The following is a 57,671-nucleotide window of genomic DNA, read 5'->3' as shown; positions in this document are numbered from 1 at the left end:
AACTACGGTGTATGAAGATGTAATAATCCGTGTATCTCCCGATTATGTAACAGAAATGCATATTGATACGGATGAAGCCAATGCGGCACAAATCAGTAATGGGGATACGGCGTACATCGTAAGGTAGGTGATAATCGTGAACGCTAAGGAATCCGCAACAGTAGACATGTTGGTGCAGCTTATTGTTCAACGGTTAAGGGAACGTCGTGAAAGTGCAGCAGTCATATCGTTAACGTCGGATGCTTCACCGGCGGAGACAGTACTACTACATCATCAGACGATTACAGTTACCGATGTAACTTTCGGACAGCTGCAGCAATTATTGACGGGCGTACGAACACCTTGGATTCAGTGGCTTGATAAAGGGCTGGCCTATGAATGCGATATAACAATTAAAACGGCAATGCCTGTTAATCGCATGTTTCATCCGGCGATGATACTGACATGGCCGTTTACTTTTAGAGATAAGTATGATAAGCGCATATATAGTTGTAAGGATCGATGCATAACGGCAACAACGGTGCGAGCATATGAAAATGATAGCGTGTTATTACTATTTCGAGGACAGCATGTGACAGCATTGGCACAGGAAGTTATGCAAACTAAACATATAGATGTAATAGAAGGGGTTGTACGCTATGCAGACTGGTAGAGTAATTGGCAGTATTGTATCTACACAAAAGCACGAATCGCTAAAGGGCCTAAAACTGATGATAGTACAGTATGTAGACGGAAATAAGGAACCGTTAGAATCCTATGAAGTGGCGGCTGATACAGTAAGTGCCGGTATCGGAGAATATGTATTGCTTACTCGAGGAAGCTCGGCCAGACATGTATTCGGTAATGAAGAATGCATGGGTTCTGCCGTGGATTGTGCTATCGTAGGAATTATAGACAGCTTTGATAAATAAAGGTGGTGAACGGCGTGGCTATATATACAAAAACTGGTGATGCGGGAACAACCGGATTATTTGACGGTCATCGCGTAGCTAAAGCATCTCGCCGCGTAGATACCTACGGCACGTTGGATGAGTTGAATGCGCATTTAAGTCTATGCGAGAAATTGGTGAGTAACGAAGAAAGTAGGACATGGCTCCACACATTGCAAGGCAAGCTGTTCCGCTTGTGCGCAGAGATTGCAACGCTGGATGAGGAGAAACTGTTGCGCTATAGTACACCTGTGAAAAGTGATGAGGTTCGTGAATTGGAACAGCTTATCGATGCGTATACCAAGCGTTTGCCACCGCTCAATAGTTTTATCTACCAAGGTGCGACAGTGGCAGCGGCGGAGCTTCATATTGCTCGTACCGTTTGTCGCCGAGCAGAGCGGTTGTTGGTAGCACTTCATCAGGAAGAACCTTTGCGGGCTGAGGTCCTATCTTTTGTAAATCGTTTGTCAGATTGTATTTATACATTGGCACGTATGGAAGACTTTACGGCGTATATAACAGAAGTTACGCAACGTGTATTGGCTAAATTAGATGCACGCACAACTCACGACGTTCATCAAACACATGGTGAAGTAACTATGGATGAAAGTTCTTGGCTAAGAGAACAAGTTCACATATTGTGTAAGCGGGCACAAACTAAGGCAGAGGCTATGCAAGTACCGGTAGTGATTGCCGTTGTTGATGCAAAAGGCATGCCGGTTTTGACATATCGGATGGAGAATGCATTGCTGGTCAGCTCGGAATTAGCTCCGGGGAAAGCGTACACAGCTGTCGCGCTCAAGACGTCTACGTCCGAATTGAAGAAAACAATTCAGCCGGGATCGGATTTATATCAGATTGAGGCGATGGTATCTCGCAAACTGGTTACCTTTGGCGGTGGATTTCCCCTATATTACAAAGGAAAGCTGGTAGGCGGCCTGGGAATCAGTGGCGGTACGGTAGAAGAAGATTGTTGTATCGGCCGCTATGCAATGGAATATTTGGAGGCAAACCATGGAAAATAAGCAGGAACTGGAGCGGATGATTCGCTCTATGATTACAGAGATAATGAGGGGAGACGGACCGATGGTAAATGTGTCATCGGCAGTCACCGGAGAATCGCAGGCTGTAGAGGGAGAGCCGGGCGTATTTAAAACCGTGGGAGCCGCGGTGGAAGCAGCCAAGAAAGCACAGCATATTTTTGAAGAATGCACCTTGGCTACGCGGGGAAAAGCGATTACGGCGATTCGTACAGCTATGCGCCCTATGGTGGAAACATTGGCAAAGATGACGTATGAAGAAACCGGTATGGGCCGTGTGGCGGATAAAATTATCAAACTCAATCTGACCTTGGATAAGACGCCGGGGGTAGAGGATTTGGTAACGGAATGTGAAACCGGCGATAACGGAATGACATTATATGAATTGTCACCCTATGGTGTTATCGGTGCGATTACACCCAGTACCAATCCGTCGGAAACATTGATTTGTAATGCTATCGGCATGTTGGCGGCGGGCAACGCTATTTTCTTTAGTGTACACCCCGGTGCCAAAAAATTGTCGCGGTGGTTAGTTAGTCGCTTAAATGAAATTGTTCGTGATGCCATCGGTATCGAAAACTTAATCGTAACCATTGAAGAACCATCCATCGAGGCGGCTCAGGAAATGATGGTGCATCCGGATATATCGCTTCTCGTAGTTACCGGTGGCCCCGGTGTTGTTCATCAAGCCTTATGCAGTGGCAAGAAGGTAATCGGTGCCGGTGCGGGCAATCCGCCGGCGTTTGTAGATGAAACGGCACAAATAAAAAAAGCCGCACAGGACATAGTTCTTGGTGCCAGCTTTGATAACAATATTCTTTGTATTGCAGAAAAGAGCGTTGTAGCTATGCGCTCTATTGTAGATGAGTTAGTGCAGCACATGATTGATGCCGGCTCTGTACTTATTACCGATGAACGCCAGATTAATACGCTGCTAGAGATTACACTTCAGGCCAACGGCTCCCCAAGCCGTAAATTCGTAGGACGAAATGCGAAGGTTATTTTGGAGGCAGCCGGTATCCCTTGCGAAGGAGACCCTCGTCTGATTATTATGCGTACTGATAAAAATCATCCCTTTGCTACGACGGAAATGCTCATGCCGATTTTACCAATCGTTACGGTAGATAGCTTTGAAGAAGGATTGGCGACTTGTTTATTCTTAGAAAATGGTCTTCATCATACGGCCGTTATGCATTCCTTGAATATGGAGCGTTTGAATCGGATGGCGCGTGCTATGAAAACATCTATTTTTGTTAAGAACGGGCCTTCCTTTGCCGGTCTTGGCTATAATGGTGAAGGAACAACGACATTCACTATTGCTACGCCTACAGGGGAAGCTACTACGACAGCTCGTCACTTTGCACGTCGACGTCGGTGCTGCTTGACGACGGGCTTCCAAATCAGATAGGAGGAATGACTGTGCGAAGCTGGACTTTTTCCACAAATATATATGCGTCAAAGGATGCGCTGATTCGGCTGACGCGATTTGCCGGAGAACGTATCGTCATTGTATGCGATCCTTTTTTAAAAGGAACTTCGGGCTTAGCGTATGTCCTCGATCTTTTACAAAATAATAATCATGTAGCCATTTATAGCAATGTTGTGCCGGACCCGCCGATTGAAGCCGTCGCCGATGGCGTAAATTTTATGAAGCAGGAGCAGCCGGATATTGTAATTGCTATTGGCGGTGGGTCAGCGATTGATTTGGCAAAAGCAGTTCTTTATTTTTATCGTAAAGTAAATAGCAAGCCCATAAAAAATATGACGGCAATTCCTACTACTAGCGGTACAGGTTCGGAAGTAACCTCCTTTGCGGTGATTACTGATACAGTGTCTAAAGTGAAGTACCCGTTATTGGATGATAGCTTATTGCCGGATGAAGCTATCTTGACGCCATTATTTGTAAAGACGGCTCCGCCAAAGGTAACCGCCTATAGCGGTATGGATGTGTTGGTACATGCAATAGAAGCCTTGGTATCGACAGGGGCGGATAGCTTTACCGATGCATTGGCAGAAAAAGCCATAGAGTATGTATTTACTTATTTGCCAAGGTGTTATGTGAAATCCGCAGGCGAAGAGGATCGGATGCGCATGCATGAAGCGTCCTGCATGGCCGGGCTGGCGTTTAATAAAGCCGGTCTGGGTATTACTCATGCACTGGCCCATCAACTGGGCGCGTTGTATCATATTCCGCATGGATTGGCAAATGCTATGTTGTTGTCGCGCGTTATCGCTTTCAATGCGTTGCGGTCGGGACAAGCCTTGAAGAAATATGCCGATATATCCAAGAAAATGCATTTTTGCACATCAACAGCAGAGGACAAGGAAGCATTAATTGCCTTGATTAAACAAATTATGACATTGGCTCGTACGCTGGATTGTCCGCTGACGGTAAAAGAGGCTACCGGACGATCGGCAGAAGAGACGCGGCAAGATGTACCGCTCATGGCGGAGCGGGCCATAAAGGATCGAACCTATAGCACGAATCCTTATCCGGCTACCATTGATGATTTAGCGCAATTACTACTTACGGTGATGTAATACAGGAGACCATGGACATGGAATTTTTCAATAGCAAAGAAGATAAACAGCGAATTATACAGGAATTTGTACCGGGTAAACAGGTGACGATTGCCCATATTATTGCCAATCCTAAACCTGAGCTTTTTAGAAAAATGGGCTTGGACGAAAACAATCGCAATGCTATCGGAATTCTGACAATCACACCGGGGGAAGGAACGATTATTGCCGCAGATATAGCAACGAAAGCAGCCGGTATTGAGTTGGGCTTCGTTGATAGGTTTTCGGGAGCGCTACTCATCACCGGTGATGTGTCCAGTGTGGAGTCAGCCATGAAAGGTGTATTAGACGGCTTGGAAAAAATTCTGGGATTTTTCCCGACCACCTTAACACGGACGTAATAGAATACATAGAAGGCACGTCGGCGTAACTAAAGCATATAATTATCCGGTGTGTATTACGGTGCGGCAGTAGTCATCGGAGAGTAATATAACAGGGACATGGATGAGGATATAGTATGAACGATAACAAGCTAAAGACAGTTATTATGGTAGGTCGTACCGAGGCCGGAAAGACAACATTATCCAATATGCTGATTCATGATACTGATGAGGCGCTTAAAACACAATCTATTGGGCGTATTGGTTCAATTATAGATACACCGGGCGAATTTATTGAAAACCCTGTATATTACAGGGCGATTCTGCTGAATTCGTATGACGCGGATATCGTTATCTTCGTTAATGAGGCAGACGATAAGGAAAGTATATTCCCACCCAATTTTGCAACGGCGTTCAATCGTGAAGTTATTGGTGTTATCACTAAAACCGATTTGGGACATTCGCTGGAAACGGCGTACCATAATTTAACGTCGGCCGGTGTAACCACCATTTTTGAAGTATCTGTACAGGATAAGGAATCCGTAAAACGTTTGCGAGAGTATATTTCAAAATAGTATAGTGACAATGAAAAGCGGTGAGATTATTCATCATAGAATATAACAATGAGTTAGTGAGGCGAGATAGATGGAATTCAAAAAGAACTTGGCCAGTGTGTTGGCTGGAGCCTATAAGTTAGACTATCGTTGGTTAACGATATCCGACAATCAAGAGGTGCGTATTTACAAAGATATTACGGACACGGCAGAAACTCCGTTACTGCTTAATTTTGACGGAACATTTATACAGCAGCTATTGGTTGTTACGCAAGAAAAAAAGCAGCCCATGATTATTTCTGAAATCTTAGTAGAATGCTGTGCTGCGGAAACTCATGAGTTATACTATGATGAGGCCGGTTATGACGCGAAGGCTATACAGATTCGCCACAAGCCTAATGAACTGACAGCGATTCGCGAAGAAGGCGAACGATATCTGCTTACTTTGAACGGTGTAGTCAAAACAAATCCCGGGGATTGGGTCATTCGCGGAGTGAACGGTGAGGAGTATCCTTGTGATCCGGAAATTTTCAAAAAATTATACGATATTGTGGAATGAATAGTGTAAAAGATACAATGCCTACCGCAGTAGCTGCAAACATAGCCTTTGATAGATAAGGCTTTTTAGTAGCTAGTGCAGTAGGCATTGTTTTTTAATAGAAGGACGGTGTTATTCGCTGTATCGGATTGCTCTGTTTGGTAAGTTTACAGCGGTTATGAGAGAATAGAGAAAATCATTGTCAATAGAGATAGCTGTTGATACTATATAAGTATCCTGTGTTGTATCGTTGTTTTAAAGCGACCGGCTACAGCAAATAGTTAGAAGCATATTTTGGAGCGTAGAGAAAAAGAGAGGATATAGATTATGAGAGAAAAAATTTTTAAGTATATTGACGAACATCGCCAAGAGATGCTTACCTTTTGGAAAGAGTTAGTGAGCATTGAGTCCGGTACCTTGTTTAAAGAGGATGTTGACCGAGCACGAACATGCCGGTAACGAGCCGGAGAAAGGACGAAGTGCTATTTTGGAAATGGCTCATAAAATTATTGCCATTCAGGCAAATAATGATTTTGAAGCGGGTCTCACTTATAATTGCGGCGTAGTTCAAGGCGGAACTGTTCCTAATGCGGTACCGGAAGAGGCTAAGCTGGTGGTGGATGTTCGCTTCAAACGATTGGATCAAGTGGAGAGAGCACGCCGAGAACTGGAAGCCGTTGCGGCTACTACATATGTGGAAGGTACAATGACGGAAATGAAGTTCGATGTGATTATGAGCCCTATGGAAACAACGGACGGTGTAGTTACGTTGTTCCGCAAGCTGGAAGAGACAGCCAATGAAATCGGCTTTGGACCTATTTATCAGAAATATGTGGGCGGTGGTGCCGACTCTGCTTATGAAGTAAAAATGGGGGTTCCTACGGTGTGTGCCGTTGGTGTAGCAGGCGGTAAAAATCACAGTATTGATGAATTTGCCGTGGTGGATACATTGTTTAGTCGTGCTAAATTGGTAGCTGCCACAGTGTTAAAGATATAAAAAGTAGAAGTGGTGAGAGGATAGTGTTAGCAAATGGTAGTGCGTAGATTAGTGATGGCCGGCTTATTGATGAGTTTATGTGTGGTAGGGGCGCAGATTAAGGTGCTCGGGTCAATCGCCTTTGATTCCTTTCCGGCTTTTTTAGGCGGATTGTTGTTGGGCCCCAATATAGGCGCGGCTTTAGGTATTTTTGGTCATCTTCTGTCAGCGGCTATAGTGGGATTTCCTTTATCCGGTGCTGTTCATGGTATAACAGCGGTTATGATGGGAATCAGCGTGTGGATATACAGTAAGACTATTGCCTACGTATGTCATAGGGGAAGTCGTCGCTGGTTGGCATATGTGCTGGGGTCTGTATTGGCCTATGTGATGATTAACATAGTTGCATTAGTTATATTGTATCCTTGGCTGAAAGGATTTGTTTTTATTATCTTTTGGCCGCTTACGTTAGCCAATATAGCAAATTTACTTCTTGCAGCCTTGGTATATGAGGCATTGCCTTCCGATTATAAAATGGGGAGCAAGTGAAATAAGAGAGGCAAGTGAAATAAGAGAAGAAGTAAGAAGATGGCTGATGAATATAATGAAGGGACTATGCGACAGTGAAATTCAGAGATATAACCCTAGTACCGATAACGGCAGAGCTATATATGGCTATCAGTTGTGATGTGTCGGCCTCCATTGGCGAAAAGCCGGACGATGTGTTGTGCGTATCGACAAAGACGACCGGTGCTTATTGTGCACGAGTAGCTTTAATGGAATTATTGGCATTGGGCGCGAAGCCGCAAGCCTTGATTCATACGGTGGGAAACGAATTTAACCCTACCGGCAAGCTTTCTTTGGAAGGCATACGAGAGGAACTTAGTCGTGCTGGCTATAATCATATCGAAATTAACGGTAGCTCCGAGGAAAATATGGACACCTCAATGACGGCCATTGGTGTAACGCTATTGGGCAGTATAAGAAAAGATTCTTTCAAAGTACGATGCCAAGCAGTAGAAAAAGGTGACAGTTTGTATGTAGTAGGTTCTCCTTTGGTGGGCCGGGCTGTTATAGAGCGGCCGAGGGACATAGTTCCATATGAAGTGGTGAGTGCTATGGTACACAGTTCTTGCGTACGTGATGTGTTGCCGGTAGGATCACGGGGAATTAGTGGCGAGATGGACACTTTGTTGATGGGGACATCACTTCGATGCCATTATCTGCCGGAGTGGGAACATAGTGCTATGCTTACGCAAAGTGGTGGACCGTCTACATCTGTTTTGGTTGTTGTTCACCAAGGGCAAGATGATACATTTAAAGCAGAGATGCAATCCATCTATCCTATGGTGAGGAAGTTGGGGACATTGAGTGTAGAGGAGTAGGCATGTAATTATTGGAGCCAGTGTAGCTTATTTGATTTTGTAAAAGCTATCGGTTACAATTGGAATAAAACATAGTTTTCGAGAAAATTATTAGTATGAGGAGAGATAATTATGAATAAAACAATATATTTGGCAGGTGGTTGTTTTTGGGGCGTACAAGCATTATTGGATAGAGTTCCCGGTGTTGTTGCCACAGAGGTAGGCTATGCAAACGGAACAGTAGTAAATCCTTCGTACGAAGAAGTGTGTACCGGTGCAACGGGTGCGGCGGAAACTGTTTTTGTTACCTATGATGATGAAAAGATAACGTTAGTATCATTGTTACGAGTTCTGTTTGATGCGATTGATCCGACTACATTGAATAAGCAAGGACCGGATATAGGAACGCAATATCGATCGGGTATTTATTATGTAGATGAAAAAGATAAAGCTATTTGTGAAGAGTTTCTTAGTCGTTTGCAACATGCTTGGTCAGCTCCGATTGTTACGGAGGTATTGCCATTACATAACTTTTATGCTGCTGAAGAGTATCATCAAAAATATTTAAAAAAGAATCCCGGCGGATATTGCCATATTCGTTTAGATTAAGTGATAGCGATAAAATATATGCTGATGCAGAAGGTGGGAATGTGACTGCACTACAGATGATAGGGAGATTTAAATCCGCGATAAATCCATGCATTGCCGTTAAGTACAGGCTTGTGTGAACGTATAATCTGCAATGGTACCGGCAATACTACCGGCAAAGGTTAGGGTAAAAAGTTACGAAACTTTTGTACCTATACTTAAACTAAACGAAACTAAACTAAACATCTCTAAAGAAAGTACAAAGAAAGGTAGCGAAGCTATCCTTGAACAACCCCAAGAAAATACATTTGAAAATGTAGAAGAGGACATGTTGCAATCAATATCCAAATCTAAATCAAAACCTACATCAAAGTCTGCATCGATCTAGTGCAGATGACGAAGAGGCACCGTTTGTTCCGTCAACATTGGGGATGGTGCAGGCGTATATTGGACTCATAGCAAAGGGAGCTGTAACTGAAATGTAAGTTAAAAAACTTAATCTCGTTACAGCTCCCTTTTTGTGAGAGAGGTACGATACAAGGTACGCTACAGCGTACCTGCTCATAACCACATGATTGATTACTGTTTGTGAATCAATATTTTTTCTGTATCTTTTTCGTGAACTTCCTTGAAATGTTCCTGTGCATAAGCAAGGTCTTCCGGTGTGTTGATATCAATGAAGATATCGGCTTCGAAAGAATCCGGCTGTAACGGAATTTGTAACAAGGATACTTCTTTGTAGAACGAATGCAATAATTTTTCGCCGTTCGCAATTTTTTCTTTCATAATCGGTAACAGGGAGCGATTATAAATAGCGTGTAAGCAAATGTCTTCACCGTTCAACATCGGTACTACCACACTGGCGATACCTTGAGCAGCTACCATACGTTCCAATACTACAAGGGAAAGGAACGGCATATCTACGCCGATAACAAAAAAGTTTTCCGCATCGGAGCTTTCCATAGCAGTAGCCACCGCACCGAGTGTATTATGTCCGGGGTATTTATCTTCTACTATGGTAGCATCTTTCAATGGTTCAAAATTCTTTAAGAGCTGCGCATTGTCAGTGACAACAATCGGTTCTCGTTCAAAGGAGAACCGAAGCATCGTATAGATGGTTTCGATTAAGGTGTCACCTCCAAATTTGGCAAATACTTTGTTGTAGCCCATGCGCGAGCTGTTGCTGCCGGCCAAGATAACCGGTTGTAATCTTGCTAGTGATTCATACATAGTAGATTCCCCCTTCTTAAGATTGTATCTTTAGGTTAATTATATCACAGGTGCATACGTAATAGAATATAAAATCATGAAATAAATGAGAATATCTATATGAATTTTGCATAGATAATATCAAACTATCGTTGGCAGCGCTTACCGGCCACGTAAACATCAGTAATTTGGCGGGGTTCGCCGTTATACAGGAAACGCTGTAAACGTTGGAACGGTGTATACGAATGATTCGGTAAGCAAAGATTGCTATCGTCGATAATCAGAAAGTCCGCTGCGTAGTCCGGGGCAAAATGACCAATCTGTGGAAAGATTCCGCCGCCGTGCGTAGCCATATAGAAAAGCTCCGTGGTAGTAAGTGTGTGGCCGCCGCATAAAGTAGCGCGCTCCTTGGCCATCATGGCTGCCATAGCGATTGTGCGCGGCATAAAAAGCTCATGACCACCGGAAATATCCGAGCAGAGACCGATAGGGATACCGCGTTGTTGTAAGTCGGCAATGGGTGCAATCCCGGAGGCTAGGTCTGCATTGGAGAACGGCGCATGGGCTACAATGACTTCGTAGTCTGCAAGCATTTGCTTTTCTTCCTCTGTACACCACACGCAATGGGCCATGATAGTTTGGCGAGGACCCCGCAGTAATCCATAGTGGCGATATACATCTAAATAATTATGGCATTCCGGATGAAGGTCCCGTACCCAAGTAATCTCATCGCGATTTTCGGAAAGATGGGATTGCACCGGCACTTGGTAAGCATCGGCTAAGCGTGCAAGAGCTTTCATCAATTTCGGAGTACAGGAAGGAACGAAGCGAGGAGTAAGTATAGGTCGAACCTGCTTGAATTGACGTGCCGCCGTGAGCCAGTCGGTGGTAGCAGCGATACTTTCTTCGGTAGTTTCTTGATAGTAATCGGGTGAGTTACGATCCATATTTACTTTGCCGACGAAGGCGCGTAGTCCTGCGCGCTCCAATAGTGTCATAAGCTGAAGTGTAGCCGGTGTGTGAATGGAGGCAAAGATAACCGAGGAGGTAATGCCGTTGGTTAATAGAGCCTTGGTGAAGGAGGTGTACATGGTGGTGGCATAAGAGATGTCTTTATATTTACTTTCTTCCGGAAATGTATAGGTTTCCAGCCAAGGCAACAGTTCTTCGTCAAGGCCGAGACCAAGATTGGCGAATTGCGGAGCATGCAGATGAATATCCGAAAATCCGGGAATGATGAGGGCGGTGCCGGTATCAATACGAGGTATATCGGAAGACACGATGTCGGTAGAGGGGATCGTGCTAAACACATCTGCAATGTGACCGTCACGGATAAGCATTGCCTTATAGGTAGATAGGTGAGAGGGTGTGTCCGGTGAAAGTATGGTGCCTAATAAAAGATATGAATTCATGGCGAACTCCTTTGGGGAATGTGCTTCTGCGAAGATAGCTACAGTGTAAAGTTATCGCGCGGAGAAGCAATATGAGTGGTAATAATTTGAATAAAGTCCTCTAAGTAATTGCTGTGACTGGCCATTTTATGCGTGGCAAGATCAATAGAGTTTACCCAGCCCAATGCAGGAAATGGAAAGATGTGAATCGGATTGAAGCGATTGGTAGACGAATTAACCTTCTTAATAATTTGTGATAAAAACAGCGGGCATAAGGCGACGCCATAGTCGGCAGCGCAGAGGCGTAGAATTTTTGAAAAATCATTACTGGACGCAATGATGTGGGGATGAATGTCCATCTTATCAAAGGTTTGTTTGTAATTAAGCCACAAGCTGCCAATCGGATAATTAGCGATAAGCGGTAATGTTTCAAACTCCTTAACAGAAATGCCTTCACGGGAAAAGCGATCTAATTCATCGGGCAAGAAATAGCGTTGCAGCAAAGAGTCGGTACCCATAACACCGGGTTGCTCATGAACGAGCGAACGCTTATCAAAATCTTCATGATTGATGATGTTGAATCCGATGATTACATCCAATTGACCGCGTAGCAGTAGCTCCTCCAAGCGCCGAGTATCTTCATACATAACGTCTACACGAATATCCGGATACAATTGACGAAAGTCGGTCAACATTTCTACGACCGAGTCATGTACGCGATAGGACCCCATGCCAAAGCGCAATGTTCCTTGACTGGCCGTATGAAGAAGCTGTAAATCGTTTTTCATATTGTTTTCGATAATTTGAATACGTTCCAATGCTTTTAAAAGAATTCGTCCTTCCGGTGTCAAGGCAAGCTGAGGCTTGCGAAAGAAAAGCGTGACACCGTGTTCTTTCTCCAGACGACGAATATTGTCGCTTACCGCCTGTTGGGATGTAAATAAAATTTCGGCAGCCTTACCCATGTGTAAGGTATGAGCCGTGATAATAAAGCATTTCTCACTATTTGTCATAGGTAAAACCTCTCTCTTTGTTATAACGGTCGATGGTGTGACATTGCGTATGATTTTTATGCTTTATAATACACTTGTCTATACCAAGTGTAACATGTTCTGTCAGTGCATACAAGATTAAACTTGTGGGTATGGCTTGTAAAGTTTGTTCGCACTAACCGATAATTGTGACTATAATTTATCTTGTAAAAGTTCTATAGAATATTTTATTTGTACATATAATATTCAAGAGAGAGAAATAACCAGGATACATAGTATTGGTTATATACGATGGGAGGCGCGGCACATGCGAATCGATTTAAACAGTGATTTAGGTGAAAGCTTTGGTAACTATACCTTAGGTATGGATAGCGAAGTGTTAAAGCAGGTAACCAGTGCCAATGTGGCTTGCGGTTGGCATGCAGGAGATCCATTGATTATGGAAAAGACGGTGCGACTTTGCAAAGAACGAGGCGTAGCCGTAGGGGCGCATCCCGGTTATCCGGACTTGATGGGATTTGGTCGTCGCAAGCTTGATGTAACACCGGATGAAGCGCGGACGTATATGCAATATCAGGTGGGCGCACTCAGTGCGTTTTGTGCGGCGGCCGATGTACCGTTGCAGCATATAAAGCTTCACGGTGCCTTCTATAACACGGCTTGTGTGGAACCAAGATTGGCCGATGCCGTATTGGATGGCATTGAAGCGATGAATCCCGGTGTGTATATCATGGCATTAAGCGGCAGCTACATTGCTACCAAAGCTAAACAGCGTGGCCTCAAAGTCATTCAAGAAGTATTTGCCGATCGAGGTTATACAGAGCAGGGAACGCTGGTACCACGTAATCAAGAGGGGGCCTTTATTAAAGATCCGCAAGAAGCGTTGGAACGTATTTTGCAAATGATTCAAAAGGGCACGGTAGTTACCAACACCGGTAAGGAAATTGAAATTGTTGCCGATTCCGTATGTGTACATGGAGATAACCCGTCGGCGTTGGCCTTTACGGCTACGATCAGAGAGGGATTGGAGAAGGCAGGTATTGAGGTCTGCCATTTCATTGGTCGTGATTGAGTACAAGCAGTACTGATAGCAGTGATGACGTGATTAGTAGTATATGTGTTTAACATCATATGAGTAGTATGGAACGATAGTTTCTATAAATCGCGTGCAAAGGTAATTGATTTGAGCGCGTAAAGATAATTCGTTTACATGAGAGTGTAACAAAATTTGTTTTGTAGTATGGAAAGATAGTTTGGGGGCTTTATTATGAGCAAAGATCCGAATCAGAAGAAAAGCTGGTCCGTGCTTATCGGTGCGGCCTTCCTGATGGCTACGTCGGCTATCGGGCCTGGATTTATGACGCAAACGGCAGCCTTTACGGCGAAGTACGAAGCCGATTTTGCATTCGTTATTATAGCGTCGGTTATTTTAGCGTATATCGCACAGATTAATGTATGGTCTATTATTGCCGTGTCTAAGATGCGCGGTCAGGATATTGCCAATAAGGTATTGCCGGGGCTGGGCTATTTCGTAGCCTTTTTGGTAGCTTTAGGTGGTTTGGCGTTTAACATCGGTAATATCGGCGGTGCCGCTTTGGGGATGAACGTTATGTTCGGTACCAGTACAGAAGTGGGCGCTATCATTTCCGCTGTTATCGGTGTAGGAATTTTTATGTCTTATCGGGCAGCGCAGGCGATGGACCAATTAACAAAGTATTTGGGTATTCTCATGATTTTGCTTATCGGGTATGTAATGATTGTATCGACGCCGCCGGTAGGTACAGCGGTAGCACATACGGTTATGCCTACGGAATATCAGTGGTTAGCAACCATTACTTTATTAGGCGGTACGGTTGGCGGTTACATTACCTTTTCCGGTGGACATCGTTTAATTGATGCGGGTATCGTAGGTGAAGAAAATCTGGGACAGGTGCGTAAGTCGGCTACACTCGGTATGGGGGTAGCTACCTTGGTTCGTATTTTATTCTTCCTAGCAGTGCTTGGCGTTGTATCGCAAGGGGCGCTTCTCGATGCATCGAACCCGGCAGCAGATGCCTTCCTCAAACCGGCCGGTCAGGTAGGGTATAAAATCTTCGGTATCGTATTCTTCTGTGCAGCTATTACCTCAGTAGTAGGGGCCGCTTACACGTCCGTGTCATTTTTGAAAACACTCTTTAAACCTGTGGGAGCTCGTGAAAACTGGTGGATTATCGGTTTCATAATTATTTCCACATTGATTCTTCTCTTCATGGGCAAACCGGCTATGCTGCTCATCGTAGCAGGCTCCTTGAACGGTTTGATTTTGCCGGTAACCTTGGCAGTAATGCTTTTGGCAGCAAAGAAAAAAGAAATTGTCGGCGATTACAAGCACTCGAATTTCTTGTTCTGGGCCGGCTGGGCCGTAGTAGTTATCTCCGCATATATCGGATTCACTTCCTTGCAGGGAATTTCTAAATTATTAGGTTAGATTAAAGGAGATCGTCTATGGGTATACAAGCTTCATCCGGAGGCACATCGGATATGACGACGGCATTAACCTTTGCCCCTGTAGGGGATTGTGCGCTATCCGCCGTGTTTGGTGATACAATTTCTCCGGATATTAATAAACGTATTCGCCATGTGGTAACAGCACTAAGTGAAGAGACGGCGTCGGGTATTGTAGAAATGGTGCCGACCTATGCTTCGCTGTTGGTGGTGTACAATCCGCTGATTGTATCGTACGAAGAACTGTGCCATCACATTCAATGTATTGCCGCTGATGCGAAGAGTGGTGAAACATCGGACACGGTGCGCATTGTAGAAATCCCTACCGTCTATGGCGGTGAGTATGGTATGGATATTGAAAACGTATGTAATCATACGGGTCTCAGTGAAAGTGAAGTTGTGGCTATGCACAGTGGCACCGATTATTTGGTATACATGTTGGGTTTCATTCCCGGCTTTACCTATTTAGGTGGCATGAATCAGGCGCTGGCGACGCCACGGTTATCGACACCGCGTACCTTAATCCCGGCGGGCTCTGTCGGGATTGCCGGTGCGCAGACGGGGATTTATCCGTCCGAATCTCCCGGCGGTTGGCAGATTATCGGCCGTACACCGTTAACGCTCTATGACGGTAGCAAGGAGCAGCCGACGCTGCTCAGTGCCGGCGACTACGTGCGGTATGTGCCGATTACGGAGGAGGAATATCAACGGATTGCCGCCTTGGGCAGTGGCTATACGGTAACGGTGCATGAAGTAAAGGAGCGTGAGCTTAATGGCAATCGGTAAAGAAACAACAGCATGGCGCATTACTATGCCGGGAATGCTCACTACCGTACAAGATGCGGGACGCATCGGCTATCAACAATACGGCATGCCCGTTGCGGGGGCGATGGACGGCGAAAGCTATCGCTTGGGTCAGCGGCTGGTAGGCAATGATACAGATATGGGAGCACTGGAGTGCACGGTTATGGGACCTAGCTTTATCAGTGAAGGTCCGGCTGTCATTGCCTTTACCGGTGCAGATATGTCTCCGGCTGTTAACGGTGCGCCGGTTCCTATGAATACACCGTTGGCAGTAGCTCCCGGTGATGAAGTGACTACCGGTTTTGCCAGCTATGGGGTGCGCATGTATATTGCGGTGCGCGGCGGAGTACGGGTGACACCGGTAAACGGCAGCGTAGCTACTCACGGAAAATCCGGTATCGGTGGTTTTAAAGGACGCAAGTTACAAAAGGATGATGTACTTACCGTGGCGCGCACTGTTGAAGTACCACAGCTTCACGTGGATCCCGATTATGAGGGACCGTTTAATGGAACAACACCGATTCGTGTAGTATTGGGACCGCAACATGAACGATTTACAAAAGAAGCGCGACACATATTTTTTACTTCACCGTATCTCATTACACCTACTTCGGATCGCATGGGCTATCGCTTGGCCGGACAGGCATTAACACATACGGATGGGGCAGATATCATTTCCGATGGTGCTGTGTTCGGCTCCATTCAAGTACCGTCTGACGGACAACCGATTATCTTGATGGCCGATCGGCAAACAACCGGTGGCTATACTAAAATCGGTACGGTCATTACACCGGATTTACCGCGATTGGCTCAGATGCCGGTAGAGACGACGATTCATTTTACCGAGGTGACAGTGGAAGAAGCACAGGCGTTATATCGGGAATATAAAGAAAGAGAAGCCTCGTGGGTGCAGACTAAAGAAAAAGCGGTTTCTTTATTGTATTCATCCGTTCTTCCATGGGGAGAGACTGAGAAAAGACTCTCCATCAGGAATGATAGTTATGTTTAGGTCGCTTAGGAAGAACGAAGCTTGTAAGAGTATGTTGCCATGTATAGTGATTACCAATTGTTGTTTGCGCATTGGCCGCTATTTTCTGTGTGGTAAATTTGCTTGGTATATGTGCCGGAAGGATTGACGATAGATGATTGTCAGATATACCGCGACAGACCGGAGTAGCCGGGTATTGTGTGCGTTCGACAGCGATGAATTTTTAGCGTAGTCAATGATATAGATAAACATAGTCGGTTATGGATGAGAGAAATCCACAACCGGCTATTTTTTATGGACAGTTGGTAATTCTATTAATCTATAGTAAAATGAATAGTAGTATATACTTGTGAAAATAGTAGATAGGAGTTGGATGATGAAAAAAGAATGGATGGTGGCTCTCGGTATTGTTGGTATGTTGGGATGTAATCAGGTAGCGGAGGCGGCACAGGATGTGTTGATGGAGCCTACGGCGCAGGAACCAATTGCAATCACGGCGATACAAGAACCGACAACAGTGGTGATGCCTAGTCGAGAGGTAGCACGTATGTCGGATACCTATGCAGCTTGGTATGGTGACAGGGTCGTGCATTTTTATAATGTAAATGGTCATGTGCAAGAAGGTAAACAGGTGAATGATGAACGCTTCTTATATTATATGCGGGTGCGCCTACACTTCTATAATGAGTCGCATAATTGGAAAAAGGACAGCTATGGATATATTACGCTGAAACATTTGTATGAAGAGTATGCGTCGTTATTGGCTAATGTGCCGATAGGAGGAAAGCTTGAAGGTGCTATGTTATTAGAACCATTAGTACAGGCAGAGTCTACAGTATATGATAATGAACTCCGCACCTATATGAATGAAATGGTACTCTTTGCTATGAGGGAAAGCATGAAGGATGATAATCCTACGCAACAAGAGTTACCTTCTACAATAGATGCGCCGATTGATTTGTGGGCAGCGATTCAAGGCGTAGAAGCAGCACCTACCAAAGATAGTGCACGCTATGCTGCAGTGCCGAAGGAATCTTGGGAACAGCAGCCCGTAGAGGATAGCGACTTACTTACCGGGAAGTAGCGGCTTTGCAAGGCGGATGCCTTGATGGATTGCGGTGAACAACATATCAATATAAAGTGGTACGGTGTATGCATCGTACCACTTTGTATTGTACTTTGTTCTATTAACGGTGAGCGCCTTGCTTCAACGGTTAGGCGTATACAGTTTTTTATAAAGGCTGGTAAATAATACTTGCCGTAGGGGATAGTGCAGCGGTATACTTTACTACGGAATAAAAAAGAAAACTGACAGCCCTTGGCATCACTCTTATATCAAAGAGTATGGTTAACGGCTATACAGCGGTTTCGCGGGAGTTTTGAAATATGAGACCTACACATTTAGAAATTAATACGGCGATTATTCGTGAAAATTTACGCCGCATAAAAGATAGTTTACCCGAGTGGAGTACCAGTACGGCAGTCATCAAGGCTAACGGCTACGGTCATGGCAGCGTCATGGTAGGACGCATTGCCGTGGAAGAAGGGTACGAATCCTTGGCAGTAGCGTTTCCGGAAGAAGCATTGCCCCTTAGGGCAGCCGGCATTACAGTGCCGATTTATTTGCTGGGCATTACCTTGCCGCAATCCTTTGACCTTGTTATCGAAGGAAATTCCAGACCGGCTATTTGTGAATCCACTGACTTGGAGGCATTGGAAGCCTGTGCGGCTCGTCACGATGTTATCGTGGAATGCGCCATTGCGGTTGATACGGGGATGCATCGCATTGGGATTCGTCCGCAAGATGCAATGGAATTTATTGAAAAGGTAGAAAGCTATCCGCATTTACGGGTAGACGGTTTCTTCTCGCACATGGCATCGGCCGATGCAGCCGATAAAACTGAAGCACATGCACAAACGGCGGCATTCCGCGACATGGTTACGACTATCCGCAAGCATCGCAACGATCCGTTTAGATTTTCTTTGGCAAACAGTGCTGGCTTACTGGCGGTTAAGGATAGTCTTTTTACGGATGCCCGCCCGGGAATTATCCAGTACGGTATTATGCCGTCGTTGGATGTACCGAACCGTTTGGGACTTAAACCGGCACTCAGCTTTTACAGCAAGGTCGTACATGTGCAGCACTTGGGGGCCGGCGAAAAAATCGGTTACGGCGGAACCTATACGACGGATCGCCCCATGACGATAGCGACCATCCCCGTAGGCTATGCGGACGGATTTCCGCGGAGTCTGTCTAACCGAGGCTCTGTTCTTATTCACGGCAAGCGTTGTCCCATCGTTGGACGCGTCTGCATGGATCAGCTTATGGTCGCCATGCCTGACGGCGTAGGCGTGGCACCCGGTGATGAAGTTGTTCTCATCGGCACGCAGGGACAGGAAAGCATTACCGTTTTGGAACTGGCTACGTTGACGGGAACCATTCCGTATGAAATTTTTACGGGCTTTTCGGAACGGGTACCGCGTATTTATATTTAAGCAGGCGATGAGCCTACACACTGCGACCATGGATGACTGTGGCCGCAGCTTTTTCTATATGCAAGTGGTTGCACAACAGTATGCAAATGGTTGCACAACAGAATGTAAAGAGTTGTATAACAGTATGTAAGTAGTTATATAACAGAAACATAAATGATAGCCAGAAGCGCGTAGAGTTAAGAAGCCACTATGCGTAGAATTAAGGAGATATTATGATTGAAGACATACTAACGGAATGGTGGGAACGATTGCAGACATGTCAATCCTGTCCCATTCGCAAGGAACAAAACAAAGGACCGACGGCGTATACGGGAACGGTAGCATCGCCGCTTATGATTGTCGGCGAGGGGCCCGGTGGTGTGGAAGATGAATACGGCGTACCTCTCGTAGGCCCGTCGGGACAATTATTGGATAAAGCATTATGGAGTGTAGGCATTACTCGGGACCGCGTATATGTAACGAATATTGTAAAATGTCGGCCGAAGGGAAATCGTACGCCAACGCCGGAGGAAGGACGCTTTTGTGCAGAGCTTCACTTAGCAGAAGAAATTCGTTTGGTTCGTCCTAAGGTAATCGTTGCCTTGGGAAAGGTAGCCTTCCAATTTTTTAACGGAGGACCGGGGAGTATCATGCGATCGCGCGGACACTGGTTAACCTATGAAGGCATGCCGGTCATGCCGACCTATCATCCCGCCTTTTTGCTGCGTCGTACCGGCAAAGACTTAGTAGAATCTAAGTGGCAGGTATATTACGATTTGAAAGCAGCTGTGGAAAAAGCACAGTCTATGGATCCGACGTATGTCTTTAAGAGTGAAGAACCGACGGCTTTATTGGCAATGTATGAATCTAATCGACAAGCACGAAATATAAAATGGTAACAATGCTCAATGATGATTAAAAATCATATTTGCTATGATTTTAGTTTGACATCCCCGCGGATACAGGATACCATTAAGATACAAGATGATTTATATCTTTGGGAGGTCACAATGAAGTGACAGGTAACTAGGAGGTGCACTATGGCAAAGAAAATGAAGGGCTTCGCGATGCTGGAAATCGGTAAGACGGGGTGGATAGAAAAAGACTATCCCACATGCGGCCCATTGGATGCCATCTGTCGACCGTTGGCCTTGGCACCGTGTACATCGGACGTACATACTGTATGGGAAGGTGCGTTGGGCAATCGACATGACATGATTTTAGGCCATGAAGGCGTAGGGGAAATTGTTGAAGTAGGTGCTCTCGTTAAAGATTTTAAGCCGGGCGATAAAGTATTGGTACCGGCGATTACTCCGGATTGGAATTCCTTGGAAGCACAGGCCGGCTTTTCCATGCACTCCACAGGAATGAACTCCGGTTGGAAATTCTCGAATTTTAAAGACGGCGTGTTTGGTGAATACTTCCATGTAAATGACGCAGATGGTAACTTGGCATTGTTGCCGGAAGGCATTTCGCCGATGGAAGGGGCTATGTTGTCCGACATGGTACCGACCGGTTTCCACGGTGCGGAATTGGCCGATGTCCAGTACGGTGACAGCGTTCTTGTTATCGGCATCGGGCCGGTAGGTCTTATGAGTGTAGCCGGGGCAGCCCTGCGCGGTGCCGGTCGATTGATTGCCGTAGGTACGCGTCCGGTATGTAAAGAAGCGGCTTCGTTCTACGGAGCAACCGACTTTGTATCCTATAAGAACGGACCTATCGACGAACAGGTATTGGAAATGACAGGCGGCAAAGGCGTGGATAAAGTTATTATCGCCGGTGGTACGGTAGATACGTTCCAAGAAGCAGTGAAAGCTTTGAAACCGGGTGGCCGTATCGGTAACGTTAACTATTTAGGCAGCGGTGAGTACATCAATATTCCTCGTGTTGAATGGGGCGTTGGTATGGGACATAAAAACATTGTTGGCGGCTTGATGCCCGGTGGCCGCTTGCGTATGGAAAAACTGTCCAGCCTTGTACTCAACGGACGACTTGATGTATCCAAGTTGATTACTCATACCTTTGAAGGCTTTGAACATGTAGAAGATGCGTTGATGCTTATGAAGGATAAACCGGCAGATTTAATTAAGCCGGTAGTTATCATTAAATAAAGCAGCACCGGACATATTTGTAGGGCGACCCACCGTCAGGTGACTGTGGGTCGTCCCTTTTTATTAGCATTGCGAGGTAGATATGGATATAGTAGTTATTTCCGGATTTTTGGGAGCCGGTAAAACCACCTTTATTACGGAATTAGTGCGCCATGCGAAGGGAACCGTAGCCGTTTTTGAAAATGAATTGGGCGATGTAGGCGTAGACAAAGCGCGGATGGAAGAAGATATGACGATGCAGGAGAAGCCTAATATTTGGGAGTTGACGGAAGGCTGTATTTGTTGCTCCTTAAAAGGCGACTTCCGGCAATCCGTGCTAACCATTGCCAATGCCGTCGATCCGGCGCTGCTTATTATCGAACCGACCGGTGTAGGTTTGTTGAGCTCGGTAATGGACAATCTTAGTACCTTAGCCTATGAACGTATTCGCCTGTTAGCACCGGTAACGATTGTGGATGCTCTCAACTTTACTACCGCTTGTAACGAATACGGTGCTATTGCAGAGGATCAAATACATCATGCCGGTCATTTGGTCATCAGCAAGACAGCCGGTCATGAGCAGACAACCGCCGAAGTGAAAGCCGCGTTGGCACAGCGGGGGTTGCAGGAAAAGCTATTGCCCGATGCATATACGTTGTGGACAGAGGACATATGGCAATCGATTCTTACCACACCGTACACCGCTGACGGCAGCGTAGCTGAGGTTGAGATACCGGCACTGGAAACCATGGCCGTACCCTTTGCTTCCTTCGGTGATATTGCTGCCTTTCACAGTGCGATGCGGGCGTTGACGGAAGGCAGGTTCGGAGATGTGTATCGCGTGAAAGGCACTGCTCGTATCGGCAGCATTTGGGGACGCTTCGATATTGTAGGGACTACCTGTGATTTAACAGCAGTGGAAACAAAAGCCGATGAAAAAGCGGTCATCATCGGACGACAGTTAGATAAGGATGCCATCGCACTACTTTTCAGACAATGACTATTATGATAAGGTATGTATAGTCTACTTACTTGTGGTAATAGAATGTAAAGGAAAGGAGTGCCTGCGTGGAATTTACTTATGGAGATACAATACGTATTCTTAGTAACATATATGTTGTATTAGGAAGAATTGCCTATTGTGAAGACGATGGAGAAGAAAGCGATTCCGATGCAGATTCTTATAAGACGATTTCGCCTAAAGAGGCGGATTGGTTTGAGTATTTATTAGTATCTAATGCTACGAATGAAGAATATTGGCTTAGCTGTGATAAACATCATAATGGATACGCTTTGTATCGTATGTGTGAGAAACGCTCAACCGATACGTATCGTTTATTAGAAGCGGGTACGGAGAAAGCGATTTCAGTTTGGGGAAATGTTGATGTTGATATTGGTGATTCTGCGGAGTATAAAGAGTTTATCACCGAGACTGGGGCTATATATGCTGTGGAGAAGTGGTCTGATGAGACGGAGTATGCAGAGGGAATGTATCTTACTACGGCTGATGTGACCATAGAGAAGGATGTGTTACGGTCTAACGCAATACAAAAGCGTATGGCAAGGAGAAGAATATTACAAGGGATTCTTTGTATTCCTTTAGTCATTTGGGCGCTGCTTATATTAATGGCTATAACAGGAACATCATGGCATACGGTGCGAGCGTATTTGGGACATCCGTATACGATTAATGAATATATGAGCGAGGATGCACCGTTGTTTACCTACGTAACATCAATTACAGGAAATGATGGGGAGAAGTCGACGATTTATCAGTCTCCGTATGCAACGGTGGGAGAAACGGTTCGAACGATTATTAATGCTATGGAAGGCAGAAACCTGACTACATATCAGCATGAAATAAATGAAGACAACGCAGTTGCTCTTTTAACACCTTATGAATATTGCTTAATATATGAGGATACAGAACACCGTATTTTGGTACGTGATGAGTCGAGGCAGTTTGCTTATGCTGGAACTGATGATAGCGGCTATTATGCTACTCCCGGAGTACACAGATTTTATCGTAATTTCTATTGGTCCTTTGGTTATGAGTTTGATAAGAAGCGGTATACGTCTCCATCGTTTTACGATACGTATCAAGGAGTCCCTTTAGTGGATGATCCTGTAAATATGTATTATCAAAATTATGCGAGTAGCGTTCGTTCCGGTAGTGCAGGTTCACGGTTGTCATCCGGTGGGGGTACAAGCGTGGGGAAATAGAAGTAGTGTAGGAGGTTTTTTTATGATAGTAGATATTGGAATAACATCTTTATATGCTTTGTTGGGTATTATCATAATGATTATTGGCAGTATGATTATTGATTGGTGTATCCCCGGTGATTTTCCGACAGAAATAAAGCGTGGTAACAGAGCTGTTGGATGGTTATGTGCTGGTATTTTTATTGGATTAGGATATATTATTCGTGCAGCTATCGTGTCACCGGCAATACCTTTTATGGAGGAAGCATTGTGGCATGGAATTAAATCAAGCATAATTTATAGTGCGCTGGGTATTATCTTTTTTCTAATCGGCTATTACTTATTACATATTTGCCATAGAGCGTATTCCTTAACAGAAGAAATAATGAATGGAAACACTGCCGCAGGTATTATGTTGTTTGGTAGCTTTGTCGGAATGGCTTTGATTATTAGTGGGGCAATTCATTAATGAAGAAGCACCGCTTACTACTGGTAACGACCTTTATTATTTCGGGATGTTCATTGTGTTATGAATTAATTATTAGTGCCGTTAGCGCTTATATCACGGGAAATGCAGTCTTGCAATATTCGGTAATGATAGGGTTATATATGTCAGCTATGGGACTGGGATCCTTCCTCAGCAGATATGTACGGACGGAATTGTTTACCGTATTTGTTACCGTGGAGATTGGTATTGGCGTACTAGGTGGCTTTAGCAGCGTAAGTATTTTTTTAGCGAATATTTATATCGCGAATTATCATATAATAATGTACGCTATCACGATTGGAATTGGCATTCTGGTAGGTATGGAAATCCCGCTGTTAACACGGATTATTGAGAAATCCCACGGTAACCTACGGATGACATTATCGGCGGTATTTTCCTTTGATTATATCGGTAGTCTGGTAGGGGCATTGGCATTCCCTTTATTAATGGTACCCTACGGAGGTTACCTGGCAGCGGCTTTTGTGTGTGGCGTACTGAATAGTGTAGCTGCATTATTGATTATTTGGAAATATACTGACCATATTCGATATAGCTGGACATATAAAATATTGACTGTTGGTGTGGGGACCGTTATGCTACTGGGCATTATATTTTCTGGAAATATATCCCATTATATTGAAGAGGGTTTGTATCGAGATACTGTTATTTATTCGGAACAAACGCCATATCAGAAATTGGTTCTTACAAGACACAAAGATGATATACGCTTATTTATTGATGGTAATCTACAATTTTCTTCCATGGATGAATACAGATATCATGAAGCACTGGTACATATTCCGCTGGCACAGATTGATGCCATACAAAATGTATTAGTACTGGGCGGTGGTGATGGGTTAGCTACCAGAGAATTACTAAAGTATCCGAATGTACAAATTACCGTAGTTGATTTAGATGAGAGAATGACAGCTATGGCAATTAAGCATCCTGTACTTCGCGCATTGAATAAGGATGCATTTTCAAATCCATGTGTGACGGTAATTAATAAAGATGCCTATGAGTTTATGAAAGAGAATAAAAAACAATATGATGCTATCATTATTGATCTGCCGGACCCCAATAATGAAGCGTTAAGCAAGCTTTATTCTAATGTATTTTATCGCTTATGTTATGCTGCATTGTCTGAAAAGGGAATTTTGGTAACTCAATCTACAAGCCCTTATTATGCGGCAAAAACATTTTGGAGTATTAATAAGACCTTGGCTTCAGAAGGCTTTGTAGTGTATCCGTATCATCTGTTAGTTCCTACCTTCGGTGAGTGGGGATTTAATATGGCTACAAAGCATGCGTTACATAAGATTCATCCTGTAAATAAGGTAGACACACAATTTGTTACGCCTGATAATATAGATTCGTTGTTTGTATTCGGCAAGGATGAAATACCTTCGGAGCCGATTGCTATTAATCAACTTCTACATCCGGTGATTATTGATTATTATAATGAAGCAGTTCGACAGTGGCATTAGATGTGAAAAAGTGAATCAATGACTATTGGCAAGCCTATGGGTGTTTGCTATAATGAACTACAGAATAATAGAACAACGGGGTGCTCATAATGATGGGCTGAGAGTAAGCGGTAGATTTCGCTTTAACCCATAACCTGATTTGGATAATGCCAACGTAGGGACATACAGACTACGCCGACGGAGTCAAGAAATTTTGTCGGTAGCAGCCAGCGAGTAACGGGCACGGTTCCATCAGGGATCGTGCTTTTTTTGTAGACCCGTTTTCTATAAAGCGCTTCGATGGAGCGTGTGTATAACAGAGTTGTAGATGATTGGTAAATCATTGAGTAGCAGTAAAGAGGAGGTACGTATGAGTACATCATCAGGAACATCGGTCTTTAGGAATATGTTAATTTGGTTTGGCGCGGCGATTTCCATTGCAGAAATTATGACGGGCACCTATTATGCCACCTTGGGAATGATGCGTGGCTTGGAAGCCATTGTAATCGGGCATATCATCGGCGGTATTTTATTATTCGGTGCAGGTCTTATCGGTGCGAAGGAACGTAAAAGCGCTATGGAAACGGTAAAGAGTTGTTTCGGCGGTTATGGCGCGATGCTCTTTATTATTCTTAATATAGTGCAGCTGGTAGGTTGGACGGCTATCATGATTTATGACGGATCGATTTCCGCAGCCGCTGCGTTTGGTACGGCGCCGGAGCTGTGGGCTGCCGTCATCGGCGTATTGATTTTAGGTTGGCTTTATATCGGCTTAGACGGCTTTACTAAAATAAATACCGTTGTCATGGCCGCTCTTTTCATTATGTGCTTGGTACTGGGCCATCTTATTTGGAGCGGCAGCGGTGAATCGTTGGTGCCCATCGATGACAGCTTGAGCTTTAGCAGTGCCATTGAATTATCTATTGCTATGCCTTTATCTTGGTTGCCACTCATCAGTGATTACACTAGACGAGCTAAAAAGCCGGTGGCGGCTACGGCAGCCAGTGCGATTACTTATTGCGTGATTAGTATGTTCATGTACGTCATCGGTATGAGTGCGGCGATGTATACAGGGGAAACTAACATTGCGCTTCTCATGACCGGCGCGGGACTCGGCGTAGTAGGCTTGTTTGTTGTGGTGTTCTCTACGGTAACGACTACCTTTATGGATGCCTATTCGGCAGGCGTGTCGTCGGAATCTCTTTCGTCGCACATTAAAGGACGCGGTGCCGCAGTGGTTGTTACTATTGTGGGGACCATAGCCGCTATGCTGTATCCGATGGATAATATTATGGATTTCCTTTTCTTTATCGGATCCGTATTCGGTCCGATGATCTCCGTACTCTTGGCAAATTATTTCTTTCTTAAACGCCGTGACGTTACCGGTGCGTGGGATTGGGGCAATGTTATCGTATGGCTTATCGGTTTCGCGGCGTATCGCGAATTACTTACCATGGATATGCCTTGGGGACCGACGCTGTGGGCTATGGGCCTTACTATGGTACTGACCGTAATTGTAGGAAAGCTGCGTGCCGGTCGCACCGTGCAGGCGTGACGATAAAAGCTAGGCGTGATGCGGTGGTTATGGTACAATAAAACCAATATTTAGTAGTTATAGTTTCGGGAGGGATTCTATATGAACAAAAAATGGGCAGCTGCATTAATTCCTGTATTTATGATGACCACCTTGGGAACGGCGGACGTTGATGCCAGCTGGTGGAGCAAGACCATGAAGAAGTTGGACAAATGGGCATCGCAAAGTTCATCGTCCAGTAGCTCATCGTCATCCGGCGGCGTTGTAGCGGAACCGACGGCAAACGATGTGAAATCCAATCGCTGGATTGAAGTACAGAAGAATCAGTACTATACGACGTATGTAGATCGTAGATCATTTGAAGCAGAAGGCACGGCACAGAATAGACGTGTTACTGCTTATTTTAAGCGAGCATATACACCGATTGGCTCACAGGTGTTGGGAAATAACAGTGATGGTCGTGTAAAACCGGATGTAATTACTTACTCAATAGCCGAAGGAATATATAAAGTGAATTCTTATAGTGATGCTTGGAGTACTCCACATTATTATGATGTACATGGTAATTTGATTTATGAGGGGCGGCTACAGGATTATTCTGGTTGGGCAGAGTACATCCCCGACAGCCCGGAAGAACAATTAAAGGATATGCTCTTCCACATGGCCGGTTGGGATTATTAAGTAAGGAGATGGATAGTGATGGAATATAACATGCCACCTAATGAAGACGATAAAGAACGGGTTACTCCGCAAGGTCCGCGGATGTTGCCGCCGGACTGGCGAAGTGCACCGCCGTTCTGGGATAACTTTGTAGGCGTGTTAAAACGGTATACGGAATTTAAAGGACGGGCCAGTCGCAAAGAATATTGGCTGTTCCAGCTTATGTATTTTATTATTATGTGGGCTGTTTCCTTTGTAGGCGAAATGATTGGTGGCGAGATGATGGGCGAAACGGTGCGCCTTATTATTGGACTTGCCATCTTGCTTCCCAGTATCGGGGTGCTGGTACGACGCCTTCACGATACGGATCGCTCCGGTTGGTGGTCGCTCTTGGGGTTAATACCGTTGGCAAACATTGTACTTCTTATCTTCACCGTATTGCCGACGAAGCCTTATGATAATACATACGGTCCGGTGCCGACCTATGATGAAATGACAAAAGAACATCGCTATCGGTATTAAGCAACTACACCTATAATAAGGTAAGGCCTGCTACAGTTACTTGTGAATTTCAATGTGTGCATTGTGTATGAGTGAGTAATTGTAGCGGGCCTATTTTATATAGTGCGTATAGTTTGTAGGAAAGGAAGTGTAAGCTATGAAGAACTTCAGAACAAATATTGCCGGCGTATCCCCATGGGAGGATATCGTAGGATACTCGCGTATTGTAATCATCGGCGATCAAGTTGAGGTAGCCGGCACAACGGCGGTGAAGGATGGGAAACCCTATGCTGTGGGCGATGCGTATGAGCAGACTCGTTACATTTTACAAACGATTAAAGAATTGTTTGCGCGTGAAGGCCTACCTTTTGAAAACATCTATCGCACACGCATGTTTGTTACGGACATCAGTCAATGGGAAGCTATTGGTCGTGCGCACGGCGAATTCTTTAAAGACATTAAACCGGCAGCAACGATGGTAGAAGTGGCTTCGCTTATTGATAAGGATTTGTTAGTGGAAATAGAAGTATTTGCTAAGTTGGCTATGGAATAAACGAGAGGCTCCTATGTTTCAGTGGTCAGGTCTTACGAATGAAGAGACAATATAAAAGAAGAGGGACCCCTATATTTTAGTGGTCAGGTCTTGCGAATGAGTACATAGTAAACGAGAGGCTCCTATATTTCAGTGGTCAGGTCTTACGAATGAAGAGATAATATAAAAGAAGAGGGACACCTATATTTTAGTGGTCAGGTCTTGCGAATGACGCACTTGCAATATAGGTGTCCCTCTTATTTATATTTAGAAAAACAGAATGAGTGTTACTGCGATGTTAACAATCGTAGCGATTACGATAGGTAAGAAGGTTCGTTTGGCCAGTTCCACCGGGGATTGACGTGCTGCGCCGGAGACAACGATCATAACGGCGGAGATCGGTGACAAGGAGCGAGCCAAGTTCGACACAAAGTTCATCGGTAATACAAGGAGTACAGCCGGAATGTTAGCGAGGGCAGCCACCTTAGGTGCCAATGGAACAAAGGCAAAGAAGGCGGAGTTGCCGGAACCGGTTACCAAGGTTGCACCAATAATAATGGCTACGAAGACAAACATCATACCGATGCCGCCAAAGCCGGCTTGCTGTGCGCTGCCGATGAGCGTATCGATAGCACCGAGAGAGGTAAGACCTTTGGCGAAGGTATCGGCTGCAACGACCAAGGTTACAACTAAGGCCATCTGGAAGCCCATGCCATCCCAAAATGCTTTTACATCCTTGAACATTGTTAAGGCACTGCGATGGCGAATCGTTTCGATAAGCATGGTAATGGCCAAGCTGGTCAAGGTAGCCAGGTTGATGTCCATTTTGATGGAACCGCCGTAGAACTCAAAGAAGAAAATTAAGAGAAGCGGCAAGGTCGGTAATAAAGCATAGAAGGAAGGCACCGGTTTTTCTTCAATCTTTTGATCCTCGTTAATAGTGACCGATACGTCCTTGCCTGCCATTTCATCGGGATTTTTCTTATCCATATATTTTTGGACAAAGAAATGAGAAATGGCCAAGGCGGCTACGGTGCATAAGCCGACAGGTACCTGATACTGGAAGAAGTACGGTACAATATCCATACCAATCAGCTCGGCGGCATAAATATTATCGGCGCCGGCAGGGCCCCAACCGGGACCGGATGTGGTGGCGATAACCGCACAGGCAGCGAGGCGACTTACGCCAAGACGCACCATGATGGGATACAGCGTTACCATGAGGAGCAATCCAAAACCGGAGGCACTGCTGATAAACATGGCAAGGAAGTTACCCAGTACGGATGCAGCGGCCAATACAATGTAGGGATGCCCCAACTTGTGCAGTGGCTTGATGGCGATCCTAACGAGCGCCGTGCTGGCACCGATCATGTCCATGTACTTGGAAAAACCGCCGATGAGCATGATGATAAGACCTAGCTTAGCGGCACGGTTACTGAAGGAAAGGTTGATGGATTGTAAAATGTCCAGCCAAGCAGAACCTGTACTTTGCTTGGTAGGCACGATATCTCCCATACCCATGAAGAGGGCACAGGCCATCATGCAAACACCGGCTACAAACAATACTGGTTGCGGCGGATACTTTTTCAGTACGGACCGGGCAACAATGACAACAAAGAATGCGGCAATAATAAGCCCTAGCATACTAACACCTCCAAAAAGCAAATACTAAATACCTATTTGTAAATATCATACCATATATCTGTTTAGCAAAAGATGTTTAATTGAGAAAGAAAAATATAAGACATTTATTTAGTGGTGCATATGCGAAAACAGAAAAAATGTATTTGCTAAGAAAACAAAGTGTACGCGTGGGCGGAGCAGCTCATGTATCTCAGCGGTCAAGTCTTGTGAATAAAGAGGTAATATAAAAGAAAGTCTCCATCGCAGACATCACTCTTCCTCCTACCCGAAATGAATAAAAAATATCCTATCGACGTGAGAAATGCTTGCTACTCTCACCTTTGATAAATAAAAAAGAAAGTCCCCATCGGAGACATGTCATTCGCAAGACCTGACTGGCGAGATGGGGACTTTCTTTTTAGTTATTTATTTCCGAACCACTTATTGTAAATCTTTTCGTAGGTGCCGTCTTTTTTGAGTTCAGCTAACGCCTGGTTAACTTTGCCCTGCAATTCTTTGTCGTCCATACGGAAACCGAATACGAGCGGTTCCGGATTTACCGGTGAGCCAACAATCTTGAGATCCTTGTCGGCACCTTGCTTCATGTAGTACAAGGCAACCGGGTTATCCTGGATAGCGGCATCGATAGTACCGGCTTGCAATTCAGTGAAGAGCTGCGAGTTGGAGTCGGTTTCTTTTACAGTTGCATTTGGAACCTTGTGAGCGAGCTCAGCAGATACGGTACCAATCTGAGCACCGATTTTTTTACCGGCCAAGTCATTCATGCCGTTAACACCGGTAGTGTCTTTGCGAACGATGGTAACAAAGCCGCCGCGATCGAAATATGGATCACTGAACAAAATAGCTTTCGCACGTTCCGGTGTGGGGTTGATACCGGATGCGATCATGTCGATGTCACCGGACTTCAGTGCCGGAATCAACGCATCAAAGCCCATGCTCTTGAATTCCATTTTATAACCCATTTTCTTGGCTACGGCATCGGCGAGATCAATATCGAAGCCTACATATTTGTCGCCTTCCGTAAATTCAAACGGCGGGAAGGTAGTTTCGGCACCGACGCGCAATACTTTTTCCTTTGCCTGATCACCGCTGCTGCCACAACCGGCGAGTAAGCCGATGGCGAGCAAACCGGCTGTTAATGTTAAAGCCAGTTTTTTAGAGAAATTCTTGTACGTAAACATAACATCCTCCTAACTACTAACAGATACACTATATCGCTTTCATTATACTACGTTTTTCATAAGGGGTATATATGAAATACATGGGCAGTTGTGAACGTAGCGTGATACATCATAAAAATACTCCGCCAACCCGGAGGAAGACGGAGTACATAGATTGTGTTGCGTTATTATTTTTTCTGCGCACCGAACCATTTTTCGTAAATCTTCTGGTAGGTGCCGTCTTTTTTAAGCTCTTCCAAGGCTTTGTTAGCTTTGTCGCGCAACTCGGTATCGCTCTTTCTGAAAGCCCATACCGTACCTTCCGGATTGGTCGGTGTACCGGCTAAGCGCAATTCTTTGTCAGCCCCTTGTTTGAGATAGTACATAGCAACGGCATTGTCGAGGATAGTCGCATCGGCGGTGCCGGCGTTAAGTTCGTTGAAAATCTGGGAGTTGCTGTCCACTTCTTTAACGGTAGTGTTTGGAATTTTCTTCGCCATATCCGTAGGAATGGTGCCGATTTGCGTTACGATGCGTTTGCCTTCCAGATCCTTCATGCCGTTAATGGTGGTGTTGTCTTTTCTGGTGACAACGATGAAGCCGCCTTCTTTGAAGTACGGTTCACTGAAAATAACAGCCTTGGCACGTTCCGGTGTGGCATTGATGCCGGCGGCGATCATGTCGATGTCATTGCTTTGCAGCGCCGGAATTAACGCATCAAAGCCCATGCTCTTGAATTCCATTTTGTAGCCCATCTTTTTAGCTAACGCATCGGCGAGGTCGATATCGAAGCCTACGTATTTATCACCTTCCGTAAATTCGAAAGGAGGGAAGGTGGTTTCCGAACCGACGCGGAGCACCTTTTGCGGTTCCCCGGAGGAAGTACCGGAGCCGCAGCCGCCTAACAAGCCAACGGTGAGCATAGCGGTACCGGCCAGACACAATAATTTTTTAGTTGCTGATTTCTTTGTTAATGAAGAGAAAAATGATGACATGATGATGTCCCCCTTTGTGTGATGCGTCCCCTTACGTAGGGGTGGATTACTAACTGCCCTCATTATACTGCGTGGTTGTATAAATATCAATAGTTTTCTGTATAAAAATTTGATACATAAATTTGCTACAGACTGTGAAAGCGATGACGATGTACATAGTAAAATGCTGAATACACCACGGTATAACCGATGGAAAAGAAATTATTTTTCCGATGAAAATCATAGGGTGTGAGTTGAAGTCTATGCATAAACGGTGTAAAATAAAATCACTTATGATTGCGCAGAGTATGTAAATAGTTTTATATGATTGAACGAAGAAAGGATGACTCACTATGACATTAGAAGCACAAGCTACATCCTTGCGCCAAGAAATGGCGAAGGAAGCCTATACGATTAATTATACATTGGCAAAGAACCCGGAAATTTCATCGCAAGAATTTAAATCGGCCGCGCTGATTTGTGATGTGTTGGAAGCACATGGCATGACGGTGACGAGAGAATTGGCCGGTTTGCCTACGGCTTTTAAAGCAGCGGTGGTGCGCAGCAGTCAACCGCAAGGACGGCTGGCTATTTTATGTGAATACGATGCGTTGCCGGAGATCGGTCATGCGTGCGGTCATTGTGCCAGCGGATCCTCCAGTGTGTTGGCGGCGTTGACATTACACGCCTTGGCTGCGCAGTTGGCAGAGAACGGCAACGACCTCGGCGTCGATGTGGACATCATCGGCACACCGGATGAAGAAGCCGCCGGCGGTAAGGTGGATTTGGTAAAGGCCGGTGTCTTTGATGGCTATGATTTTGCCATGATGGTGCATATGGCCGGCGTGGAAACAAGAGCCAATGCGGATTTCTTAGCCTTAGATGATTACCGGGTGGCCTTTCATGGTAAGCCGGCGCATGCCGCAGGCGAACCGTGGAACGGTATTAATGCGTTGAACGGGGCACAGTTAGCTTTACAAGCGTTGGATATGCTCCGTCAGCAGGTGCGACCGGAAACGCGCATCGGCTATTATATTGTAAAAGGCGGTAGTGCTTCCAATATTATTCCCGATTACGCAGAAATCGAAGTATGCGTGCGCCATACGGAACGGGCGTATCTCGATACGGTGGTGGCCCGTGTTATGAAATGTTTGGAAGGGGCAGCACTGGCAACAGGGACTACGCATACGGTAACGCAGTTTGGACAGAAATACGATAATATGCGGTGGAACGAAACGGGGACGGCCATTATCGAAAAAGTTATGGATAGTCTTTCCATTCCTTATGTTACCGGTCATCCGACGGAAATCGGCAGCTCCGATATCGGGAACGTCAGCTATGTGTGTCCTGCCTTTCATCCGGAGCTGCGACTCAAAGGTGACGATAAAGTGTGTCACACCAAAGAATTTGCCGCAGCCATGGAAGAACCTACCATCGAAACGACCATTAACGAAGCGTCCGACATGATCATTCATACCATGCTTCGCTTGGCACAACATCCGGAGGAATTGGCGGCCATTAAAAAAGAATTTATGGCGCAGCAAAAATAAAAAGGATAGCAGCAAAAATAAAAAGGATACGTATCGGCAGACGCTACATGATACAGCAAGACCCCTCGGCAATTCGCCGAGGGGTCTTTTCATTAGCATGTTACTAGCCGTTTAGTTAGTATGTCGCTAGCCGTTTACTTAGCATGTTACTAGCCCTTTACTTAGTATGTTGCTAGTCGTTTCGTTTGTATTTCAGTGTGTCCAAGCAAGTGGGTTCGCTAGTTTATTCCGGATGTTTTGCATCTTTGTGCCACCATACGATACCTTCCAGATTTGGTAAGATGGAGCGATCGAAAACAGGTTCTTCGATGCCCACTTCCTTTTGACGGAAGTAATCGTTGAGGGCGATGATGGCCAAGCGACCGAGTACGAGAATAGATAAGATATTAGTCAATACCAAGAAGGCCATGAAAAGGTCTGCCAAGTTCCATACGAGATTTAAGGAAGCAGTGGAACCGAAGTACACCATGGCTACCACGAATACGCGGAAGATGTTGAGGTACACGCGGTTCTTAGATAAATGTAAGATATTGATTTCGCCGTAATAGTAGTTGCCGATGATGGAGCTGAAGGCAAACATGAAGATGAAGATAACCATTACGCCCGGTGCCCAAGAGCCAAGCTGTAAGCCTAGGTCATGCTGCACGAGGGCAATACCGGTAAGTCCGGATGTTTCATAGTTGCCGGATACCATTACGATGAATGCCGATGCGGTACAAATGAGGAAGGTATCTACGAATACACCGAAGCTTTGAATCAGACCTTGCTTTGCCGGATGGGATACATCCGCCGTAGCGGCTGCGTTCGGTACGGAACCTTCACCGGCTTCGTTAGAGAAGAGACCGCGCTTGATACCGTTCATAAGGGCGGCACCGAAGAAACCGCCGCTGGCTGCATCAAAGGTGAATGCTTTCGTGAAAATGGCTGCAAATACAGCGGGCAATTCACCGATGTTCATGAGCACGATGTACAGTGCGGTTAAAATATAAATACCGGCCATGATCGGTACGATCCATTCCGTCATTTTAGCAATGCGGGCTACACCGCCGAAAATAGAAATGGCTGTTAAGACGGCAACTACGATGCCGCACAGCATAGGATCTACATTAAATGTTTTCAGCGATGCGGAAATGGTATTAGCCTGTACTGAATTATAAATCAAACCATAGGTAACACTGATGAGTACGGCGAAGAGAAATGCCAAGGCAGGACTCTTGAGACCATAGCGAATGTAGTAGGCAGGACCGCCGTGGAAGCCGCCGCCCTTAGTAGGCTCTTTGTAAATCTGCGCCAAGGTGCTTTCGATAAAACCGGTGGCCGCCCCGATGAAAGCGATGAACCACATCCAGAAAATAGCACCCGGTCCGCCGAGTACAACAGCGATGGCGATACCGGCGATGTTGCCCACACCAACACGGGAGGCAGTACTTACGCAAAAGGCTTGGAACGAAGAAATCGTATTGCCTGCGGTTTTTACGCCGATGCCTTCACCTAACAGGCGCACCATTTCCCGCAGCCGACGCAGCTGCACAAATTTTGTGGTCAAGGTAAACCAGAAGCCGGCACCGATGAGAAGTACGATGATGATGTAATCCCATAGGAAGCCGTTGATTGTGTTGACAAGATTGTTTAATGCATCCATAACACAAACTCCCCTCTCTTTTAAAACCATAAATAAAAATAATATATAGGAATTATAAATTCAATTCATTATACTATAGACTGTGGAAAATCGTACATACAAAAGAACGTTGTGACGATACATTTTAGATATAGATATATGTGAGGAATGGAAGATACTTGTAAATACAAAAAGGACACGCATTATGCGTGTCCTTTCTTGCGACTCTATTTGATTCTTTAGGTTTATAAATAGCGTGCCTATGAGATAAAAGTATAGATTACTTCGTTCCGTCCCACCATACGATGCCGTCCTGCTTCGGCAAGATGGCGCGATTAAAAGTAGGATCGGCTACGCCGCGTGCTCGTTGCTCTTTATAATCTTTGAGCGCAAGTAATGCTTGCTTACCCAAAGCTAAGATGGAGGTGACATTGGTGAGAACCATGAAAGCCATGAATAGATCGGCTAAGTTCCAAACCAAGCTGAGGGAAGCGGTGGAGCCGAAGTACACCATGGCAATGACCATGATGCGGAACACGTGAAGATAGATACGCTTCTTGAACAGATGAAGCGTGTTGATTTCACCGTACACATAGTTGCCGATGACGGAGCTGAAGGCAAACATGAATACGAAAAGCGCTAACACGCCGGGTGCCCACGAACCGAGCTGCATACCCAGGTCGTGCTGAATGAGGGCAATACCGGTAAGACCGTTGGTATAGTTGCCGGACATGAGCACGATGAAAGCCGATGAGGTACAAATGAAAAACGTGTCTACGAAAACGCCGAAGGCTTGCACCAATCCTTGCCGTGCCGGGTGCGTTACATCGGCGGTGGCCGCTGCATTCGGTACGGATCCTTCCCCGGCTTCGTTCGAGAAGAGACCGCGCTTAATACCATTCATAAGAGCAGCTCCCATAAGACCGCCGCCGGCCGCATCATAGGTAAACGCAGAGCTTACTACCGTTGCCAACACATGAGGCAACGCAGTGATGTTCATGAGTACAACGAAGAGGGCCGTTAAAATATACAAGCCTGCCATAATCGGCACCAACCATTCCGTAAACTTAGCAATGCGCGCGCTACCGCCGAAGACCGCAATGGCTGTTAAGATAGCAACGCCGAGACCGGATACTTCCGGGGAAACACCGAAGGTAGATAGGGACGCGGCAATCGTGTTGGCTTGTACGGAATTATAAATAAGTCCGTAGGTGACGCTGATGAGTACGGCAAAGCCTACGGCGAGCGCCGGACTTTTCAGACCGTGACGAATGTAGTAGGCAGGACCGCCGTGGAAACCGCCGCCTGGTAAGGGTTCCTTGTAAATCTGCGCCAGCGTACATTCTACAAACGACGTTGCTGCGCCGAGAACAGCGATGAACCACATCCAAAAGACAGCACCCGGTCCGCCGAGTACAACGGCAATGGCAATACCGGCAATGTTACCTACCCCTACATGAGAAGCAACGCTGATACAAAAGGCTTGGAACGAAGAAATTTCGTTGCCCGTTGTTTTCTTGCCAACGCCTGCTTTCAGAAGGCGAATCATTTCGGGGATTTGTGTAATCTGTGTAAACTTCGTGGTGCAGGTAAACCAAAAGCCTGCTCCGATTAATAAAGCAATAATAATATAGTCCCAAAGAAATCCGTTAATTGTTGTGACTGCTTGATTAAGTAGCGCGTCCATTATTACTCTCCCTTCGCAAACAAAAATACATACAGAAATCATTATACTATAGAAGTACACGTTATGAATAGATTCTTGCTATGCGGAGTCTATCGTAACCAAGGAACGGTGTTGCATAATAGAGAATTAACGGAAAGGGGTAGGGTACAATGTTTCGTACGAAATGTACCTAAGGCTTGCCGGTGAAAAGGGATGATACAGATGGTGACACACACTGTGACACACACCATGACATACCCTATGACACACTCCGTGATACAGACCGTGACACACTACATGATACACTTCGTGACACAGTGTATGATACAGGGTATGACACAGTGCATGACACACAGGATGATACACAATGTGGTCACATACCTAGACTAGACCAAGACCAAACTAAACTAAGACCAGACTACAACTATAACAAGACAAACACTAAACAAGACCAGATTATCAGCTAGCTTGCGCTAGCTATTTTTTTTATGGGGTGGGAAAGAAAAATAAAAAAAGAAAAGGGATGAAGGCAAAGGAATATAAAAAGCAACCTACAACAATAGATTAAGTCTATGATTGCAGGTTGTCTAACGTTAAGAGCGTTTTTCAAATAGAAATATGATTAGTTCATCATCGTGTATTTCAGCGAAGAGTCTATAATCACCTACGCCATATCTCCAGATACCTTTAAGGGAACCGGTTAAGGCTTTTCCGTGAAGTCGTGGGTCAATAGTGTCGACAAGGTTTTTTATTACCCAATTTTTGATGATGCGAGCCGTTGGTTTATCTAGCTTTTTTAATTCCTTTTTGATTTCTTTCCCCTTGTCACAGTTAATGATTCGTTATATAATAATATAGCTAATCATCCATAGCATTGGATTATGGCAGTTCTGCGGGGCTCGTGCAAGGGAGGCCTGTGAACCGTGTCAGGATCGAGAGATAGCAGCACTAAGCGGTAACCTCTTTGTGCCACGAGGGTACCTGTGGAGCTGTCATAATCGAGTGCTATGAGTAGTAAAGCAGCGCGCTATCGCTGCTTTTTTTCATATACGGATAAAATTTAACGGGAAAGGAGAGAATCGTCATGAGCTATATGGCATTGTATCGGCGGTGGCGGCCGAAGGATTTTACGGATGTAGTCGGACAAAAGCAAGTGAGCGAAACGTTGATGCGGGCTATCCGCGAGGACAAGGTAGCGCATGCGTATTTGTTCTCCGGACCGCGTGGCACGGGTAAGACGAGTATTGCAAAAATTTTTGCTCGCGCCATTAACTGTGAAAAGGGACCGACGGATCATCCGTGTAACGAATGTACTTCGTGTAAACAAATTCTCGAAGGTCGTTCCATGGATGTGCTTGAAATTGATGCGGCATCGAACCGCGGGATTGATGAAGTGCGAGCGCTCCGTGAGAGTGCAAAGTTTATGCCCGTAGAAGGGCGTAAGAAAATTTTTATTATCGACGAAGCGCACATGTTGACAAACGAAGCATGGAATGCATTGCTCAAGACGATTGAAGAGCCGCCGGCACATATTATGTTTATTTTTGCGACGACGGAACCGGAGAAGATTCCGGTTACGATTTTGTCCAGGTGCCAACGCTATACCTTCCGTCGTATTACGGCGCAGGATATTACGGAGCATTTGTTACATGTGGCCGAAGGCAGCGGCATACAGCTTGACCCTAAAGCGGCACGGCTTATCGCGGTGCATGCGGACGGAGGACTTCGCGATGCGCTGAGTATTCTCGACCAGTGTTCGGGCATGACGGATGATGTGATCACCATTGCCCATGTAGAATCCATGATCGGGCTTGTCAGCAAGAAATGGGTTATCGAGATGGTGTCGCATATCATGCACGGTGACGGGGCGGCTATGCTGTTGGCTATTCAATCGGCACTTTCGGAAGGACGCGATACGAAGCAAATGGTGTCGGCCTTGACCGAACATTTACGAGCGTTGCTGGTGGCAAAGGTGATGCCTGAGGCGGAGGAGCTACAAATTTACGATTCCTTCAAGGATGATTTTCAGGCACAGGTACAGGCCATCTCGGCCGGTCAGATTGACAGCTATGTGCGAGCGCTGCAGTCGATTCAAAATGATGCGAAGCGCGTAGATAATCCGCGCACGGTTATCGAGGTAGGCTTATTGGCATTGGCGGCGCGGGCGCGTGTCAGCGACAGTGAATTGGAAGATCGCTTGGCCGCAATAGAATTTAGGTTGGATGCGGACGATGATGGTTTGAAAACGCGGTTGTCACAGCTGGAACATTCGGTAGAGCGCGGTGTAGTGGTTAGTCCTGCCGGCAGCGGGCAAGGACCGTCAATAGATACGTCCGCCGTTACTGCGACCGAATCGAACACGACCGGGGCTATGCGTATGGCGCAGCCACAAATGGCAACGCAGAACGTGACAATGCCGAGTCAACCGGGAAGCGTACCGCCGGGGACACCGGGCATGGTGCCGCCGGAAAAACCGGGCATGGTACCACCGGGAAAACCGGGCATGGTACCACCGGGAAAACCGGGTACGATTCCGCCGCAGGGACAGATGCCACAGTCATCGCCACAGCCATCGACGCACAGGGTAGGGCAGGTACCGCCTCCGGCGAAGGCAAGTGCTTCGCCTGTGTCAAACGGTGTAGGCGCTGTGCCACCACAATCACAACGAGAGACAGAGACGCATACGTCAGCGGGGACGGCACCGACGTTCAGTACCTTAGGCACTACCAGCAGCGGTGTGGCTGCAGAGATCGGCGAAGGAATTTTACCGCCCGGTGAGTATAGAGGAATTCAGGGCCGTGTGTTACAATGGATGCAGGGCAAAAAAATGCTTATGAGTGCCGGCTTTTATCGGATGGGGCAACTCATTTATGTAGACAACACCAAAGCGGTGATTGCCTTTAATACGGATTTCAATGTGAAAATGGCTACTACCGATAAGGTAGTGAAGGAAGCCACGCAGGCGTTTTCTGCGGTGATGGGTCATGCGGTGACGGTGCTGGCCGTTGGCAGCAATACGCCGGAGGATAAGTCCTATCGTGCAGCGGCACGAGGCAGTGCCGGAGGACGCGGCGCAGCATCTAAGGAACATCCGGCAGTACCGACGAAGGAATCTACAGCAACCGTTACGGCATCGGCAGATACCGGTGCCAGTGATAGAGTAGAGCGTGCTACGGCTAACGATGCGCCGGCGCATACTACGGTTAGGGGTACGGTGCCGCATACTGCGCCGACGGATACCGCTTCGGTCGGTGCGCGTAAGGTAGCTGGTCAAACCGTAACTGACCAGGCGGAAACCGGTGGCGATGAAGCAAAGGCATCCGGTGATACGCCCCATGCAATGCGGGAACGCGTTGACGGGTTGCCGGCCGATGTGGATGATTTCGGCAGCGGCATGATTGTGACAAAGCCATCCGATGAAGCAACAGTGGATATAACGAAGCTCCCCAAATGGGATCCTAACCATTGTCGTGAAGAGGAGCTAGCCAATCCGGTATTACTCGGGGCCCTCGCACAAGCGGCGGCGGACGGTAATGATATATATGTAGAAGTAATAGATGATGATCAGGAGGACAAATAATGTTCGGTAATATGGGTAACATGCAGGGCATGATGAAAAAAGTACAGAAAATGCAGGCTGAAATGGCAAAGATGCAGGAAGAGTTAAAGACGCGTACCGTAGATGCATCCGTTGGCGGCGGTGTTGTATCCGTTGTGATGAACGGTGAAAAATTGGTACAGTCCATTAAAATCGATCCGGCTACGGTAGATCCGGAAGATGTAGAAATGTTAGAAGATTTGATTTTGGCGGCTGTTAACGAAGCGTCCAAAAAAGTGGATGACATGTTGTCTCAGGAAATGAGCAAAGTAACGGGCGGTTTGAAATTGCCGGGTATGTTCTAAGAACTAAGGTAGGCAGTAACATGACGAACGCATTGGAACGTTTGGTAGAGGAGCTGCGCCGTTTGCCCGGCATCGGTGCGAAGTCGGCTCGTCGGTTGGCGTATCATCTGGTGGAATTGCCACCGGAAGAGGTGGATCGATTGGTAGCGACGATTACGGCGGCGAAGGAGGCTACCAAGCATTGTTCGATTTGCTTTAATTTATCGGCGCAGGATCCTTGTGAATTCTGTGCTAACGAAAACCGTGACCACACGACGATTTGCGTGGTAGAAACATCGCGCGACGTGATGGCTATCGAACGCAGCGGCGACTACAAGGGCTTATATCATGTATTGGAAGGAGCTTTGTCGCCGATGGAAGGCATCGGTGCCGGCGATATTCGCATTAAAGAATTGATTGCTCGGCTTCGGGACGGTGTGGTAAACGAAGTAATTTTGGCGACGGATCCCGATGTGGAAGGGGAAGCGACGGCGCTGTACATTGCCCGTCTTTTACAACCCAGCGGGATTAAGGTAACCCGCATTGCCCGCGGTGTGCCGGTCGGCGGCGATATTGAATACGCCGATGAGGTCACCTTAGGCGGTGCGGTAACGAATCGTCAAGAGATGTGAGGCGTTTTTGATGGATATTACAATGCAAGGTATTTTGGGCGTTATTGCGGTCATTGTACTTTTTAAATTAGCGTTTTATACGGTGAAGAAGGTAATCATTCACGTGATTACCGGGTATGCGGCGTATTATATTGCCACGGCGTACTTCGGTATTCCCATTGATTTGGGCATTATGATGTGGGCACTTATGGCATTGTTCGGACCGCTGCCGATTGTGGCCGTAGGATTATGGGATTATTTTGGTGCGTAGGAGTAGAGAATGGTACGATTGAATGCAGCTCAACAGCGAATTGTAAATGAGCTGGATCGCAACATTCTCTTGTTGGCCTCGGCAGGCACAGGAAAAACAAATACATTGGCCTATCGCGTGGCACATATTATTGAAAGCGGCCGCGCCGCCGGTGAAGAAATTTTATGCATGACTTTTACCAATAAGGCATGTCGTGAAATGAAGGAACGCATCGCCGGCAAGGTAGGTCCTAAGGCGAAGGCTGTGGAAGTAAGTACCTTTCACAGCTTTTGTTATGCCCTGCTTGCGGAGGAAAGCAAGAGACAGGATGATCTGTTTACGGATATTACCATTTATGACGAGGAAGATTGCAAGGAGCTGTTGGCACCGTTAAAGCCGGCAGGCATGAAGGACATAGAGTTCCAAAATTTGGTGGCTTGGGTGAAGGAAGCCCGTTCGCGGTACGGTTTCTATTCGGACAGCTCTACCGAGGATTATAAGCGCACCATTCGCCGTGCCTATGCGGAGGAAAAACAAACTATGCTTCGCTTGTTAGGCGGTGCAGATAGTTTTATCATGGGTGATGTGCAGCGTCGTTTTGAGTATGACGGATACAGAATCATGGTAGCTTACGAGGAAGCGTTGCAGCAGGTACACGGTGTGGATTTTACGGATTTGATTACCCGCGTGCATCGCCTGTTTCAGAATGAAGAGGTACGTCGTCGTTGGCAGCAGCGGTACAAGTATATTGCCATTGATGAGATGCAGGATACCAGTACACTGGAGTGCGAAGTGATGAAGGTGCTGTGGCAGGGCAATCATGTGCTGCTATGCGGTGATTATTTCCAAACGATTTACGAGTGGCGCGGTTCGGATCCGTTGGCCTTGCTGAAAGCCTATCGCGATGAGTTTTCGCCGATGACAGTGGTCTTTTATGAAAATTACCGGGCGAACCAAACCTTGTTCAAAGCATCGCTGGCCGTGCTGCAGGCGATGTTCCCGGATATTATTGATGATTTCTATGAGGAAACGCCGTACGCCGTGACCGGTGATGCGGGAACGCCTATTACGATTCACGGCGCACCGACGGAATGGAAGGAAGGGGCGTATATTTTCGATGCCATACGCAGCTTGCCGAAGGACAGTAATGTAGGTATCTTGGTACGCAATAATAAACGAGCTCAATATTTGAGTCGGTTGTTTGCGAATTTAAATGTTCATTTACCGCCGGAAGAAAAGCGGGAGTTTATGATTATTGATGAATTTAAATTCTTCCGTCGCCAAGAGATTAAGGACATTATGGCGTATTTTAAATTACTCCTTAACTCCCATGACAGCGTCAGCGCCAAGCGCATTAGCAAGCGGTACGTTAAGGGGATAGGCGAAGCGCGTATTCAGGCGATTGAAAGTGCGGACACGCGTCAGGCCGGATTGACATTGACGGATTTCTTCGACATGGCCATCTTTGAAGGGGAACCGTATCAGCGTCTGTTGGAAGGCCTTAACGCAGGTAAGGTAGTTGTTTTCGATGTGGAAAGCACGGGAACGGATACGACGACGGATGAAATTATTCAGATAGCTGCCATTCGGTTGGGCGCAGATGGCAGTGAGGCGGAATGCTTCGAGCGATTTATTTGCCCTGCAAAATCCGTCGGTGATTCACAGGCCGTACACGGCTTTAGCGATGAATGGTTGAAGGAACACGGTGAACCGGCAGAAGCGGTGCTAGCCGATTTCGTGGAGTTTGCCAAGGATGCGGTTATCGTCGGTCATAACGTAGGCTATGACATTAGTATTCTCGGCAGTGAGCTACACCGTCATCATTTGCCGCAACCAAGATTTGGTGCGGTGTACGATACGCTTGATATTTACCGCCGGTTTTATCCGAATTTGTTAAATCATAAGCTGGGATTTTTGAGTGAATATTTTCCCATCGATCATAAGCCGACGCACAATGCCTTGGATGATATTCGGGCAACGGCATTGCTTTTATTGTATGCGATAAAGGAGAATATCGAGCCCACCGCGGATCGTCGACGCGCCTTAATCGGTTCGTACAAAAATGCCTTTGCTACGATTGCTTCTCAAATGGCTACGCTGCGGCGCAGGAGTAATAGCGAACGACCGACACAGCTGTTGGCATACATCATGAATGACATGGGCGTATTGCAATATTACAAGCAAGCCCGTGAGGAACAACGAGTGGAATACATTCGCGATTTGTATCGCATGATGGAACAGCTGGAGCAGGAAGAAAGCGAATTAAGCGGACCCGATTGTCTGCGCCGTATATTGCAGCAGGCAGCGCTTACTGCCGGTGAACCGGATCAGCGTATTAAAAACGAAACGCGTATTCCGATTATCACGGTGCATCAAGCAAAGGGCAGCGAGTTTGATTATGTATTTTTAGCGAATATGAATGTCGGTGTCTTCCCGGGAATGTTGGCCATACGAGAGGGCAAGGAAGAGGAAGAGAAGCGTTTGTTTTATGTAGCTTTGACGCGGGCGAAGAAGCAGTTGACCATTAGTTATATTACGACGAATCACCGCGGGGCGCCGTGGAGTGAAAGCCCCTTCCTGGCGTATTTGCCGAAGGAACTGGTGGAGCGTAAGTGAAAGGAGCATAGGTATGGCACGAAAAACAAAACGGCCCGATGATTGGGTGCGACTGATTACCGATGAGGCTACCAACATGACATTGGGAGCGTGGCTTGATACGAAAGGCTATCCGCGGTCAGCGATGAAGACGCTGTTTCAAGAAAAGCTGGTTCTCGTCAATGACAGAAAGGCGAATCCGAAAACAATCGTAACGAGCGGTGACGAATTGCGTCTGCAGATGCCGAAGGAGTCTATCGATCACGAACCGATGGAAGGACCGTTAACCATTGCCTATGAAGATGAGGATTTGTTGATGGTCGATAAGCCGGTGGGATTGACGGTAAATTCTGCCGGACAGGAATCCATGGCCAATCGGATTGCGGCGTATTTCAAAGCGCAGAAAGAATGGCGCAAGGTGCGCTTCCTAAATCGTTTGGATCGAGATACATCCGGTCTTTTGATTGTGGCAAAAAGCGGCTTGGCGCAGAGCTTGTATCAACAGCAGCTGGAAGAGAATAGTCTGGAAAAATGGTACACCGCCGAAGTGGTGGGCCGGTTGGAAGGTGACGGTGTGATTGAACTTCCTATGCGGCGTAGTCAGGACGGGATTCATTACGAAGTGCATGAAGAGGGCAAGCTAACCAAGACGGCGTATACGGTAATCACTGCCGGCGATGACGTATCGACGGTGTGCATTCGCCTTTACACGGGCAAGACGCATCAGATTCGTGTAGCCATGGCTCATATCGGTCATCCCTTGCGATATGATAGTTTATACGGAACGGCAGTGGAGGGTAAGACCTTTTCCCTTCGCGCATCGAAGGTGTGCTTTACATCGTTGCGAACCGGACAGCGCGTGGAAGTAGAAGTATAAGTAGAAGTATGAGTATAAGCATAAGGCCATAAAGATGATGAAGTAGAAAGTGTATAGCTTTGGGGGATATGAATAAAGAAAGCTAAATAAAGATAGCCAGGCAAAGAAAGCTAAGCAAAGAAAAAAACTCTTACCTTGGGTAGTCATCAAGCTGTGATGGCGTCCCGTAGGTAAGAGTTTTTTAGATTCAGAGGTATGCGTATACTAGGAAATTAGTACCAAATGTAACGGATGAGTACGATAAGAGCGAGGGGATACATAATCCATTTTACTTCGCTTGTACGACCGGCTACGATTTTCATCAACGGATATAGGATAAGACCGGCGGCCACACCGTTGGCAATGCTGTAAGTAAACGGCATTAACGCGATAACGAGGAAAGCCGGGAACCCTTCGGTCCAGTCGCTGAAATCGATATCTTTAATGGCTTCCATCATCAAGGCGCCTACCAGAATCAATACCGGGGAGGTAGCGCAGTTAGGTACTAAGGTGATGATCGGTGCGAAGAAAAGACATAACAGGAACATAACACCGCAAGTGACGGCAGTTAAGCCCGTACGTCCGCCGGCACCGACACCGGAGGCACTTTCTACAAAGGCGGTAATGGTACTGGTGCCGAGTAAGGAACCAAAGCTTACGCCGACGGCATCGACAGTCATTGCTTTGCCGAGTCCGGGGAATTTACCTTCCTTCGGTTTTGCAATTCCCGCTTTGGTAGCGGTACCAATCAAAGTACCCATGGAGTCGAACAATTCTACAAAGGTGAACGAAAAGATAATCGTCACGAGTCCCATATGAAAGGCGCCGGGAATATCCAGCTGGAAGAACGCGGCTTTACTAAAATCCGGAACGGAAATAATACTGAAGTTCTGCGGCAGCTGTGCGTTACCGGTGATATAGGCCAACAAAGTGGTAGCAATAACACCGATGAGAAGAGCCCCTTGTACGCGGCGGGCCATGAGAATGGAGGTAAAGAACAAGCCGAAGAGAGCAAGCATTACTTGCGGATCGGCCAGGTTACCCATGGTGAGTAAGGTTTCTGTGGAGCTTGGTGTCAAGTGCCCCTTGGTAGCCGCTACTTGTGCTACCGTATCCGGTAACAGCGAAAGGGTAATGGTCATTAAGCCGGATAATTTTAAACCTATAATAGTAATGAAGAGACCGATACCGACGGTAATGGCAATTTTCATTGAAGCCGGAATCCCTTCAACAATCATTTGGCGCACGGTGGTTAAGGTCAGTACGAGAAAGACGATACCGGAAATGAAGACAGCACCTAATGCCGTTTGCCAAGGAATACCCATGCCGAGTACAACGGTGAATGCGTAAAAGGCGAGTAAGCCTACGCCCGGTGCCAAGCAAATCGGGTAGTTAACAAAAAGGCCCATGGCAATGGTTACAAGGCCGCCGCCCAAGGCAGTGGCGATGAGTACCGCATCCTTATCCATACCGGCAATACCTAAGATGTTAGGTGCCAGGAAGAGAATGTAGGCCATGGTAATAAAGGTTGTTAAGCCGGCGATGATTTCCGTCTTAACGGTGGTGTTTCTCTCTTGGAGAGCAAACAGTTTTTCTAACATTTTTACACCTCCGTAAAAATATACCTCTGAAATCGTTGATAAATTGATTTCAAGTTTATTGTACCATGGACATCCGTTTCTGGGGAGAGCCAATAAAGTTGTTATCCGTACTGATAGCTAAATATATACCTTGGAGACTCTTCATTTTGCATACGAGGTATGCTATAATGTGTGTATCAATTCCTACTCTGAAAGGGGTATTAAGTATGAAGATTTCTACGAAAGGTCGCTATGCATTACGTGTGCTTGTCGATTTGGCAGAGCATAGCCAAAATAAAAATGTATCGATTCGCGAAATTGCGGAGCGTCAGGATATTTCCGATAAATATCTGGAAGGCATCGTCGCCAGACTTAGTGCAGCAGGGTACGTAAAGAGCGTGCGCGGTAAGTACGGTGGCTACCGGTTGACGAAGGAACCGAAGGACTACACCGTGTATGATATTCTCCGCGTAGCAGAAGACTCGATTGCATTGGTCGCTTGCCTTGAAACGGAAGAAAATCAATGCCCTCGCAGTAAGACATGTATGACATTGCCGTTGTGGGAGCATATGCAAACGCAGTTCCGCGAGTATATGAGCGGTGTTACGTTACAGGATGTATTGGACAAGAAATTTGATATGTAGCGATATGAATGCGCGCCGAGTGTCGGTTGCGCATTTATTCGTTTGCACCTGTCTATGAGGCGCTGCTTTCTTGACATCTTATGGGGAGTTGTATAGAATTATATTGTGATAAATTGTTTTGTATAAGGAGATAACAGACTGATGAATGACGATTTATTAGCATTAAAAAATCAGTTATGCTTTCCCTTGTACGCCTGTGCAAAGGAAATAGTTCGCGCTTACCAGCCGTTACTGGATCCGCTGAATTTAACGTATACGCAGTACATTGTTATGATGGTGCTGTGGGAGCATAAACAGATGAATGTAAAGTGCTTGGGCGAGTATTTGTATCTTGACTCCGGCACATTGACGCCGTTGTTGCGCAAGATGGAAGCCAAAGGCTTTCTGACGCGGGAACGGTCAAAGACCGATGAACGCACGGTGATTATTACGATTACCGAGGAAGGCGAAGCTCTTCATGAAAAGGCGTTATCGGTGCCACAAGAAATGGCAAAACGGGTACATTTGACGGAAGAAGAATTTGAAACGATGTACCGGTTACTGTATAAAATGTTGGCTCAGTTAACGAAACGAGAACAAAAAGTGTAGTTGCATGTACGGCAATCGGTATGTGCAGGTACGGGATGTACCATGAGGTATGTGTAGGAACTCCTTGAAGTATGGCTTCAAGGAGTTTTCTGTGTTGCATAGATTGTTATGGTGCTATGAACGTATAGCTCTTATGATGTTATAAATATATACTTCTCATGGTGTTATAGATACTGATAGTATAGTAATATAAATATATAAGTATATAAGTATATATAAAGTTATAAAAGTAAAGAAGGAAGGGATTCGATGGATCATACAACCGGAGGTATGCGAAATGTATGGATTTTATCCGTCTGTATGGCGGCATTATCTATTTGCTATACAATGCTGGTTCCGTTTTTGCCGGTGTATTTGTTAGAGCTGGGTGTCGGTGAAAGCAGTGTTGCCATGTGGTCCGGCGTCGTATTTTCGGTAACTTTTTTAGTGGCCGGTATTATGGCTCCTATTTGGGGGCGAATGGCGGATACACATGGGAAAAAAATTATGGCTATCCGTGCCGCCGTGTTGATCGGCATTACCTATATTTTGACAGGAATGGTTACCGACCAATGGCAGCTGTTCTTGACACGGGCCTTGATGGGATTTGCCAATGGCTTTATGCCGGCGGCTATGACGATGGTATCGCTTAGTGTGCCCCAAGAAAAAGCGGGGACGGCCCTGGGGATTTTTCAGACAGGCTTGATTGTCGGAAATGTTATCGGCCCGTCGTTAGGCGGGATGGTAGAAGCGGTCATCGGTATGCGACCGGTATTTTACGTAGCCGGGATTGTTCTTTTTGTTGCGGCGGCGGTGGTGTATTTCTTTGTTAAGGAACCGCATGTGGCGATGAGTGAAGAAGAACGACAGCAGGCGAAGAAAACTTCGCTTCGTGATGATTGGCGTATCGTGCGCAGCAAGAAGGTGCTGACGGAATTATTATGGCTCTTCTTCATTATGCAAGGGGCTATTTTGATGTTGCAGCCGATCTTGGCATTATATGTAGGACGCATGCAGGGTACTATGGAAGGGGCCGCCATGTTGTCCGGCATGATTTTAAGTATCGGCGGTATGGCCGGTGTGGTAACGACGAATTTATGGGCGTCCTTTGGTCAGCGGAAGGGATACTTTAAAGCAATTTCCTTTGCTTTGACAGGGACGGGCATCGTACTGTTATTGCAAAGTTTGCCTTTCGGTATTTGGTGGTTCGGTGCGCTTCAGGTATTGGTAGGCTGCTTTATCGTTGGTGTAAACCCTTCCTTGAGTGCGGCAGTTACGGTGAATACGGAGCCGGGGGTACGCGGTCGTGTCTTCGGTATGTCAACGACGGCTCAGCAGTTTGGCTGTATGGTAGGTCCGTTGTTTGCCAGTATTGTTACTACGGTTATCGGCATCCAATATGTATTTCTCATTACCGGTGTGTTACTTGCTGTAGTAGGCATTCGAGTATACCGTGTATGGGTGATTGGGGTCAGAAAACGTCCCGGGGAAATATAATATATAGAATCCTCTAAGATAGTGATAATATCTACGGTTTTTGTATACAAGATTAAGTACCAAATAGGAGCTTTCTCGATGAGAAGGCTCCTATTTTTGTTACGCGGGACAATAAAATTAAATTGAAAAATATCGATTGAGTGATATAATAAAAGTACATCGAAGATGTTAGATGAGATGTACAGTTAACTTTGATTGGATATATGACGGCGACGCTATGTCGTCCCCGGTGGTATTCAATACGAATACCTGGCTTTTACAAAGGAGGCTATACCTATGAGCGTAACATTGAAAGAAACCTATGGCTTGTTGATTAATAACGAATGGCGTCCGGCATCCGACGGTGCTACGTATGCAGCATACAGCCCGGCTACCGGTGAGTTGCTTGCTCACTGTGCAGAAGCTACGAAGGAAGATGTAGACGCTGCCGTAGACGCAGCAACGGTTGCTTTTGAAACTTGGAAAAAGACGACGCCGATTGAACGTGCCGACTATCTCTTGAAAATCGCTGATGCATTGGAAGCTAAAAAAGAACATTTTGCTATGGTAGAAACCTATGACAACGGTAAACCGATTCGCGAAACAATGAACGTTGATGTTCCGTTCGCTATCGATCACTTCCGTTACTTCGCCGGTGTCATTCGCGCCGAAGAAGGTTCCGCTACTATGCTCGATAACAATACATTGTCCTTGATTTTGAACGAACCAATCGGTGTAGTCGGTCAGGTTATTCCGTGGAACTTCCCGTTCCTCATGGCTGCTTGGAAATTGGCTCCGGCATTGGCTGCCGGTTGTACGGTAGTTATTAAGCCGTCCAGCCATACCTCCTTGAGCCTTCTTGAATTCGGTTCTTTGTTGGCTGACATTTTACCGGCCGGTGTTGTAAATATTATTACCGGTAAAGGTTCTAAATCCGGTCAGTATATCTTGGATCATCCGGGCTTCAGTAAATTGGCCTTCACCGGTTCTACCGAAGTTGGTCTCAGCGTATACCAGGCTGCATCGTCTCGTTTGATTCCGGCAACTCTCGAATTGGGTGGTAAATCCGCTAACATTTTCTTCGAAGATGCTAAATGGGACATGGCTATGGATGGTGCTATGTTGGGTATCCTCTTCAACCAGGGCCAGGTATGCTGCGCCGGTTCCCGTATCTTCGTACAGGATACCATTTACGATAAATTCGTAACGGAATTGGCTAAACACTTTGAAAAAGTAAAGGTTGGCTTGCCGTGGAACGAAGACACACAGATGGGTGCACAGATTTACGAAGGCCAGGTTAAGAAGATCCTTGAATATGTTGATATTGCTAAGAACGAAGGCGCTCGCGTTTTGGCCGGCGGTGAACGCATTACTGAGGGCGAACTCGGTAAAGGTTGCTTCGTACGTCCGACATTGATTGTTGATGTAACCAATGATATGCGTGTAGCTCAGGAAGAAATCTTCGGACCGGTTGCCGTTGTTATTAAATTCCACGACGAAGCCGATGTAATCAAGATGGCTAACGATAGCATTTACGGTCTTGGCGGTGGTGTATGGACCCGCGATATCAACCGTGCTATCCGTGTAGCACGTGCTATCGAAACCGGCCGTATGTGGGTAAATACCTATAATGCAATCCCGGCAGGGGCTCCGTTCGGTGGTTACAAGCAATCCGGTATCGGTCGTGAAACGCATAAGATGATGCTCGAACATTACAGCCAGAAGAAAAATATTCTTATTAACTTGGCGGAAAATCCAAGTGGCTTCTATGATGTAAGCGATAAATAATTAAAAACCATCATTCTTCATAAGTAACTTTGATTCACTGAGTTTTTACTACGTAACCTAAACATAACCACATAGCTTTACAGGTAAACAGAATATATAAAGCAACAGGCCCCCGGCTCTACGATAGTGTAGAGCCGGGGGCCTGTCGGCATATTAGGGTGCGTGTCAGTCCACGACGATTGGGTTATAGACAAGACACTGTCACTATACACAACACTCTTACGTTCATACGACAAAAAAGAAATGAATGCAGGCAATTGAAAAGCAGGAATTCGGGGAGAATTCCTGCTTTTCATGTAAGGGGAGTGTTAGTGTTAATCAAATGAAAGCCTTTAGCCGCCAGCATTGGATGAACAGGGAGGATTCAAACCAATACCGTTCCCTGCAACTAATGGTAATGTAATGCCGATGGGGTATCGTCATTACCTCTCACTTGATGGTTAGAGTATACAAAGGAAAAATGAAAAGAAAATGAAATTTATGAAAGATTTTAAATTTATTTGTCGTTAGTTGATTCTATGAATTCATCAAATTCTAAGATGAATTCTGTTTTAACATTAGGTGTACTGCGTGCGTAGGCCTTAGCACCGTGTAGTTTAATTACATTTTGTACAAAGTATAAACCCAGTCCCAATCCTTGATTATTGGATTTGGTACGTGATGTTTCCACTTGATATAAGCGATCCCAAATTTTGGTCAAATCACTTTCTTGAATGCCGATACCATTGTCACTTACAATGATGCGTACTGTTCCATCATGATTTTTTGCACTGATACCAACTTTGTCCGTGGTAAACTTCATAGCATTGTCCAGAAGATTACCGATAGCACGTTTTAAGAATGTTGGGTTCCCTACGATTTGTAAGTGCTGTGCGATTTGGGTATCGAAGGTAAGATTCTTATCGGCACATAAGCGGGAATAGCCTTGGCTGATGTCTTCTAAAAATTGTGAAAGATTGAAGGGGCGCATTTCGATATCGCGCATCGTATCAAGACGAGCCACGTCGAGAAGTTGAGTTACCATCGATGTCATAAAACGACTTTGTTTAAAGATGTGCTCAAAGCTTTCCTTCGCTTCTTCCACGGATGTAATGTAGGTGCGACCGTAATCGCTTTCGGCCTGAATAACGGCAATCGGTGTACGTAATTCATGGGATACATCGGAGCTAAACTGCTTTTCGCGCATCGATGATTCTTCCAGGTTTGTCAGCATGCCGTTAAATGTATCCGATAAGGTAGCAATCTCGTCATGACTGTTGACGGTCTGTTCAATACGTTGGGACAAGTCACGGTTGCGACCGATTTCCGCTGCCGTTTGGGTAATCATACGAATCGGTTTTAGACCGCGCTTAATTAACCAATAACCGCCACAGGTGCCGATGACAAGAAAAGCAAGGCCGCCAAACATGAGAGCCATGAGCATAATATTGGTACGACGGTTAATGGTTGTTACCGGTAAGATGCCGCGTACCCAACCGTGAAATTCACCGCTATGACTGGGTGAGTCATAATAGTAGTAGGTAGATTCTTTGGTGGTTAGCTCTGTAATGCGATGAGGTGACAAGATGATACCGCTAGGGAATCCATCGGGAATGGCACCTTTTACGGCAATGCCGTTATCGGTGTACATGACCATGAAGATGCCGTCGTGATACGGATGGAAACGCTTGGGATTATCGGCTACGTTGATGACGGTAGCCTGAAGCTCACCGCGCAGCTCCGAATCTTCCCACAGATTGGTGAACTGCATGATAAAGGTGGAAAGCAACAGGAGCATGAGCAACAAGAAGATGGAATACCAACCGGTGATTTTAATAGTCAAAGGCAGGCGGCGCAGATTGTAACCGATGCTTTGCCGGGATATTGTTTTTAGGTGGGTACACAGACGGCGAAAGCTAAAGCCATCGCCGGCGGAATCACTTCTCCACTTTGAAAACATAACCGACTCCTCGTACCGTATGGATTAGCTTGGTGCCATCACCGGTATCAATTTTTTTACGTACATCCTTAATGTATACATCAATCAAATTGGAATAGCTTTCGTAATCATATTCCCAGACATGATCTAAGATTTGTTGCCGGGATAGCACAATGTTTTGGTTGCTTGCCAAATAGTACAATAAATCAAATTCCTTGGCAGTAAGAATAATAGGCTCTCCGTTCAATACGACAGAACGGCTGCGACTGTTAATGGTCAGCGGACCGGCTACGAGATCGTCGTGCGCTTGGTTATTGCTACGGCGTGCCAAGGCATAGACGCGAGCAATAAGTTCTTCGAATTCGAAAGGCTTTACTAAGTAATCGTCGCCGCCTAAGTTAAGTCCGTCTACCTTATCCTGCAGAGAATCCTTCGCCGTCAAAAAGAGTACCGGTGTTTTATTGCCTTCTTCACGCATGTGTTTCAAAACACTGAGACCATCCATCTTTGGCATCATAATATCCATGATGACTACGTCGTAGCCGGATGTACTTAAATAGTCCAGTGCTTCTTCGCCGTTAAAGCAGCAATCGACGGTCATACTTTCCACGCGTAAACGTTTAGCAATAATATTGTTTAGCATCTCTTCATCTTCTACAACAAGTATTTTCATTGCAATCCCCCTTAGCATAGAGCAATCTAAGCGATGGCCAATAAAATGTAGACCATCTTTCTTTTTTTCTATTATATAGTATTCTTTGATACAGTATAAAGAGTCGGTATGAGAAAACTATGAAGTAGTATGACGTCAAATGCAAAAAAGGTTCTATAATTGTGTTTTTTGCATACATTGGACGTTTTTTTGACGGAAGAGTGCATAGCGCGAAAAAATCTGTGAAAATTATTTTCAATTTCTTTATAGAAAGTTATGAATGTAGTTTGTTTTTCAAGTTGAGAGGTGATGATAAATAGGCTGATAGAGTAGGTATAGCACTGTTAGTTTATTGTTGGATAGGTATATTCTTCTCATAAATCCCTATAAAATATCAGGTATTTTAATAAATGATATAAATTATCAGTTAAAAGGCGTGATTTTAATTATGCGTATTTGATTTTGGACAAAAATATCAAAAAATCATTATAATTAAGCAGTAAGCTATGGAGACGGATAGATTCCGGAGGGGATTATCGCGTCTTACTCTATAGGTAATAGGTACAGTTGAGGAGGTACATTATGGAACAGTTTGATGTTCTGGTAGTAGGTAGCGGCGGTGCAGGTCAGCGTGCAGCATTAGAAGCAGCTTCCCGTGAAGGTTTGCGCGTAGCTCTTATTACGAAAATTTATCCTACCCGTTCGGCTACAGCAATGGCTCAGGGCGGTATTAACGGTGTGTTGAATAACGTAGCCAAAGAAGATACGATTGAGGACCATATCTTCGATACCGTTAAAGGTAGCGATTACTTGGGTGACCAGGATGCTATCGAATTCTTTATCAGCCGTTGCCCGGAATGCATCAAAGAATTAGACTATTTCGGTGCTCCGTTCTCCCGTACAAATGAAAACAAAATTGCTCAGCGTAACTTCGGTGGTCAGGCATATCCACGTACTTGCTACAGTGCCGACAAAACCGGTCATGTAATTGAGCATACATTATATGAACAGTGCTTGAAGGAAAATGTACACTTCCTTCAGGATTGGTATATGTTAGACATCGTTAAAGCCGATGACGGTAGTGTAGGCGGTGTAGTTGCTTGGAACATGAAGGAAGGCCGCGTAGAGAAGATCGCTGCTACGGCTGTAGTTATTGCTACCGGTGGTGCAGGTCGTATGTTCTGGACGCGTACGTCCAATCCGTACCTTTCCACAGGTGACGGCATGGCTGCTTGCTTCCGCGCCGGTTGTGCTTTGAAAGACCCGGAAATGGTACAGTTCCATCCGACCGGTCTTGGTAAGAGCGGTATCTTGATGTCCGAAGCCGTACGCGGTGAAGGCGGTTACCTCTTGAACAATAAAGGCGAACGTTTCATGGAAAAATACGCACCGAGCAAAATGGAATTGGCTCCGCGTGACGTGGTAGCAAAAGCTATCGAAACAGAAATCGCCGAAGGTCGCGGTTTTGGCGGTACCGGCCTTGATGCATATGTAGTTGCGGATGTTCGTCATCTGTCCAAAGAAGTTATTTTGGAAAAATTACATGGTATTCGTGACTTGGCAATTACCTTCGAACATGCGGATCCGTTGGTACAGCCGATTCCGGTTCGTCCGACTTGCCATTACTCCATGGGCGGTATCGATGTAAAAGATTTCAAAACTTGTGCTACCGTAGTACCGGGCCTCTTCGCTGCCGGCGAAGCTGCTTGTGTATCCGTACATGGTGCTAACCGCTTGGGTGGTAACTCCTTGGCTGATGCCGTTGTATTCGGTAAAGTAGCCGGTGAAGGTGCTATTGCTTATGTAGAAAACAACAGCGCTAAAAATGCAGAAAAAGCGTTGAACGATGCAGCTAACGCTTGGGAAGCAAAATTCAAGGAAGTAACAAGCCGTACCGAAGGTCGTCCGATTGCTGAAATCCGTGACGAAATGGCATTGGCTATGTGGAATAAGGTAGGTATCTTCCGTGAAGCTTCCAAGATGGAAGAAGCACTTGCTACCTTGAATAAATTGATTGAAGAATACAAGACTTGCTACGTAGGTGACTCTAACCGTACGTTTAACATGGCCTTCGTAAACTATGTAGAAGTAGGCAGCCTCTTGACGGTAGCCAAAGCCGTAGTTCTCGGCGCTCTCCGTCGTAAGGAAAGTCGCGGCAGTCATTTGCGTGAAGACTTCACGAAACGTGATGATGCTAACTTCTTGAACCATACCCTCATCAGCCTCGGTGAAGATGGTGAATACCAGGTAGGCCAGAGCGATGTTGTAATTACGCGTTTCGAACCAAAAGAAAGGACGTACTAAGATGAGACAGATTACGTATCATATCCACCGCTACAACGAAGGTCGCTCCTATGTACAGACCTATACCTTCGATTATGAACCGGACCGTACTATCCTTTGGGGTCTGCAGAAAATTAAAGACACCATTGATCCGAGCTTGACGTTCATCGCTGCTTGCCGTAGTGCTGTTTGCGGTGCGTGCTCCATTAAAATCAACGGTCAGGCTATGCTCGGCTGCGAAAGTAAAATCGATGAATTGGCTGAACGTTTCGGTAGCGATGAATTCGATATCGCACCGATCGGTAACTTCGATGTCATCCGTGACCTTGCAGTAGATTGGGAAGCTAAGGTTAACCGTCTTAAGACGGTAGCTCCGTGGATTTTCATGAAACCGGAATACACTAAGACGACAGCGACTCGTCAGACTCCGGAAGATTTCAAAAAATTTGTTATGAATACAGAATGTATTCTTTGCGGTTGCTGTGCATCCGAATGTAATAAATTGAGTGCCGGTCGCGAAGACTTTCTCGACCCGTATGTATACACCAAAGCTAACCGTTTTGTAAAAGATTCTCGTGACGATGCTCCGATGGCACATGTTAATCCGGCTTTTGAAAACGGTCTCTGGAAATGCGTTCACTGCATGAACTGTATCTCCCGTTGCCCGAAACACTTAAAACCGGCTAAGGATATTTCTGAACTTCGCGCAGTAGCTACACGCGCAGGCCTCAGCAACAAGGGTACGCGCCATGCTGTAGCTTTCAAGCAAGACCTTATGAAGACCGGTCGCTTGAACGAAGTAACGATGAGTCTCAAGACAGATGGTCTTGTAGATTCTGCAAAACAGGGTCTCTATGCTATGCGTCTGTGGGCTCATGGTAAGATTAACCCGTTAGAATTGATCGTGCCTCATAAACCGGTAACCGGTATCCAAGGCGTGCGCACCATTATTAAAGCAGCAGAGGAGGCAGAAAAATAATGAAATACGCATTTTTCCCGGGTTGCGTTCTTGAAGGCGCAGCGAAAGAAGACTACGTTGCTACGAAAGCCGTGGCTAAAAAATTGGGTATTCAGATCGAAGAGCTCGATGGCTGGACCTGCTGTGGTGCATCCCATGTACAGGATATCGATCCGTTGGCTATTTTAGCTACGAATGCTCGTAACATCGCCTTAGCTGAACAGCAAGGACTTGACCTGATGACAGTGTGCAACACATGTACGCTTATGCTTCGCGAAGCTAAAAATGAATT

General features: G+C 45.8%; 56 protein-coding genes and 1 other RNA gene (1 of these 57 running past the window's edge). 45 read left to right on the top strand and 12 right to left on the bottom strand.

All coding sequences use genetic code 11. The features are described 5' to 3' along the window. The 14 genes from pduL to msrA all read left to right on the top strand — a co-directional run. Positions 1-127 carry the end of a phosphate propanoyltransferase gene (gene pduL / locus G344_RS0104245; protein WP_028255118.1) on the top strand. Its footprint begins 494 nt before the window's first position, so only the last 127 of its 621 coding nucleotides appear in the window; its start codon lies beyond the left edge, outside the window; the stop codon is at positions 125-127. A 9-nt stretch (positions 128-136) separates the two neighbouring features. Next, positions 137-652: a PduM family microcompartment protein gene (gene pduM / locus G344_RS0104240; protein WP_028255117.1), complete on the top strand. Its 516-nt coding sequence runs from the start codon at positions 137-139 to the stop codon at positions 650-652. Continuing rightward, on the top strand, positions 639-911 hold the full coding sequence (locus G344_RS0104235; protein ID WP_028255116.1) for a EutN/CcmL family microcompartment protein: 273 nt from the start codon (positions 639-641) through the stop codon (positions 909-911). The genes pduM and G344_RS0104235 overlap by 14 nt, the downstream gene beginning before the upstream one ends. A gap of 14 nt (positions 912-925) precedes the next feature. Continuing rightward, entirely contained in the window at positions 926-1,954 is a 1,029-nt protein-coding gene (locus G344_RS0104230) for a cob(I)yrinic acid a,c-diamide adenosyltransferase (protein WP_028255115.1), read from the top strand. After that, the gene (locus G344_RS0104225) at positions 1,944-3,377 is read left to right on the top strand and encodes an aldehyde dehydrogenase family protein (protein ID WP_028255114.1); all 1,434 of its coding nucleotides are present in this window, start codon (positions 1,944-1,946) and stop codon (positions 3,375-3,377) included. The genes G344_RS0104230 and G344_RS0104225 overlap by 11 nt, the downstream gene beginning before the upstream one ends. 11 nt (positions 3,378-3,388) lie before the next feature. Beyond that, positions 3,389-4,510, top strand: coding sequence for a 1-propanol dehydrogenase PduQ (locus G344_RS0104220; RefSeq protein ID WP_028255113.1), 1,122 nt, complete (start codon positions 3,389-3,391; stop codon positions 4,508-4,510). A 17-nt stretch (positions 4,511-4,527) separates the two neighbouring features. Then, positions 4,528-4,890 (top strand): BMC domain-containing protein, encoded by a 363-nt coding sequence (locus G344_RS0104215; RefSeq protein ID WP_028255112.1) that lies wholly within the window; start codon positions 4,528-4,530, stop codon positions 4,888-4,890. Between the two features lie 116 nt (positions 4,891-5,006). Beyond that, the gene (locus G344_RS0104210; protein WP_028255111.1) at positions 5,007-5,444 is read left to right on the top strand and encodes a EutP/PduV family microcompartment system protein; all 438 of its coding nucleotides are present in this window, start codon (positions 5,007-5,009) and stop codon (positions 5,442-5,444) included. Positions 5,445-5,514: 70 nt separating this feature from the next. Further along, positions 5,515-5,982 carry a hypothetical protein gene (locus G344_RS12040; protein WP_211219548.1) on the top strand — a complete coding sequence of 156 codons (468 nt, stop codon included), beginning with the start codon at positions 5,515-5,517 and terminating at the stop codon, positions 5,980-5,982. Positions 5,983-6,288: 306 nt separating this feature from the next. Further along, entirely contained in the window at positions 6,289-6,420 is a 132-nt protein-coding gene (locus tag G344_RS12205) for a hypothetical protein (RefSeq protein ID WP_277352583.1), read from the top strand. Beyond that, positions 6,392-6,958, top strand: a complete 567-nt coding sequence (locus G344_RS10665) for a peptidase dimerization domain-containing protein (RefSeq protein WP_051245745.1) — start codon at positions 6,392-6,394, stop codon at positions 6,956-6,958. The genes G344_RS12205 and G344_RS10665 overlap by 29 nt, the downstream gene beginning before the upstream one ends. A 33-nt stretch (positions 6,959-6,991) precedes the next feature. Beyond that, complete coding sequence (locus G344_RS0104195) at positions 6,992-7,486, top strand: ECF transporter S component (RefSeq protein WP_028255109.1); 495 nt, start codon at positions 6,992-6,994, stop codon at positions 7,484-7,486. Between the two features lie 122 nt (positions 7,487-7,608). Further along, the gene (locus tag G344_RS10660; protein ID WP_051245743.1) at positions 7,609-8,322 is read left to right on the top strand and encodes a hypothetical protein; all 714 of its coding nucleotides are present in this window, start codon (positions 7,609-7,611) and stop codon (positions 8,320-8,322) included. 111 nt (positions 8,323-8,433) lie between these two features. After that, positions 8,434-8,910, top strand: coding sequence for a peptide-methionine (S)-S-oxide reductase MsrA (gene msrA / locus G344_RS0104185; protein WP_028255108.1), 477 nt, complete (start codon positions 8,434-8,436; stop codon positions 8,908-8,910). A 558-nt stretch (positions 8,911-9,468) separates the two neighbouring features. Here the strand turns inward: msrA and mobA are convergent. The 3 genes from mobA to G344_RS0104170 form a co-directional block, all read right to left on the bottom strand. Continuing rightward, the gene (gene mobA / locus G344_RS11430) at positions 9,469-10,119 is read right to left on the bottom strand and encodes a molybdenum cofactor guanylyltransferase (RefSeq protein ID WP_028255107.1); all 651 of its coding nucleotides are present in this window, start codon (positions 10,117-10,119) and stop codon (positions 9,469-9,471) included. A 125-nt stretch (positions 10,120-10,244) separates the two neighbouring features. Beyond that, on the bottom strand, positions 10,245-11,510 hold the full coding sequence (locus G344_RS0104175; RefSeq protein WP_028255106.1) for an amidohydrolase family protein: 1,266 nt from the start codon (positions 11,508-11,510) through the stop codon (positions 10,245-10,247). 38 nt (positions 11,511-11,548) lie between these two features. Next, complete coding sequence (locus G344_RS0104170) at positions 11,549-12,502, bottom strand: LysR family transcriptional regulator (RefSeq protein ID WP_028255105.1); 954 nt, start codon at positions 12,500-12,502, stop codon at positions 11,549-11,551. Positions 12,503-12,788: 286 nt separating this feature from the next. Between G344_RS0104170 and G344_RS0104165 the strand changes: the two genes are divergently transcribed. The 16 genes from G344_RS0104165 (at position 12,789) to G344_RS0104090 (ending at position 28,725) form a co-directional block, all read left to right on the top strand. Then, on the top strand, positions 12,789-13,553 hold the full coding sequence (locus tag G344_RS0104165) for a LamB/YcsF family protein (protein ID WP_028255104.1): 765 nt from the start codon (positions 12,789-12,791) through the stop codon (positions 13,551-13,553). 195 nt (positions 13,554-13,748) lie between these two features. Then, complete coding sequence (locus G344_RS0104160) at positions 13,749-14,948, top strand: NRAMP family divalent metal transporter (RefSeq protein WP_028255103.1); 1,200 nt, start codon at positions 13,749-13,751, stop codon at positions 14,946-14,948. Positions 14,949-14,965: 17 nt separating this feature from the next. Next, entirely contained in the window at positions 14,966-15,751 is a 786-nt protein-coding gene (pxpB, locus tag G344_RS0104155) for a 5-oxoprolinase subunit PxpB (RefSeq protein WP_244869488.1), read from the top strand. Next, positions 15,738-16,778: a 5-oxoprolinase subunit C family protein gene (locus G344_RS10650; RefSeq protein ID WP_051245741.1), complete on the top strand. Its 1,041-nt coding sequence runs from the start codon at positions 15,738-15,740 to the stop codon at positions 16,776-16,778. The genes pxpB and G344_RS10650 overlap by 14 nt, the downstream gene beginning before the upstream one ends. A gap of 355 nt (positions 16,779-17,133) precedes the next feature. Continuing rightward, positions 17,134-17,841 (top strand): hypothetical protein, encoded by a 708-nt coding sequence (locus G344_RS11425; RefSeq protein WP_051245739.1) that lies wholly within the window; start codon positions 17,134-17,136, stop codon positions 17,839-17,841. Between the two features lie 302 nt (positions 17,842-18,143). Next, positions 18,144-19,253 carry an alanine racemase gene (alr, locus tag G344_RS0104140; protein ID WP_028255101.1) on the top strand — a complete coding sequence of 370 codons (1,110 nt, stop codon included), beginning with the start codon at positions 18,144-18,146 and terminating at the stop codon, positions 19,251-19,253. 212 nt (positions 19,254-19,465) lie between these two features. Next, on the top strand, positions 19,466-20,131 hold the full coding sequence (locus G344_RS0104135) for a uracil-DNA glycosylase (RefSeq protein WP_038154930.1): 666 nt from the start codon (positions 19,466-19,468) through the stop codon (positions 20,129-20,131). A gap of 141 nt (positions 20,132-20,272) precedes the next feature. Next, the gene (locus tag G344_RS0104130) at positions 20,273-21,343 is read left to right on the top strand and encodes an NAD(P)-dependent alcohol dehydrogenase (RefSeq protein WP_275114263.1); all 1,071 of its coding nucleotides are present in this window, start codon (positions 20,273-20,275) and stop codon (positions 21,341-21,343) included. Positions 21,344-21,425: 82 nt separating this feature from the next. After that, entirely contained in the window at positions 21,426-22,322 is an 897-nt protein-coding gene (locus tag G344_RS0104125; protein WP_028255098.1) for a CobW family GTP-binding protein, read from the top strand. 68 nt (positions 22,323-22,390) lie between these two features. Beyond that, a complete protein-coding gene (locus G344_RS0104120) occupies positions 22,391-23,545 on the top strand; it encodes a DUF4178 domain-containing protein (RefSeq protein WP_028255097.1) in 1,155 nt (384 codons plus the stop codon). A gap of 22 nt (positions 23,546-23,567) precedes the next feature. After that, complete coding sequence (locus G344_RS0104115) at positions 23,568-23,993, top strand: DUF350 domain-containing protein (RefSeq protein WP_038154928.1); 426 nt, start codon at positions 23,568-23,570, stop codon at positions 23,991-23,993. Continuing rightward, complete coding sequence (locus G344_RS0104110; protein ID WP_028255095.1) at positions 23,993-25,498, top strand: polyamine aminopropyltransferase; 1,506 nt, start codon at positions 23,993-23,995, stop codon at positions 25,496-25,498. The genes G344_RS0104115 and G344_RS0104110 overlap by 1 nt, the downstream gene beginning before the upstream one ends. Positions 25,499-25,847: 349 nt before the next feature. Then, positions 25,848-27,032, top strand: coding sequence for a putative hydroxymethylpyrimidine transporter CytX (gene cytX / locus G344_RS0104105; RefSeq protein ID WP_028255094.1), 1,185 nt, complete (start codon positions 25,848-25,850; stop codon positions 27,030-27,032). Positions 27,033-27,113: 81 nt separating this feature from the next. Further along, the gene (locus G344_RS0104100; protein ID WP_028255093.1) at positions 27,114-27,692 is read left to right on the top strand and encodes a hypothetical protein; all 579 of its coding nucleotides are present in this window, start codon (positions 27,114-27,116) and stop codon (positions 27,690-27,692) included. An 18-nt stretch (positions 27,693-27,710) separates the two neighbouring features. Continuing rightward, entirely contained in the window at positions 27,711-28,193 is a 483-nt protein-coding gene (locus tag G344_RS0104095) for a DUF805 domain-containing protein (protein ID WP_051245738.1), read from the top strand. Positions 28,194-28,329: 136 nt separating this feature from the next. Then, on the top strand, positions 28,330-28,725 hold the full coding sequence (locus G344_RS0104090) for a RidA family protein (RefSeq protein WP_028255091.1): 396 nt from the start codon (positions 28,330-28,332) through the stop codon (positions 28,723-28,725). A gap of 246 nt (positions 28,726-28,971) precedes the next feature. On the opposite strand, the gene dcuC is transcribed toward G344_RS0104090, so the two are convergent. From dcuC to G344_RS0104075, 3 genes are all read right to left on the bottom strand, one after another. Beyond that, a complete protein-coding gene (gene dcuC, locus G344_RS0104085; protein ID WP_028255090.1) occupies positions 28,972-30,348 on the bottom strand; it encodes a C4-dicarboxylate transporter DcuC in 1,377 nt (458 codons plus the stop codon). A gap of 401 nt (positions 30,349-30,749) precedes the next feature. Next, positions 30,750-31,529 (bottom strand): basic amino acid ABC transporter substrate-binding protein, encoded by a 780-nt coding sequence (locus tag G344_RS0104080; protein WP_028255089.1) that lies wholly within the window; start codon positions 31,527-31,529, stop codon positions 30,750-30,752. Positions 31,530-31,696: 167 nt separating this feature from the next. Next, a complete protein-coding gene (locus G344_RS0104075; protein ID WP_051245737.1) occupies positions 31,697-32,503 on the bottom strand; it encodes a basic amino acid ABC transporter substrate-binding protein in 807 nt (268 codons plus the stop codon). Positions 32,504-32,835: 332 nt separating this feature from the next. Here G344_RS0104075 and G344_RS0104070 point away from each other — a divergent pair, with 332 nt between their 5' ends. Further along, the gene (locus G344_RS0104070) at positions 32,836-34,032 is read left to right on the top strand and encodes an amidohydrolase (protein WP_028255087.1); all 1,197 of its coding nucleotides are present in this window, start codon (positions 32,836-32,838) and stop codon (positions 34,030-34,032) included. Positions 34,033-34,255: 223 nt separating this feature from the next. On the opposite strand, the gene G344_RS0104065 is transcribed toward G344_RS0104070, so the two are convergent. The 3 genes from G344_RS0104065 to G344_RS11680 form a co-directional block, all read right to left on the bottom strand. Further along, on the bottom strand, positions 34,256-35,674 hold the full coding sequence (locus G344_RS0104065) for an alanine/glycine:cation symporter family protein (protein ID WP_028255086.1): 1,419 nt from the start codon (positions 35,672-35,674) through the stop codon (positions 34,256-34,258). 259 nt (positions 35,675-35,933) lie between these two features. Continuing rightward, complete coding sequence (locus G344_RS0104060) at positions 35,934-37,340, bottom strand: alanine/glycine:cation symporter family protein (protein ID WP_028255085.1); 1,407 nt, start codon at positions 37,338-37,340, stop codon at positions 35,934-35,936. Between the two features lie 572 nt (positions 37,341-37,912). Continuing rightward, on the bottom strand, positions 37,913-38,131 hold the full coding sequence (locus tag G344_RS11680; RefSeq protein ID WP_478201974.1) for a type II toxin-antitoxin system RelE family toxin: 219 nt from the start codon (positions 38,129-38,131) through the stop codon (positions 37,913-37,915). A 78-nt stretch (positions 38,132-38,209) separates the two neighbouring features. Here G344_RS11680 and ffs point away from each other — a divergent pair. The 7 genes from ffs (at position 38,210) to G344_RS0104030 (ending at position 45,534) form a co-directional block, all read left to right on the top strand. Further along, an RNA gene (gene ffs, locus G344_RS12330) (signal recognition particle sRNA small type) lies at positions 38,210-38,309 on the top strand. A gap of 94 nt (positions 38,310-38,403) precedes the next feature. After that, on the top strand, positions 38,404-40,899 hold the full coding sequence (gene dnaX, locus G344_RS0104055; protein WP_028255084.1) for a DNA polymerase III subunit gamma/tau: 2,496 nt from the start codon (positions 38,404-38,406) through the stop codon (positions 40,897-40,899). Continuing rightward, positions 40,899-41,222, top strand: coding sequence for a YbaB/EbfC family nucleoid-associated protein (locus G344_RS0104050; protein WP_028255083.1), 324 nt, complete (start codon positions 40,899-40,901; stop codon positions 41,220-41,222). Before dnaX ends, G344_RS0104050 begins: the two co-directional genes overlap by 1 nt. Before the next feature lie 20 nt (positions 41,223-41,242). Beyond that, positions 41,243-41,833: a recombination mediator RecR gene (gene recR, locus G344_RS0104045; protein ID WP_028255082.1), complete on the top strand. Its 591-nt coding sequence runs from the start codon at positions 41,243-41,245 to the stop codon at positions 41,831-41,833. A 10-nt stretch (positions 41,834-41,843) separates the two neighbouring features. Next, positions 41,844-42,083 carry a hypothetical protein gene (locus tag G344_RS0104040; protein ID WP_028255081.1) on the top strand — a complete coding sequence of 80 codons (240 nt, stop codon included), beginning with the start codon at positions 41,844-41,846 and terminating at the stop codon, positions 42,081-42,083. Positions 42,084-42,092: 9 nt separating this feature from the next. Next, positions 42,093-44,678 (top strand): 3'-5' exonuclease, encoded by a 2,586-nt coding sequence (locus G344_RS0104035; protein WP_028255080.1) that lies wholly within the window; start codon positions 42,093-42,095, stop codon positions 44,676-44,678. A 13-nt stretch (positions 44,679-44,691) separates the two neighbouring features. Then, the gene (locus G344_RS0104030; protein ID WP_028255079.1) at positions 44,692-45,534 is read left to right on the top strand and encodes an RluA family pseudouridine synthase; all 843 of its coding nucleotides are present in this window, start codon (positions 44,692-44,694) and stop codon (positions 45,532-45,534) included. Positions 45,535-45,746: 212 nt separating this feature from the next. Here G344_RS0104030 and G344_RS0104025 read toward each other — a convergent pair whose 3' ends face one another. Next, complete coding sequence (locus G344_RS0104025) at positions 45,747-47,114, bottom strand: NCS2 family permease (protein WP_028255078.1); 1,368 nt, start codon at positions 47,112-47,114, stop codon at positions 45,747-45,749. A 206-nt stretch (positions 47,115-47,320) separates the two neighbouring features. Between G344_RS0104025 and G344_RS0104020 the strand changes: the two genes are divergently transcribed. The 4 genes from G344_RS0104020 (at position 47,321) to G344_RS0104005 (ending at position 51,568) form a co-directional block, all read left to right on the top strand. Continuing rightward, positions 47,321-47,737 carry an RrF2 family transcriptional regulator gene (locus tag G344_RS0104020; RefSeq protein WP_028255077.1) on the top strand — a complete coding sequence of 139 codons (417 nt, stop codon included), beginning with the start codon at positions 47,321-47,323 and terminating at the stop codon, positions 47,735-47,737. A 141-nt stretch (positions 47,738-47,878) separates the two neighbouring features. Continuing rightward, positions 47,879-48,325 (top strand): MarR family winged helix-turn-helix transcriptional regulator, encoded by a 447-nt coding sequence (locus G344_RS0104015; protein ID WP_038154925.1) that lies wholly within the window; start codon positions 47,879-47,881, stop codon positions 48,323-48,325. Between the two features lie 249 nt (positions 48,326-48,574). Continuing rightward, entirely contained in the window at positions 48,575-49,801 is a 1,227-nt protein-coding gene (locus G344_RS0104010; protein ID WP_028255075.1) for an MFS transporter, read from the top strand. A gap of 276 nt (positions 49,802-50,077) precedes the next feature. After that, entirely contained in the window at positions 50,078-51,568 is a 1,491-nt protein-coding gene (locus G344_RS0104005) for an aldehyde dehydrogenase family protein (RefSeq protein ID WP_028255074.1), read from the top strand. Positions 51,569-52,064: 496 nt separating this feature from the next. Here G344_RS0104005 and G344_RS10640 read toward each other — a convergent pair whose 3' ends face one another. Continuing rightward, positions 52,065-53,507 carry a HAMP domain-containing sensor histidine kinase gene (locus tag G344_RS10640; protein ID WP_051245736.1) on the bottom strand — a complete coding sequence of 481 codons (1,443 nt, stop codon included), beginning with the start codon at positions 53,505-53,507 and terminating at the stop codon, positions 52,065-52,067. Further along, positions 53,485-54,159: a response regulator transcription factor gene (locus tag G344_RS0103995; RefSeq protein WP_028255073.1), complete on the bottom strand. Its 675-nt coding sequence runs from the start codon at positions 54,157-54,159 to the stop codon at positions 53,485-53,487. The genes G344_RS10640 and G344_RS0103995 overlap by 23 nt, the downstream gene beginning before the upstream one ends. Before the next feature lie 561 nt (positions 54,160-54,720). Between G344_RS0103995 and G344_RS0103990 the strand changes: the two genes are divergently transcribed. The 3 genes from G344_RS0103990 to G344_RS10635 form a co-directional block, all read left to right on the top strand. Next, positions 54,721-56,442 (top strand): FAD-binding protein, encoded by a 1,722-nt coding sequence (locus G344_RS0103990; protein WP_028255072.1) that lies wholly within the window; start codon positions 54,721-54,723, stop codon positions 56,440-56,442. Position 56,443: 1 nt separating this feature from the next. After that, a complete protein-coding gene (locus tag G344_RS0103985; protein ID WP_028255071.1) occupies positions 56,444-57,400 on the top strand; it encodes a succinate dehydrogenase/fumarate reductase iron-sulfur subunit in 957 nt (318 codons plus the stop codon). Next, positions 57,400-57,671, top strand: a 272-nt coding sequence (locus G344_RS10635) for a heterodisulfide reductase-related iron-sulfur binding cluster (protein ID WP_038154923.1), incomplete at its 3' end; no start/stop codon positions are given. The genes G344_RS0103985 and G344_RS10635, both read left to right, overlap by 1 nt.

The sequence above is a fragment of the Veillonella magna DSM 19857 genome (assembly GCF_000428745.1).
GTDB classification, from domain to species: Bacteria; Bacillota; Negativicutes; order Veillonellales; family Veillonellaceae; genus Veillonella_A; species Veillonella_A magna.
The sequence above is the reverse complement of the archived record's forward strand: the minus strand, read 5'-3'. Positions and strand labels throughout refer to the sequence as shown.

Coding starts and splice junctions, on each gene's coding strand:
- G344_RS0104235 (WP_028255116.1), top strand. CDS start 639: ATGCAGACTGGTAGAGTAATTGGCAGTATTGTATCTACACAAAAGCAC.
- G344_RS0104225 (WP_028255114.1), top strand. CDS start 1,944: ATGGAAAATAAGCAGGAACTGGAGCGGATGATTCGCTCTATGATTACA.
- G344_RS0104215 (WP_028255112.1), top strand. CDS start 4,528: ATGGAATTTTTCAATAGCAAAGAAGATAAACAGCGAATTATACAGGAA.
- G344_RS0104210 (WP_028255111.1), top strand. CDS start 5,007: ATGAACGATAACAAGCTAAAGACAGTTATTATGGTAGGTCGTACCGAG.
- G344_RS12040 (WP_211219548.1), top strand. CDS start 5,515: ATGGAATTCAAAAAGAACTTGGCCAGTGTGTTGGCTGGAGCCTATAAG.
- G344_RS12205 (WP_277352583.1), top strand. CDS start 6,289: ATGAGAGAAAAAATTTTTAAGTATATTGACGAACATCGCCAAGAGATG.
- G344_RS10665 (WP_051245745.1), top strand. CDS start 6,392: ATGTTGACCGAGCACGAACATGCCGGTAACGAGCCGGAGAAAGGACGA.
- G344_RS0104195 (WP_028255109.1), top strand. CDS start 6,992: ATGGTAGTGCGTAGATTAGTGATGGCCGGCTTATTGATGAGTTTATGT.
- G344_RS10660 (WP_051245743.1), top strand. CDS start 7,609: ATGGCTATCAGTTGTGATGTGTCGGCCTCCATTGGCGAAAAGCCGGAC.
- msrA (WP_028255108.1), top strand. CDS start 8,434: ATGAATAAAACAATATATTTGGCAGGTGGTTGTTTTTGGGGCGTACAA.
- mobA (WP_028255107.1), bottom strand. CDS start 10,119: ATGTATGAATCACTAGCAAGATTACAACCGGTTATCTTGGCCGGCAGC.
- G344_RS0104175 (WP_028255106.1), bottom strand. CDS start 11,510: ATGAATTCATATCTTTTATTAGGCACCATACTTTCACCGGACACACCC.
- G344_RS0104170 (WP_028255105.1), bottom strand. CDS start 12,502: ATGACAAATAGTGAGAAATGCTTTATTATCACGGCTCATACCTTACAC.
- G344_RS0104165 (WP_028255104.1), top strand. CDS start 12,789: ATGCGAATCGATTTAAACAGTGATTTAGGTGAAAGCTTTGGTAACTAT.
- G344_RS0104160 (WP_028255103.1), top strand. CDS start 13,749: ATGAGCAAAGATCCGAATCAGAAGAAAAGCTGGTCCGTGCTTATCGGT.
- pxpB (WP_244869488.1), top strand. CDS start 14,966: ATGGGTATACAAGCTTCATCCGGAGGCACATCGGATATGACGACGGCA.
- G344_RS10650 (WP_051245741.1), top strand. CDS start 15,738: ATGGCAATCGGTAAAGAAACAACAGCATGGCGCATTACTATGCCGGGA.
- G344_RS11425 (WP_051245739.1), top strand. CDS start 17,134: ATGAAAAAAGAATGGATGGTGGCTCTCGGTATTGTTGGTATGTTGGGA.
- alr (WP_028255101.1), top strand. CDS start 18,144: ATGAGACCTACACATTTAGAAATTAATACGGCGATTATTCGTGAAAAT.
- G344_RS0104135 (WP_038154930.1), top strand. CDS start 19,466: ATGATTGAAGACATACTAACGGAATGGTGGGAACGATTGCAGACATGT.
- G344_RS0104130 (WP_275114263.1), top strand. CDS start 20,273: ATGGCAAAGAAAATGAAGGGCTTCGCGATGCTGGAAATCGGTAAGACG.
- G344_RS0104125 (WP_028255098.1), top strand. CDS start 21,426: ATGGATATAGTAGTTATTTCCGGATTTTTGGGAGCCGGTAAAACCACC.
- G344_RS0104115 (WP_038154928.1), top strand. CDS start 23,568: ATGATAGTAGATATTGGAATAACATCTTTATATGCTTTGTTGGGTATT.
- G344_RS0104110 (WP_028255095.1), top strand. CDS start 23,993: ATGAAGAAGCACCGCTTACTACTGGTAACGACCTTTATTATTTCGGGA.
- cytX (WP_028255094.1), top strand. CDS start 25,848: ATGAGTACATCATCAGGAACATCGGTCTTTAGGAATATGTTAATTTGG.
- G344_RS0104100 (WP_028255093.1), top strand. CDS start 27,114: ATGAACAAAAAATGGGCAGCTGCATTAATTCCTGTATTTATGATGACC.
- G344_RS0104095 (WP_051245738.1), top strand. CDS start 27,711: ATGGAATATAACATGCCACCTAATGAAGACGATAAAGAACGGGTTACT.
- G344_RS0104090 (WP_028255091.1), top strand. CDS start 28,330: ATGAAGAACTTCAGAACAAATATTGCCGGCGTATCCCCATGGGAGGAT.
- dcuC (WP_028255090.1), bottom strand. CDS start 30,348: ATGCTAGGGCTTATTATTGCCGCATTCTTTGTTGTCATTGTTGCCCGG.
- G344_RS0104080 (WP_028255089.1), bottom strand. CDS start 31,529: ATGTTTACGTACAAGAATTTCTCTAAAAAACTGGCTTTAACATTAACA.
- G344_RS0104075 (WP_051245737.1), bottom strand. CDS start 32,503: ATGTCATCATTTTTCTCTTCATTAACAAAGAAATCAGCAACTAAAAAA.
- G344_RS0104070 (WP_028255087.1), top strand. CDS start 32,836: ATGACATTAGAAGCACAAGCTACATCCTTGCGCCAAGAAATGGCGAAG.
- G344_RS0104065 (WP_028255086.1), bottom strand. CDS start 35,674: ATGGATGCATTAAACAATCTTGTCAACACAATCAACGGCTTCCTATGG.
- G344_RS0104060 (WP_028255085.1), bottom strand. CDS start 37,340: ATGGACGCGCTACTTAATCAAGCAGTCACAACAATTAACGGATTTCTT.
- dnaX (WP_028255084.1), top strand. CDS start 38,404: ATGAGCTATATGGCATTGTATCGGCGGTGGCGGCCGAAGGATTTTACG.
- G344_RS0104050 (WP_028255083.1), top strand. CDS start 40,899: ATGTTCGGTAATATGGGTAACATGCAGGGCATGATGAAAAAAGTACAG.
- recR (WP_028255082.1), top strand. CDS start 41,243: ATGACGAACGCATTGGAACGTTTGGTAGAGGAGCTGCGCCGTTTGCCC.
- G344_RS0104040 (WP_028255081.1), top strand. CDS start 41,844: ATGGATATTACAATGCAAGGTATTTTGGGCGTTATTGCGGTCATTGTA.
- G344_RS0104035 (WP_028255080.1), top strand. CDS start 42,093: ATGGTACGATTGAATGCAGCTCAACAGCGAATTGTAAATGAGCTGGAT.
- G344_RS0104030 (WP_028255079.1), top strand. CDS start 44,692: ATGGCACGAAAAACAAAACGGCCCGATGATTGGGTGCGACTGATTACC.
- G344_RS0104025 (WP_028255078.1), bottom strand. CDS start 47,114: ATGTTAGAAAAACTGTTTGCTCTCCAAGAGAGAAACACCACCGTTAAG.
- G344_RS0104020 (WP_028255077.1), top strand. CDS start 47,321: ATGAAGATTTCTACGAAAGGTCGCTATGCATTACGTGTGCTTGTCGAT.
- G344_RS0104015 (WP_038154925.1), top strand. CDS start 47,879: ATGAATGACGATTTATTAGCATTAAAAAATCAGTTATGCTTTCCCTTG.
- G344_RS0104010 (WP_028255075.1), top strand. CDS start 48,575: ATGGATCATACAACCGGAGGTATGCGAAATGTATGGATTTTATCCGTC.
- G344_RS0104005 (WP_028255074.1), top strand. CDS start 50,078: ATGAGCGTAACATTGAAAGAAACCTATGGCTTGTTGATTAATAACGAA.
- G344_RS10640 (WP_051245736.1), bottom strand. CDS start 53,507: ATGTTTTCAAAGTGGAGAAGTGATTCCGCCGGCGATGGCTTTAGCTTT.
- G344_RS0103995 (WP_028255073.1), bottom strand. CDS start 54,159: ATGAAAATACTTGTTGTAGAAGATGAAGAGATGCTAAACAATATTATT.
- G344_RS0103990 (WP_028255072.1), top strand. CDS start 54,721: ATGGAACAGTTTGATGTTCTGGTAGTAGGTAGCGGCGGTGCAGGTCAG.
- G344_RS0103985 (WP_028255071.1), top strand. CDS start 56,444: ATGAGACAGATTACGTATCATATCCACCGCTACAACGAAGGTCGCTCC.